General features: G+C 63.4%; 60 protein-coding genes, 1 tRNA gene and 1 pseudogene (2 of these 62 cut by a window edge). 46 read left to right on the forward strand and 16 right to left on the reverse strand.

The window, feature by feature from the left end; translation table 11 throughout:
• From BUR94_RS01400 to BUR94_RS01415, 4 genes are all read left to right on the forward strand, one after another.
• On the forward strand, positions 1 to 927 hold the 3' portion of the coding sequence (locus BUR94_RS01400) for a sugar ABC transporter substrate-binding protein (protein WP_074254485.1). 87 nt of this gene lie to the left of the window's left edge; only the last 927 of its 1014 coding nucleotides appear in the window; its start codon lies off the left edge, out of view; the stop codon is at positions 925 to 927.
• Between the two features lie 101 nt (positions 928 to 1028).
• Positions 1029 to 2090: an ABC transporter permease gene (locus tag BUR94_RS01405; protein WP_074254486.1), complete on the forward strand. Its 1062-nt coding sequence runs from the start codon at positions 1029 to 1031 to the stop codon at positions 2088 to 2090.
• Positions 2090 to 2860, forward strand: coding sequence for an ATP-binding cassette domain-containing protein (locus BUR94_RS01410; RefSeq protein WP_074254487.1), 771 nt, complete (start codon positions 2090 to 2092; stop codon positions 2858 to 2860). Before BUR94_RS01405 ends, BUR94_RS01410 begins: the two co-directional genes overlap by 1 nt.
• Positions 2857 to 3486 carry a nucleoside/nucleotide kinase family protein gene (locus tag BUR94_RS01415; protein WP_074254488.1) on the forward strand — a complete coding sequence of 210 codons (630 nt, stop codon included), beginning with the start codon at positions 2857 to 2859 and terminating at the stop codon, positions 3484 to 3486. The genes BUR94_RS01410 and BUR94_RS01415 overlap by 4 nt, the downstream gene beginning before the upstream one ends.
• 10 nt (positions 3487 to 3496) lie before the next feature.
• On the opposite strand, the pseudogene BUR94_RS01425 reads toward BUR94_RS01415, so the two are convergent.
• Positions 3497 to 4560 (reverse strand): annotated as a pseudogene (locus tag BUR94_RS01425) (tripartite tricarboxylate transporter permease).
• An 8-nt stretch (positions 4561 to 4568) separates the two neighbouring features.
• Here BUR94_RS01425 and BUR94_RS01430 point away from each other — a divergent pair.
• The 3 genes from BUR94_RS01430 to BUR94_RS01435 all read left to right on the forward strand — a co-directional run bounded on the left by BUR94_RS01430 (position 4569) and on the right by BUR94_RS01435 (position 6423).
• Positions 4569 to 5000 carry a LysR substrate-binding domain-containing protein gene (locus BUR94_RS01430; protein ID WP_074254491.1) on the forward strand — a complete coding sequence of 144 codons (432 nt, stop codon included), beginning with the start codon at positions 4569 to 4571 and terminating at the stop codon, positions 4998 to 5000.
• A gap of 142 nt (positions 5001 to 5142) precedes the next feature.
• Positions 5143 to 5310 (forward strand): hypothetical protein, encoded by a 168-nt coding sequence (locus BUR94_RS20575; protein ID WP_175570405.1) that lies wholly within the window; start codon positions 5143 to 5145, stop codon positions 5308 to 5310.
• Positions 5311 to 5409: 99 nt separating this feature from the next.
• Positions 5410 to 6423 (forward strand): formylglycine-generating enzyme family protein, encoded by a 1014-nt coding sequence (locus BUR94_RS01435; protein WP_084192871.1) that lies wholly within the window; start codon positions 5410 to 5412, stop codon positions 6421 to 6423.
• Between the two features lie 19 nt (positions 6424 to 6442).
• Here BUR94_RS01435 and BUR94_RS01440 read toward each other — a convergent pair whose 3' ends face one another.
• Positions 6443 to 6841, reverse strand: a complete 399-nt coding sequence (locus BUR94_RS01440; protein WP_074254493.1) for a hypothetical protein — start codon at positions 6839 to 6841, stop codon at positions 6443 to 6445.
• A 451-nt stretch (positions 6842 to 7292) separates the two neighbouring features.
• Between BUR94_RS01440 and BUR94_RS01445 the strand changes: the two genes are divergently transcribed.
• The gene (locus tag BUR94_RS01445; protein ID WP_175570406.1) at positions 7293 to 7928 is read left to right on the forward strand and encodes an exopolysaccharide biosynthesis protein; all 636 of its coding nucleotides are present in this window, start codon (positions 7293 to 7295) and stop codon (positions 7926 to 7928) included.
• A 16-nt stretch (positions 7929 to 7944) separates the two neighbouring features.
• Here BUR94_RS01445 and BUR94_RS01450 read toward each other — a convergent pair whose 3' ends face one another.
• Positions 7945 to 8580 carry a ChrR family anti-sigma-E factor gene (locus BUR94_RS01450; RefSeq protein ID WP_074254495.1) on the reverse strand — a complete coding sequence of 212 codons (636 nt, stop codon included), beginning with the start codon at positions 8578 to 8580 and terminating at the stop codon, positions 7945 to 7947.
• A 1-nt stretch (position 8581) separates the two neighbouring features.
• The gene (locus tag BUR94_RS01455; protein WP_245794326.1) at positions 8582 to 9136 is read right to left on the reverse strand and encodes a sigma-70 family RNA polymerase sigma factor; all 555 of its coding nucleotides are present in this window, start codon (positions 9134 to 9136) and stop codon (positions 8582 to 8584) included.
• 186 nt (positions 9137 to 9322) lie between these two features.
• Between BUR94_RS01455 and BUR94_RS01460 the strand changes: the two genes are divergently transcribed.
• From BUR94_RS01460 to BUR94_RS01500, 9 genes are all read left to right on the forward strand, one after another.
• Positions 9323 to 10600, forward strand: a complete 1278-nt coding sequence (locus BUR94_RS01460) for an NAD(P)/FAD-dependent oxidoreductase (protein WP_074254496.1) — start codon at positions 9323 to 9325, stop codon at positions 10598 to 10600.
• Positions 10597 to 11349 (forward strand): DUF1365 domain-containing protein, encoded by a 753-nt coding sequence (locus BUR94_RS01465; RefSeq protein WP_074254497.1) that lies wholly within the window; start codon positions 10597 to 10599, stop codon positions 11347 to 11349. Before BUR94_RS01460 ends, BUR94_RS01465 begins: the two co-directional genes overlap by 4 nt.
• Positions 11346 to 12500, forward strand: a complete 1155-nt coding sequence (locus tag BUR94_RS01470) for an SAM-dependent methyltransferase (protein WP_074254498.1) — start codon at positions 11346 to 11348, stop codon at positions 12498 to 12500. The genes BUR94_RS01465 and BUR94_RS01470 overlap by 4 nt, the downstream gene beginning before the upstream one ends.
• Positions 12493 to 13230, forward strand: a complete 738-nt coding sequence (locus BUR94_RS01475) for an SDR family NAD(P)-dependent oxidoreductase (RefSeq protein ID WP_074254499.1) — start codon at positions 12493 to 12495, stop codon at positions 13228 to 13230. Before BUR94_RS01470 ends, BUR94_RS01475 begins: the two co-directional genes overlap by 8 nt.
• Positions 13231 to 13261: 31 nt before the next feature.
• On the forward strand, positions 13262 to 13666 hold the full coding sequence (locus BUR94_RS01480; protein WP_074254500.1) for a DUF2177 family protein: 405 nt from the start codon (positions 13262 to 13264) through the stop codon (positions 13664 to 13666).
• A gap of 192 nt (positions 13667 to 13858) precedes the next feature.
• Positions 13859 to 14284 (forward strand): hypothetical protein, encoded by a 426-nt coding sequence (locus BUR94_RS01485; protein ID WP_074254501.1) that lies wholly within the window; start codon positions 13859 to 13861, stop codon positions 14282 to 14284.
• Positions 14281 to 15645, forward strand: a complete 1365-nt coding sequence (locus tag BUR94_RS01490; protein WP_074254502.1) for a relaxase/mobilization nuclease domain-containing protein — start codon at positions 14281 to 14283, stop codon at positions 15643 to 15645. The genes BUR94_RS01485 and BUR94_RS01490 overlap by 4 nt, the downstream gene beginning before the upstream one ends.
• A gap of 21 nt (positions 15646 to 15666) precedes the next feature.
• Positions 15667 to 15885 carry a hypothetical protein gene (locus BUR94_RS01495; RefSeq protein WP_139301190.1) on the forward strand — a complete coding sequence of 73 codons (219 nt, stop codon included), beginning with the start codon at positions 15667 to 15669 and terminating at the stop codon, positions 15883 to 15885.
• Positions 15860 to 16186 carry a hypothetical protein gene (locus BUR94_RS01500; protein ID WP_139301191.1) on the forward strand — a complete coding sequence of 109 codons (327 nt, stop codon included), beginning with the start codon at positions 15860 to 15862 and terminating at the stop codon, positions 16184 to 16186. The genes BUR94_RS01495 and BUR94_RS01500 overlap by 26 nt, the downstream gene beginning before the upstream one ends.
• A gap of 30 nt (positions 16187 to 16216) precedes the next feature.
• On the opposite strand, the gene BUR94_RS20360 is transcribed toward BUR94_RS01500, so the two are convergent.
• Together BUR94_RS20360 and BUR94_RS01505 are read right to left on the reverse strand one after the other, a co-directional pair.
• Positions 16217 to 16666 (reverse strand): hypothetical protein, encoded by a 450-nt coding sequence (locus BUR94_RS20360; protein ID WP_139301192.1) that lies wholly within the window; start codon positions 16664 to 16666, stop codon positions 16217 to 16219.
• Complete coding sequence (locus tag BUR94_RS01505) at positions 16663 to 16899, reverse strand: hypothetical protein (RefSeq protein ID WP_074254505.1); 237 nt, start codon at positions 16897 to 16899, stop codon at positions 16663 to 16665. The genes BUR94_RS20360 and BUR94_RS01505 overlap by 4 nt, the downstream gene beginning before the upstream one ends.
• 529 nt (positions 16900 to 17428) lie before the next feature.
• Between BUR94_RS01505 and BUR94_RS01510 the strand changes: the two genes are divergently transcribed.
• The 3 genes from BUR94_RS01510 to BUR94_RS01520 all read left to right on the forward strand — a co-directional run bounded on the left by BUR94_RS01510 (position 17429) and on the right by BUR94_RS01520 (position 19084).
• Complete coding sequence (locus tag BUR94_RS01510) at positions 17429 to 17608, forward strand: hypothetical protein (RefSeq protein WP_074254506.1); 180 nt, start codon at positions 17429 to 17431, stop codon at positions 17606 to 17608.
• A gap of 112 nt (positions 17609 to 17720) precedes the next feature.
• A complete protein-coding gene (locus BUR94_RS01515) occupies positions 17721 to 18428 on the forward strand; it encodes a GIY-YIG domain-containing protein (RefSeq protein WP_074254507.1) in 708 nt (235 codons plus the stop codon).
• Complete coding sequence (locus BUR94_RS01520; RefSeq protein ID WP_074254508.1) at positions 18425 to 19084, forward strand: hypothetical protein; 660 nt, start codon at positions 18425 to 18427, stop codon at positions 19082 to 19084. The genes BUR94_RS01515 and BUR94_RS01520 overlap by 4 nt, the downstream gene beginning before the upstream one ends.
• A 59-nt stretch (positions 19085 to 19143) precedes the next feature.
• Here BUR94_RS01520 and BUR94_RS01525 read toward each other — a convergent pair whose 3' ends face one another.
• A complete protein-coding gene (locus BUR94_RS01525; RefSeq protein WP_074254509.1) occupies positions 19144 to 20052 on the reverse strand; it encodes an ArdC family protein in 909 nt (302 codons plus the stop codon).
• 458 nt (positions 20053 to 20510) lie between these two features.
• Here BUR94_RS01525 and BUR94_RS01530 point away from each other — a divergent pair, with 458 nt between their 5' ends.
• Positions 20511 to 22988 carry a DEAD/DEAH box helicase gene (locus BUR94_RS01530; protein ID WP_074254510.1) on the forward strand — a complete coding sequence of 826 codons (2478 nt, stop codon included), beginning with the start codon at positions 20511 to 20513 and terminating at the stop codon, positions 22986 to 22988.
• A gap of 93 nt (positions 22989 to 23081) precedes the next feature.
• Here BUR94_RS01530 and BUR94_RS01535 read toward each other — a convergent pair whose 3' ends face one another.
• The 6 genes from BUR94_RS01535 to BUR94_RS20365 all read right to left on the reverse strand — a co-directional run bounded on the left by BUR94_RS01535 (position 23082) and on the right by BUR94_RS20365 (position 30640).
• Positions 23082 to 24830 carry a UvrD-helicase domain-containing protein gene (locus tag BUR94_RS01535; RefSeq protein ID WP_074254511.1) on the reverse strand — a complete coding sequence of 583 codons (1749 nt, stop codon included), beginning with the start codon at positions 24828 to 24830 and terminating at the stop codon, positions 23082 to 23084.
• Positions 24827 to 26701, reverse strand: coding sequence for an ATP-dependent nuclease (locus BUR94_RS01540; RefSeq protein ID WP_074254512.1), 1875 nt, complete (start codon positions 26699 to 26701; stop codon positions 24827 to 24829). The genes BUR94_RS01535 and BUR94_RS01540 overlap by 4 nt, the downstream gene beginning before the upstream one ends.
• A gap of 44 nt (positions 26702 to 26745) precedes the next feature.
• On the reverse strand, positions 26746 to 27537 hold the full coding sequence (locus BUR94_RS01545) for an endonuclease (protein ID WP_074254513.1): 792 nt from the start codon (positions 27535 to 27537) through the stop codon (positions 26746 to 26748).
• Complete coding sequence (locus BUR94_RS01550; protein ID WP_074257528.1) at positions 27530 to 28879, reverse strand: DNA cytosine methyltransferase; 1350 nt, start codon at positions 28877 to 28879, stop codon at positions 27530 to 27532. The genes BUR94_RS01545 and BUR94_RS01550 overlap by 8 nt, the downstream gene beginning before the upstream one ends.
• Before the next feature lie 60 nt (positions 28880 to 28939).
• Complete coding sequence (locus BUR94_RS21090) at positions 28940 to 29611, reverse strand: very short patch repair endonuclease (protein ID WP_342745191.1); 672 nt, start codon at positions 29609 to 29611, stop codon at positions 28940 to 28942.
• Between the two features lie 306 nt (positions 29612 to 29917).
• On the reverse strand, positions 29918 to 30640 hold the full coding sequence (locus tag BUR94_RS20365) for a hypothetical protein (protein WP_139301193.1): 723 nt from the start codon (positions 30638 to 30640) through the stop codon (positions 29918 to 29920).
• Positions 30641 to 30796: 156 nt separating this feature from the next.
• Here BUR94_RS20365 and BUR94_RS20370 point away from each other — a divergent pair, with 156 nt between their 5' ends.
• The 7 genes from BUR94_RS20370 (at position 30797) to BUR94_RS01585 (ending at position 36772) form a co-directional block, all read left to right on the forward strand.
• Entirely contained in the window at positions 30797 to 31762 is a 966-nt protein-coding gene (locus BUR94_RS20370; protein ID WP_175570407.1) for a hypothetical protein, read from the forward strand.
• A gap of 310 nt (positions 31763 to 32072) precedes the next feature.
• Positions 32073 to 32372 carry a hypothetical protein gene (locus tag BUR94_RS01565; RefSeq protein WP_175570408.1) on the forward strand — a complete coding sequence of 100 codons (300 nt, stop codon included), beginning with the start codon at positions 32073 to 32075 and terminating at the stop codon, positions 32370 to 32372.
• 32 nt (positions 32373 to 32404) lie between these two features.
• Positions 32405 to 32632 (forward strand): hypothetical protein, encoded by a 228-nt coding sequence (locus BUR94_RS01570; protein WP_074254517.1) that lies wholly within the window; start codon positions 32405 to 32407, stop codon positions 32630 to 32632.
• A gap of 83 nt (positions 32633 to 32715) precedes the next feature.
• Positions 32716 to 32955: a hypothetical protein gene (locus tag BUR94_RS20375; RefSeq protein WP_139301195.1), complete on the forward strand. Its 240-nt coding sequence runs from the start codon at positions 32716 to 32718 to the stop codon at positions 32953 to 32955.
• Positions 32952 to 34595, forward strand: a complete 1644-nt coding sequence (locus BUR94_RS01575) for a type IV secretory system conjugative DNA transfer family protein (RefSeq protein ID WP_074254518.1) — start codon at positions 32952 to 32954, stop codon at positions 34593 to 34595. Before BUR94_RS20375 ends, BUR94_RS01575 begins: the two co-directional genes overlap by 4 nt.
• Positions 34596 to 34628: 33 nt before the next feature.
• On the forward strand, positions 34629 to 35195 hold the full coding sequence (locus tag BUR94_RS20380) for a hypothetical protein (protein ID WP_139301196.1): 567 nt from the start codon (positions 34629 to 34631) through the stop codon (positions 35193 to 35195).
• Between the two features lie 23 nt (positions 35196 to 35218).
• Positions 35219 to 36772 (forward strand): recombinase family protein, encoded by a 1554-nt coding sequence (locus tag BUR94_RS01585; protein WP_074254520.1) that lies wholly within the window; start codon positions 35219 to 35221, stop codon positions 36770 to 36772.
• On the opposite strand, the gene BUR94_RS01590 is transcribed toward BUR94_RS01585, so the two are convergent.
• Positions 36762 to 36836, reverse strand: a tRNA-Thr gene (locus tag BUR94_RS01590). The genes BUR94_RS01585 and BUR94_RS01590 overlap by 11 nt on opposite strands.
• Before the next feature lie 87 nt (positions 36837 to 36923).
• Entirely contained in the window at positions 36924 to 37895 is a 972-nt protein-coding gene (locus tag BUR94_RS01595; RefSeq protein WP_074254521.1) for a hypothetical protein, read from the reverse strand.
• A gap of 70 nt (positions 37896 to 37965) precedes the next feature.
• Here BUR94_RS01595 and BUR94_RS01600 point away from each other — a divergent pair, with 70 nt between their 5' ends.
• From BUR94_RS01600 to BUR94_RS01680, 18 genes are all read left to right on the forward strand, one after another.
• Positions 37966 to 38163, forward strand: coding sequence for a hypothetical protein (locus tag BUR94_RS01600; protein ID WP_074254522.1), 198 nt, complete (start codon positions 37966 to 37968; stop codon positions 38161 to 38163).
• A 10-nt stretch (positions 38164 to 38173) separates the two neighbouring features.
• Complete coding sequence (locus tag BUR94_RS01605; protein ID WP_074254523.1) at positions 38174 to 39145, forward strand: aKG-HExxH-type peptide beta-hydroxylase; 972 nt, start codon at positions 38174 to 38176, stop codon at positions 39143 to 39145.
• Between the two features lie 48 nt (positions 39146 to 39193).
• On the forward strand, positions 39194 to 39358 hold the full coding sequence (locus tag BUR94_RS20580; protein WP_175570409.1) for a hypothetical protein: 165 nt from the start codon (positions 39194 to 39196) through the stop codon (positions 39356 to 39358).
• On the forward strand, positions 39351 to 40625 hold the full coding sequence (murA, locus tag BUR94_RS01610; protein WP_074254524.1) for a UDP-N-acetylglucosamine 1-carboxyvinyltransferase: 1275 nt from the start codon (positions 39351 to 39353) through the stop codon (positions 40623 to 40625). Before BUR94_RS20580 ends, murA begins: the two co-directional genes overlap by 8 nt.
• 268 nt (positions 40626 to 40893) lie before the next feature.
• Positions 40894 to 41376: a DUF2948 family protein gene (locus BUR94_RS01615; RefSeq protein WP_245794330.1), complete on the forward strand. Its 483-nt coding sequence runs from the start codon at positions 40894 to 40896 to the stop codon at positions 41374 to 41376.
• A complete protein-coding gene (locus BUR94_RS01620) occupies positions 41373 to 41897 on the forward strand; it encodes a GNAT family N-acetyltransferase (RefSeq protein WP_074254525.1) in 525 nt (174 codons plus the stop codon). The genes BUR94_RS01615 and BUR94_RS01620 overlap by 4 nt, the downstream gene beginning before the upstream one ends.
• A 21-nt stretch (positions 41898 to 41918) precedes the next feature.
• A complete protein-coding gene (hisD, locus tag BUR94_RS01625; RefSeq protein ID WP_074254526.1) occupies positions 41919 to 43220 on the forward strand; it encodes a histidinol dehydrogenase in 1302 nt (433 codons plus the stop codon).
• On the forward strand, positions 43217 to 43912 hold the full coding sequence (locus BUR94_RS01630; protein WP_074254527.1) for a DUF4272 domain-containing protein: 696 nt from the start codon (positions 43217 to 43219) through the stop codon (positions 43910 to 43912). The genes hisD and BUR94_RS01630 overlap by 4 nt, the downstream gene beginning before the upstream one ends.
• 65 nt (positions 43913 to 43977) lie before the next feature.
• On the forward strand, positions 43978 to 44457 hold the full coding sequence (locus BUR94_RS01635; RefSeq protein WP_074254528.1) for a UPF0262 family protein: 480 nt from the start codon (positions 43978 to 43980) through the stop codon (positions 44455 to 44457).
• A gap of 66 nt (positions 44458 to 44523) precedes the next feature.
• Positions 44524 to 44919 (forward strand): arsenate-mycothiol transferase ArsC, encoded by a 396-nt coding sequence (locus BUR94_RS01640; RefSeq protein ID WP_245794540.1) that lies wholly within the window; start codon positions 44524 to 44526, stop codon positions 44917 to 44919.
• 127 nt (positions 44920 to 45046) lie between these two features.
• Positions 45047 to 45265, forward strand: a complete 219-nt coding sequence (infA, locus tag BUR94_RS01645; protein WP_074254530.1) for a translation initiation factor IF-1 — start codon at positions 45047 to 45049, stop codon at positions 45263 to 45265.
• Between the two features lies 1 nt (position 45266).
• Complete coding sequence (locus tag BUR94_RS01650; RefSeq protein WP_074254531.1) at positions 45267 to 45845, forward strand: Maf family protein; 579 nt, start codon at positions 45267 to 45269, stop codon at positions 45843 to 45845.
• Positions 45842 to 46870 carry a ribonuclease E/G gene (locus BUR94_RS01655; protein ID WP_074254532.1) on the forward strand — a complete coding sequence of 343 codons (1029 nt, stop codon included), beginning with the start codon at positions 45842 to 45844 and terminating at the stop codon, positions 46868 to 46870. Before BUR94_RS01650 ends, BUR94_RS01655 begins: the two co-directional genes overlap by 4 nt.
• Positions 46867 to 47052, forward strand: a complete 186-nt coding sequence (locus BUR94_RS01660; RefSeq protein ID WP_074254533.1) for a DNA gyrase inhibitor YacG — start codon at positions 46867 to 46869, stop codon at positions 47050 to 47052. The genes BUR94_RS01655 and BUR94_RS01660 overlap by 4 nt, the downstream gene beginning before the upstream one ends.
• 124 nt (positions 47053 to 47176) lie before the next feature.
• A complete protein-coding gene (locus BUR94_RS01665; protein ID WP_074254534.1) occupies positions 47177 to 47686 on the forward strand; it encodes an RrF2 family transcriptional regulator in 510 nt (169 codons plus the stop codon).
• A gap of 120 nt (positions 47687 to 47806) precedes the next feature.
• Positions 47807 to 51013, forward strand: a complete 3207-nt coding sequence (locus BUR94_RS01670; RefSeq protein WP_074254535.1) for a chemotaxis protein CheB — start codon at positions 47807 to 47809, stop codon at positions 51011 to 51013.
• A 118-nt stretch (positions 51014 to 51131) separates the two neighbouring features.
• On the forward strand, positions 51132 to 51812 hold the full coding sequence (locus tag BUR94_RS01675) for a hypothetical protein (protein WP_074254536.1): 681 nt from the start codon (positions 51132 to 51134) through the stop codon (positions 51810 to 51812).
• An 84-nt stretch (positions 51813 to 51896) separates the two neighbouring features.
• On the forward strand, positions 51897 to 53264 hold the full coding sequence (locus BUR94_RS01680) for an aspartate aminotransferase family protein (RefSeq protein ID WP_074254537.1): 1368 nt from the start codon (positions 51897 to 51899) through the stop codon (positions 53262 to 53264).
• A gap of 121 nt (positions 53265 to 53385) precedes the next feature.
• Here the strand turns inward: BUR94_RS01680 and BUR94_RS01685 are convergent, their stop codons facing one another.
• Positions 53386 to 53823: the final stretch of a CaiB/BaiF CoA transferase family protein gene (locus BUR94_RS01685; protein ID WP_074254538.1), read on the reverse strand. Its footprint extends 669 nt past the window's final position; the window shows 438 of its 1107 coding nt (coding positions 670-1107); the start codon falls outside the window, past its right edge; it ends in the stop codon at positions 53386 to 53388.

Raw genomic sequence — 53823 nt, forward strand, 5'->3', positions numbered from 1 at the left:
ACCAAGACCGATACAAACCCCTTCTTCGTCAAGATGCGCGAAGGCGCCGAGGCCAAGGCCGCCGAGCTGGGCGTCACGCTCAACAGCTACGCCGGCAAGGTCGACGGCGACCACGAGACCCAGGTCGCCGCCATCGAGACCTGCATCGCCAACGGCGCCAAGGGCATCCTGCTCACCGCCTCCGACACCAGCTCGATCGTGCCCGCCGTGCAGCAGGCCCGCGACGCCGGCCTGGTGGTGATCGCGCTCGACACCCCGCTCGAGCCGATCGACTCCGCCGACATGACCTTCGCCACCGACAACTTCCTGGCCGGCGAGCTGATCGGCAAGTGGGCCGCCGCCACCCTGGGTGACGAGGCCGCCAACGCCAAGATCGCCATGCTCGACCTCGCCGTCAGCCAGCCCAGCGTGGGCGTGCTGCGCGACCAGGGCTTCCTGCAGGGCTTCGGCATCGACCTCGGCGACCCGAACAAGTGGGGCGACGAGACCGATCCGCGCATCGTCGGCAACGACGTGACCGCCGGCAACGAGGAGGGCGGCCGCAAGGCGATGGAGAACCTGCTCGCCAAGGACCCCGAGATCAACGTGGTCTACACCATCAACGAGCCCGCCGCCGCCGGCGCCTACGAGGCGCTCAAGTCCATCGGCCGCGAGAACGACGTGCTGATCGTCTCGGTCGATGGCGGCTGCCCCGGTGTGGCCAACGTGAAGGATGGCGTGATCGGCGCGACCTCGCAGCAGTACCCGCTGCTGATGGCCTCCAAGGGCATCGAGGCGATCGTGGCCTGGGCGAAGGACGGCACCAAGCCCGCCAACACCCCCGGCAAGGATTTCTTCGACACCGGCGTGGCGCTGATCACCGACAAGCCCGCCGAGGGCGTCGAGAGCATCGACACCACCGAAGGCACCGAGCTCTGCTGGGGCTGACCCGACGGGGCGCTACATGACTCAAGGCCGGGGCGGCGCGGGCTGCCCTGGCCAGACCATCAGGCAGTGAGCGGCACGGGGGGCGTGCCCTGGGGGGAACCATGTCACAATCCGACAATTTCGAAGCATCCGCGTCGAGTGCGCCCGGCGAGGTCGCCTCCTTCGGCGCCCGGGACAAGAGCCTTGTCGACCGCTTCCAGCACCTGCTCCACACCACGCCCGCGATGGTGCCGCTGATCGTGCTGGTGGCCTCTGTCCTGATCTTTGGATTCGCGCTGGGCAGCAAGTTCTTCTCGCCCTTCGCGCTCACGCTGATCCTCCAGCAGGTGCAGATCGTGGGCATCGTCGCCGCCGCCCAGAGCCTGGTGATCCTGACCGCGGGCATCGACCTCAGCGTGGGCGCCATCGCTGTGATCTCTTCCGTCATCATGGGCCAGTTCACCTTTCGCTACGGGCTGCCGGTAGGCATTTCCATCCTCTGCGGCCTGACGCTGGGCACCGCCATCGGCGCGCTGAACGGCTGGCTGGTGGCGCGGGTCAAGCTGCCGCCATTCATCGTCACCCTCGGCATGTGGCAGATCGTGCTGGCGGCCAACTTTCTCTACTCGGCCAACGAGACCATCCGCAGCCAGGACATTGCCGAGGCGGCCCCTCTGCTTCAGCTCATGGGCGCCAAGTTCAGCGTCGGCGGCGCGGTCTTCACCGTGGGCGTGGTCTTCATGCTCATCCTCGTGATGATCCTCTCCTACGTGCTGCGCCACACCGCCTGGGGCCGCCATGTCTATGCCGTGGGCGACGACCCGGAGGCGGCGGAGCTTTCGGGCGTCAACGTGAAGGGCGTGCTGATCTCGGTCTACGCGCTCGCGGGCCTGATCTGCGCCTTCGCCGGATGGGCGCTGATCGGGCGCATCGGCTCGGTCTCGCCCACCTCGGGGCAGCTGCTGAACATCGAGAGCATCACCGCCGTGGTGATCGGGGGCATCTCGCTCTTCGGCGGGCGCGGCTCGATCCTGGGCACCCTCTTCGGCGCGCTGATCGTGGGGGTCTTCACCCTCGGGCTGCGCCTTGCCGGGGCCGATGCCCAGTGGACCTACCTCCTCATCGGCACTCTCATCATCGCGGCGGTGGCCGTGGACCAGTGGATCAGAAAGGTGGCAGCCTGATGGAACCCATTCTCAAGGGCCGCGGCCTGACCAAGCGCTACGGCCGCGTGACCGCGCTCGACAACTGCGACTTCGACCTGATGCCGGGCGAGATCCTCGCCGTGATCGGAGACAACGGCGCCGGCAAGAGCTCTCTCATCAAGGCGGTGTCGGGGGCGGTGATCCCCGATGCCGGGACCGTGACGCTGGAGGGCAAGCAGGTGCACTTCTCCTCGCCCATCGACGCCCGCGAGGCCGGAATCGAGACCGTCTACCAAACGCTCGCCATGTCGCCCGCCCTCTCTATCGCCGACAACATGTTCATGGGCCGCGAGATCCGCCGCCCCGGCTGGCGCGGCAAGCTCCTGCGCCAGCTCGATCGCCCGGCGATGGAAAAAATCGCCCGCGACAAGCTCACCGAACTGGGCCTGATGACGATCCAGAACATCAACCAGGCCGTCGAGACCCTCTCGGGCGGCCAGCGCCAGGGGGTTGCCGTGGCCCGCGCCGCCGCCTTCGGCTCCAAGGTCATCATCCTCGACGAGCCCACCGCCGCGCTGGGCGTGAAGGAAAGCCGCCGGGTGCTCGAGCTGATCCAGGACGTCAAGTCGCGCGGCATCCCGATCATCCTCATCAGCCACAACATGCCCCATGTCTTCGAGGTGGCCGACCGCATCCACGTGCATCGGCTGGGCCGCAGGCTCTGCGTGATCGACCCGCGCGACTATACCATGTCCGATGCGGTGGCCTTCATGACCGGCGCCAAGGAGGCGCCCGCCGAGGCGGCATGAGCGGGCCGGTGGCCTCTCTCGCCGGGCTGGCCGAGGCGGTCGCCGCGGCACCGCGGCGCGGCCGGCGCCGGCTGGTGGCCCTCGCCGGGCCGCCCGCCAGCGGCAAGTCGACCCTCGCCGAGGCGCTCTGTGCCCGGCTGACGGAGGCCGGGACGCCCGCGCAGGTGGTGCCGATGGACGGCTTTCATCTGCACAACCCGATCCTCGTCGAGCGCGGGCTGCTGGCCCGCAAGGGCGCGCCCGAGACCTTCGACGCCGCGGGATTCCTGCATCTCGTTCGGCGGCTGAGCGAGGAGGCCGAGGTGGCCTACCCGCTCTTCGACCGCAGCCGCGACATCGCCCTCGCCGGGGCCGGCATCCTCGCGCCCGCCTGCGATACGGTGATCGTCGAGGGCAATTACCTGCTCTACGACGCCCCCGTCTGGCGCGACCTGCGGCCGCTGTGGGATGTGGCCGTCAGCCTCGACGTGCCGCTCGCCACGCTGCGCGAACGCCTGGTCGCACGCTGGCTCGCCCATGGCCTGTCGGAGCCCGAGGCCTCTGCGCGGGCCGAGGGCAACGACCTTGCCAATGCCGCGCTGGTGGCGGGCGCCATGCTGCCCGCCGACCTCGTCTTTCCCGCCTGACCGGCCCGCCTCAGGCCTCGGCCTGCGCCGCCTTCCAGGCCTGCCGCCGCCGCCAGGCGATCCAGCCCGCGCCCGCCAGCAGCAGCAGGTTGATCGCAAGGATGCTCGCCGCCACAGGCCGGTCGAGGAAGATCCAGTATCCCTCCCGCGAGATCAGCAGCGCGCGGCGCAGGTTGTTCTCCAGCAGCGGCCCGAGGATGATCCCGATCACCACCGGCGCGAGCGGATAGTTCGTCGCCCGGAACAGGATGCCCACCAGCAGCAGCGCGATGGTGGCGGCGAGGTAGACCAGGAAGATGCCGCCGACGATTTCTGTCTGTTGCTCGAACAGCGTCGGACCGGGGAAGAACCCGAGGATCAGCAGCGAACCGATCAGCACCGCCGAGGAGGCGTCGCCCGGAATGCCCAGCGCCAGCGAGGGCACCAGCGTGCCGCCCACGGTGGCGTTGTTGGCGCTTTCGGTCGCCACCACGCCGCCTGCGCCCCCTCGCCGTAGCGCTCGTCCGGCCTGGCGGCGGCCTTGGCGGCGGCATAGTCGGCAAAGGAAAAGATCACGCCGCCCGCACCCGGCAGCGCGCCGAAGAAGGCGCCGATGCCCCAAGAGCGCAGCAGGTTCACCCAGTGCCGCAGGGTCAGCAGCACCGAGCCGAAGCCGGGCCGCACCACGTCGATCTTCTGCCGGTCGAGCAACTGCCCGCCGGTGAACTGCTCCACCATCTCGGAGATGGCGTAGAGCCCCACCACCACGGCGACGATGTGGAAGCCGTCGAGCATGTGGTAGGAGTCGAAGGTGAAGCGATACCCGGTCGAGATCTCGTCGGTCCCGATGGTGGCGATGAGCAGCCCGAAGCCGCCGGCGATCGGCCCCTTGACGAGCGATCCGTCGGAGATGACGGCAATGGTGATGAGCCCGGTCACGGCAAGCGCAGCAAACTCGCGCGGGGCAAAGCCACCGGCGAAGCGCGCCAGCAGCGGCGCGAAGAGTACCAGAGCCACGCCACCGACGAGCCCGCCGAGCGCCGAGGCGGAAATGGCGATGCCCACCGCATCGGCGGCCCGGCCCTGCTGGGCCATCGATTCTCATGCGCAAGTGTGCCACCGTCGAGCACGGGGTGGTGCTGGCGGCCAGCGATCCGCTGGCCGGCGGCAGCAAGGTCCGCGCCGACCAGATCCTTGACAGGCAAGGGGTGATCTACTCCGACGACCCGGAGACCGAGCGCTGGCTCACCGGATACTTCATCCGCCACGGCCTGCCCGAGCCCACGATCTGCGTGCGCACCAGCTCTTTCGCCAATGGCATGGACCTCGTCCGCCACCCCGGCTTCACCATGATCGCGCCGATCCAGCTGAGCGCCAGGATCACCGATTTCGGCCTCGTCGCCCTGCCCGCCGAACCGCTCATCACCCGGTTGCCCGCCGGGGCCTACATGCGATCGAGCTCCGCCAGCTACGGCGCCATCACGCGCTTCGTCGACCTCGTCGAGACTCACGTGCTGGCGCAGCTGCCCGGCTGAGCCGAGCCATTCCTGCCGGTTATGGCTGGGTGCCAATAATGCGATTTTACCCCGGCGCGAATCCGGGTTAGCCCTCGGGCCGCGCCGCTGCCGATGCGGCCAGGCGCAGACACCAAAACCAAAGCCGCAGGACCGCCGCACCATGCCCAAGACCGAGGCACGCTTCACCGCTTTCGCAACCCTCTGGACAAGACTGCTGCGGTGGGTCGGACGTGGCGACGCCGCCGCGCGGGCCTATCGCCCCGAGCGCAACTACATGCGTGGCCCGGGCGAGGCCTGCACCCGTGCCGGCAGGGGCGCCGGGCACTGAGCAGGGCCTGCGCCCGTCACCAGGGCTTTGCAATGCGCGGCCGAATCCGCTCTGCTGGGCGGACCGATGCGCCGAGGGCTGCGCAGGGAGGACAACCGGATGCCGGATCAAGCTGACGCAGGAAACGCGGGCAAGGAGAAGAGCGGCTGCTGCCCCTCCACCGGCCCGCGCATGGACGGTCGCGCGGACTACCTCGCGCTGGCCGAAGACGTGGCGCCCGCCGATCCATCCACCCGCGACCGGCTCCGCGCCGCGCTGATCGACCTGCCCGGCGGCATCTTCGAGATGGGCACCCGCAAGTCCACCTTCGCCGCCGACCTCGACAGCCCGCGCCGCAAGGTCAAGCTCTCGCCCTTCGCCATCTCGCCCCACAGCGTGACCGTCGCGCGGTTTCGCGCCTTCGTGGAGGCAACCGGCTACGTCAGCGTGGCCGAGCACGAGGGCTGGAGCTACGTCTTTCACCTGCTGCTGCCAGATCCCGCCGCATGGCCGAACAGCCCGCCCGGCCTGCGCTGGTGGCGCCAGGTCAACGGCGCGACCTGGTTTGCGCCCGAGGGGCCGGGCTCCACCACCCGAGGCCGCGAAGAGCACCCGGTGACCCATATCTCCTGGTACGATGCCCGCGCCTATGCCCGGTGGAGCGGGCTGCGCCTGCCCCGCGAGGCCGAGTGGGAGTTCGCCGCGCGCGGCGGGCTGGCGCGGCAGAAGTTTCCCTGGGGCAATGCCTTCGAGCCCTCGGGCAAGCCGGCGATGAACACCTTTCGCGGCCAGTTCCCCGACCGGCACGACCTCGGCCCGGACTGGCAGGGCACGGTGCCTGTCACCGCCCACGCGCCCAACGGCTACGGGCTCTACAACATGACAGGCAACGTCTGGGAGTGGGTCGAGGACCGCTTCGGCCCGCTGCCCCCGGCGCAGGCGATCCCGCCGCGCGACCCGGGCGGCGCGGCAGAGGGCTACGCCCGCGTCCAGCGCGGCGGCTCCTACCTCTGCCACGTCAGCTACTGCGACCGCTACCACGTGCACTCCCGCACCCGGACCGACCCCGACACCTCGATCGGGAACTGCGGCTTCCGGGTGGCGGCGGGCGGCGCCGCGCCGGTGGTCTGCTGACAGGCGCGGCCCGGCCGGGTCAGGCGGCGCGGGTCATGCCCCGCGCGCTCGGGCGCGGCGCTGCCGGGCGCGGCGTGAGCGGGGTCACGTTGTCGGGGGTGGCGGTGGCGCGATAGGTCGCCCTCACCAGCGCCCGAAACACCAGCCCCGCCGCGACGATCAGCGCCACGGCCAGCAGGTCGGTGCCCGCCGTCAGAAACGCGCCGGCCGTCACGCCGCCGGTGAGCGACTGCCAGAGCGCCGCCCCCGCCGCGCCGAGGGCGAGCGGCAGCAGGCTGGTCAGCAGCGCCATGAGCACCATGCCCAGCAGGTCGCTGCGCAGCCAACTGCCGGGGCGGGTGCGGAGGTTGCAGAGGTAGATCGCGCTGACGAGGCCGAGCACGGCCAGGGCAGAGGCGAGCGAGAAGCTGTGATACATCACGAGATCTTTCCGAGGGCCGCCGGAATGGCGTCCGGCGGAGGGGTGAACGGGAGCAGGGGCAGGGGGCCGTGCCGCCGGGCCGGAACGGCGCGCGCAGGGCTGCACCCCGCGGGACTCGCGCAGTCACGGACCGGAGGCCGCAAGTCGGGTATGCTCAAGATCAACCCCCAGGCGCCCCGCAGGGTCCGGGGCGCATAGACCGTCCGTCGAAGGGCGCAAGACGCGGGCGCAACGGGTGCGCCCGTGGATGGTCTGCGGCGGGCAGGCAGAGTATCGGAGCGTCAACGTGCCGTTGCAATGGCTCCGCAAAAATATTCCGCCCCGCCGCCCTTGCAGCCGCGCCGCCGATGCCCACTTCTCGGAGGCCGGACCTTCCCGGCGTGGCCAGCTCCGGGGGTGCCGCCAACATGCCTTTCGCCGCCAGCCAATGCCCTGCGCACCGCGCCGCATGACCCATATCGACGAGCCTCTCCCGCTGCTCAACCGCCAGCCCGGCCGGCGGCTCTCCGAAGTGCTGCGCGACCTCCAGGCGGGCGATGCGGCCCGCATATCGGTGGGCGACATCATCGCCGCCCTGCGCGACCGCAGCTTCGCGCCGCTGATGGTGATCTTCGCCGCGCCCAACGTGTTCCTGTTCATCCCCGGCAGCTCGGTCTTCACAGGCCTGCCGCTGATGGTGCTGGCGGTGCAACTGGCGCTGGGGCGGCCCGATGTCTGGCTGCCGCGCTGGGTGGCGGCGCGCTCGATCGAGCGCAGCGCCTTTGCCCGGATCGTCACCGTGACGGTGCCCTATGTCGAGCGCATCGAGCGGCTGGCACGGCCGCGCTGGTGGCCCAACTCCTACCTTCTGGCCGAACGGGTGATCGGCCTTGCCACGCTGATCCTCGCCGTCTTTCTGTTCTTGCCGATCCCCTTCGCCAACGGGTTGCCGGCGCTCTCGATCATCATGCTGGCGCTGGGTCTCAGCGAGCGCGACGGCTACTGGTTCGCCGCCGGGCTCGTGCTCTCCCTAGCCTCCACGGCGTTGGTCGCCGGCATGGTGTTTCTCGGCGGTTTCGCGGTACTCGAACTGCTCTTCCGCTGAAGGAGCCGCCCGGCGCTCAGATCCGGAACACCCGCTGGAGCAACCGCGGCAGCAGCGCCGAAAAGCGCAGCGGCGCATCGGTTGCGGCCAGGCAGATGCAGGTCTCGCCCGGATCGGCGATCGGGGTGTGCTCCAGGTCCGCATCCGCGATCTCGAGGTCGCCGACGCCGTAGCGCCCGGTCTCGTCGCTGAAGCTGCCCTGCAACACCAGCGTCAGCTCCATGCCGTTGTGGCCGTGGTCCGGCACCGCCTGCCCCGGCGGGATCGAGAGCAGACGCACCGAGCCATGCCGGTCGGCGCCGATGATGCACTGGCGAATGCCCATGCCGAGCGGGCTCCACCGGGGCTCCGCGCCGTTCAGCGCCTCCATCACCGGGCCGGGCAGGGGGCCCTTGCGCACCTGCCGCGGCTTCTCGTGCACTGGCGCATCGAGCAGGGCCAGCACGTTCTGCTTAAGCCCGTCCGAAACCGCCTCGCCCCGGCCATTGGCCATCAGGCTGCCGCCCACGGCCTGGTGCGCCTCGTAGGTCGCCCGCGCGTCATCGCTCAGCGAGACCTGCGTGGCCATCACCAGCGCATAGTGCTGCGGAAGACTACCGGTGGCATAGGCCGCCAGCAGGGCATCGGGGGTGGGGTGTGCAATCGCCGTCATCTCAACGCATGTCCTTCAATTCATGGCGCAACCGCTCGAGCCCCAGCCGGATGCGGGACTTGATGGTGCCCAGGGGAAGGCCGGTCTGGTCGCTGATCTCCTGGTGGGTCAGCTCGCCCATGTAGGCCTTCTCGATCACCTCGCGCTGCGCCGGTTTCAACCGGGCCAGCGCCTCCTTCAGGGCCCCCGCCTCCTGCTCGACGGCCAGCACCTGGCCTCCGTCGGGCTCGGGGTCGGGAAACCCGCCGATATCTTCGGGCACCGGACGCCGCTCCTTGCGGATCACGTCGATCTGCCGGTTCCGCGCGATCTGGTAGATCCAGGCCGCAACCTGCGCCCGTGCCGGGTCGTACATCGACGCCTTCCGCCAAACCGTCAGCATGACCTCCTGCACGATCTCCTCGGCCTGGGCGGCGCCCATGCCGCCCCGCATCATGAAGCCTTTCAGCCTGGGGGCGAAGTCGTCGAACAGGGCCTCGAAGGCCGCCCGGTCGCGCCGGTCGCGCACCGCAAGCATCCACACCGTCTGGGCAGAGAATTCGGGGTCAGCGGGCATTTGTGTCGGCACGTCCTTTCGCCGCCCCCGGATCGGGGCGGGGACCGGTCGCCGCTGGGGTGCGGCCACTTCTGAAGTCTGCATCAACATAGCCCTCCTACGCAGAGGGGTAAAACCCGGATCATTTTTTTGATCCACGGCGTTGATCTTCGCGTAATCCCTTGGAAACTGGACAAACGAGGCCCCATGTCGCTCGACGCCCCCCCATCACGCCCGCAAAGGGTCGCCATCATCGGCGGCGGCATCTCGGGGCTCGCGGCCGCGCACCTGCTGGCTCCGCAGCATTCGGTCACGGTCTTCGAGGCTGCGCCGCGGCTCGGCGGCCATGCCCGCACCGTCACCGCGGGCCTGCGCGGCGATCAGCCGGTCGATACCGGCTTCATCGTCTTCAACTACGCCAATTACCCGCATCTCACCCGGCTCTTCCAGGAGCTCGATGTGCCGGTGACGAAGAGCGACATGAGCTTCGGCGCCTCCATCGACGGCGGCCGGATCGAATACGCCCTGCGCAACCTCTCCGCGCTCACCGCCCAGAAGCGCAACCTCGCGCGCCCGGGCTTCTACCGCATGGTGCGCGACATCCTCCGCTTCAACGCCCGCGCCGAGGCGCTCGCGCAGGACGAGGCGGCCACCATCGGCCAGTTGATGGACGAGATGCGCCTCGGGAGCTGGTTCAAGCAGTATTACCTGGTGCCCCTCTGCGGCGCGATCTGGTCCACGCCGCCCGACCGGATCCGGGAGTTTCCGGCGCGCGCCGTGCTGCAATTCTTCCGCAACCACGCCCTGCTCAGCCGCGGCGGGCAGCACCAGTGGTGGACGGTCGAGGGCGGCAGCATCGAATATGTCCGCCGGCTCGAGCACAGCCTGCGCGGCCGCGGCGTGGCGCTGCGCACCGGCACGCCTGTCGCTTCCGTGACCCGTGACGCCTCGGGCATCACCCTCCACGGCACCGGCGACGAGGCGCCCTTCGATCAGGTCATCCTCGCCTGCCACGCCGACCAGGCGCTCAGGCTGCTCGCCCGGCCCACGCCCGCCGAGCAGGCCGCGCTCTCCGCCGTGCGCTTCCAGGACAACCGCATGGTGCTTCACCGCGACGAGGCCCAGATGCCCCGCCGCCGGGCCACATGGTCGAGCTGGGTCTATACCGCCGACACCACCCGCCCCGCGCCCGCCATCGGCGTCACCTACTGGATGAACCGGCTCCAGAACATCCCAAAGACCGACCCGCTCTTCGTCACCCTCAATCCCGCCCGCGAGGTGCCCGAGGCCCTCACCTATGACGAAACCACCTTCCGCCACCCGGTCTTCGACGCCGCCGCGCTGAAAGCGCAAGAGCAGCTCCGCAAGATGCAGGGCGCGAACAACACATGGTTCGCCGGCGCCTGGACCCGCCACGGCTTTCATGAAGACGGCTTCGCCAGCGCCGTCCGCATCGCCCGCCAGATGGAGCTTCAGCCAGCATGAGCTTCGCGCCCCAACATCTCGCCGGCACCACCACGCACACCCGCCGCGGCGCCATCCGCCACGGCTTCCGTTACGGCGTGGATTACGTGCTGATCGACCCCGAGCAGGGCGGGCCCGGCCCCCGGCTCTTCTCCCGCAACCGCTTCAACCTCGCCTCGGTCCACGACACCGACCACGGCGGTCCGCTGAAGCAGGGGCGCGGCCCGGCCTGGGCCCGCGAGGTGCTGGCCGCACACGGCCTGCACCCGGCCCGCCTGCTGCTGCTCACCCAGCCGCGCTTCCTGGGCTATGTCTTCAACCCGGTCAGCTTCTGGCTCGCGCTCGATGGCGACAGCCTGCACGCCGTCATCGCGGAGGTCTCCACCCCCTTTGGCGACCGCCACTCCTACCTCTGCCACCTGCCGGAGTTCGCACCGATCACGCCCGAACACACGCTGACCGCCAGCAAGGCGCTCCATGTCTCGCCGTTCCAGGACGTGGCGGGCCGCTACGACTTTCGCTTCGACCTGCGGCCCGACCGGCTGTCCTTCACCATCCTGCACCGCAACGGCGAGGAGGGTGTGGCCGCCGCGCTCTTCGGCCCCCGTGCCCCGCTCACCAACAGCGGCCTGATCCGCGCCAGCCTCCGCCGCCCGCTGGGCGCGCTGCGCACCATCGCCCTGATTCATTGGCAGGCCCTGCGGCTGCGCCTCAAGGGCGCCCGCTACCGGTCCCGCCCGACACCCCCGTCTTCCGAGGTAACCTCATGACCTTCCTGACCAACCGCGCCCGCCGCGAGTTTCTCGACAGTTGCGCCCGGATCACCCGCGGCAGCCTCCGCCTGCGCACCCCCGAGGGCGAGATCCACGACTTCGGCAGCGGTACGCCCGCCGCCGAGATGGACATCCACGACTGGTCGGTGGTCACATCCATGGCCGCGCGGGGCGATATCAGCCTGGGCGAAACCTATGTCGAAGGCCTCTGGGATACCCCCTCGATCGAGAGCCTCGCCGAGCTTGCGCTGCTGAACTTCGACCAGTTCGAGGGCCACGCCGACGCGGGCTTCTGGAGCCGCCTCAAGTTTCGCCTCACCGACCGGCTGCTGCGCGCCAACTCCCGCCGCGGTGCCTCGCGCAACATCCGCGCCCATTACGATGTGGGCAACGAGTTCTACCAGCTCTGGCTCGACGAGGGCATGACCTATTCCTCCGCCCTCTACGCGCCGGGCGACGACCTGCCCACCGCCCAGAACCGCAAGTACGACCGCATCCTCGACCGTGTCCGCGACGCCGACAGCCTGCTCGAGATCGGCTGCGGCTGGGGCGGTTTCGCCGAGCGTGCCGCCGACCGGGGCCAGCATGTCACCGGCGTCACCATCTCGCCCAGCCAGAAGGGCTATGCCGACGCCCGGCTCGACGGCCGCGCCGAGATCCGGCTCCAGGATTACCGCGCGATCGGGGGCAAATACGGCAGCATCGTCTCCATCGAGATGATCGAGGCCGTCGGCCAGCGCTACTGGCCCACCTACTTCGCCACCCTCAAGGACCGGCTGGCCGAGGGCGGCCGCGCCGTGCTTCAGGCCATCACCGTGCCCGACGCCAACTTCGACCGCTACAGCACCCGCTCCGACTACATCCGCCACTATACCTTCCCCGGCGGGATGCTGCTGAGCGACGCGGTGATCGCCGACCAGGCCGGGCGCGCCGGGCTGAAGGTGACCGACAACTTCGCCTTCGGGGCGGACTACGGCCGCACCTGCCGCGAATGGGACGACCGGCTCGAGGCCGTCTCCGACAAGGTCCGCCGGCTCGGCCACGGCGAGCGCTTCCTGCGCAACTGGCGCTACTACCTCGGCACCTGTACCGCCGCCTTCGCCACCGGGCGCTGCGACGTGGTGCAGGTGGAACTCTCCCATGCCTGAGCCGGAGCGCATCTGGATCATCGGCGCGAGCGACGGCATCGGCGCGTCGCTCGCCCGGCATTACGCGGGGCAGGGCGCCCGGCTGATCCTCTCGGCCCGGTCGGAGAACAAGCTCATGGCGCTGGCCTCCGAGCTCGGAGAGGGCCACGAGGTCGTCACGCTCGACGTGGCCGACCGCGCCTCCGTCGAGGCCGCCACCGCCCGTATCGGCGCCTCCGGCCCGCTCGACCGGATCATCCACCTCGCCGCGCTCTACGACCCGGGCCGTGTGGCCGACCTCGACCCGGACAGGGCCGCGCAGATCGTCACCGTCAACCTCACCGGCAGCTTCTACGTCGCCCAGCTCGCCCCGCCGCTGCTGCGCGAGGGCGGGCAACTCGCTCTCTGCGGCTCGGTCGCCGGCTACATCGGCCTGCCCAGGGGGCAGATCTACTCGGCCAGCAAGGCGGGCGTGATGAACCTCGCCCAGACGCTCCGCGCCGAGCTCGCGCCGCGGGTGGATGTCCGCCTCATCAGCCCCGGCTTCGTCGACACGCGGCTGACCCGGCAGAACGACTTCACCATGCCCGCCATCACCACCCCCGAGAAGGCCGCCCGCGCCATCGCCTCCGGCCTCGACCGGCGCGGCTTCGAGGTCCACTTCCCGCGCCGCTTCACCTACCCGATGAAACTCCTCGCGAGCCTGCCCAACTGGGCCGCGCTCCGCCTGACCGGGCGGCTTGCCCGATGAGCCGCCGCCCCGCCATGAAAGACCCCAGTCGATGAAGATCGCGATTCTCTACGCCGTCACCGCCACGCTCTTCCTGGTGGGCGATGCCATCGGGCTGAAGCTGCTCGTCAAGCCGGTGTTCGAGCGCCACGTCGGCCACCTGCTGGCAACGCCCCTGCGCCTCGGCCCCGCGGCCGCCTTCTACCTCGCCTATGTCGCCGGGCTGCTCTGGTTCGTCTCGGTCCCCGCGCTCAACGCCAAGGACCCGACCGCGGCCCTGATCGGCGGCGCCCTGCTGGGCCTGCTGGCCTATGGCACCTACGAGTTCACCAACTACGCCACCCTGCGCGACTGGACCCTGCACCAGGTCGCCGTCGATACCCTCTGGGGCGGAGTGCTCACCGGCTTCGCCGCCTGGGGCGGCGTCTGGATCACCCGCGCGCTGATGCCGTCGTAAGCCACGCGGGGCCGCATAGCCGGCCCCGGCGGCACGCCTGCGACCCGTTCCATGTGAGATGCGGGGAGATGGTGCAGCTAGAGGGAGAAACTTGGAACTCTCTCTTTGAGATTTTGCACGATTGGGAACTCCAACTCAAGGCTGTCGAAGACCTTAACACCGTAACTCAGGACAACGATCCGAGGTGCGGTGATGAGCATTTCGGAACGTGATTTCAATGCGGTAGCAGCCGCCAAGCCTAAAAAGAAGAAGCGCGAGGCTCCGTTCTCGCTGCGCTTCTCCTTTGAACAGATGGCTCTCTTGCAGTCCGCCGCGAATGGCGTACCGCTCGGCGCGTACATCAAGGCCAAGCTGTTCGATGAGCCGCTGGAGAAGGTCCGCCGCCGCAACACCAACCCCGTCAAAGACCATGAAGCCTTGGGCCGCGTCCTAGGCGAGCTTGGCAAGTCTCGCCTGTCGCAGAACCTCAACCAGCTTGCCCGCGCGACGAACACGGGCGCGCTGCCTGTTTCGCCTGAGCTGGAAGCCGAACTTCGCCAAGCCTGCGAGGACGTGAAGGCCTTGCGTGAAGAGTTGCTGCGCGCGCTCGGCTCCCTATCCGATGGAGGCGAGCCATGATCCTGAAAGGCTCACAGCGCGGGAATGCCGCCAAGCTGGCGACGCACCTGATGAACATGCAGGACAACGAGCATGTCAGCCTCCACGAGCTTCGAGGCTTCATGAGCGAAGACGATCTGCATGGCGCGCTGAAAGAATCCGAGGCCATCGCCAAGGGCACGCGTTGCCAGCAGCATCTCTTCTCGCTCAGCCTCAATCCCCCGCAAGATAAGCAGGTCGACACCGCCACCTTTGAAGCTGCCATCGAAATGGCGGAGCAGCGGCTCGGCCTGAACGGCCAGCCGCGCGCCGTTGTCTTCCATGAGAAGGAAGGCAGGCGGCACGCCCACGCTGTTTGGTCCCGCATCGATACGGACACCATGACGGCCAAGCAGCTATCCTTCACCAAGCGGCGGCTGATGGGTTTGAGCCAAGAGCTTTACCTCCAGCACGGCTGGGACATGCCAAAAGGCATGATCGACCGCGCCGCCAAAAACCCGCTCACCTTCACGCGTGCCGAATGGCAGCAAGCGCAAAGGACCAAGCAAGACCCGCAAATCATCAAGGCCATCTTCAAGGACGCCTGGCAGCGCTCGGATTCAGCCGACGCGCTGAAGGCCGCGCTGGAAGCAAGGGGCTACTACCTCGCCAAAGGCGACCGCAGGGGCATTGTCGCGGTCGATTATCGAGGCGAGGCCTATGCCCTGTCGCGCTGGTCGGGGGTCAAGGCGAAGGATGTCACCGCTCGCTTCAAGGAAGTGGAGGCGTTGCCCTCCATCGAAGAGCAGAAGCAACGGCTCGGCGGCCTGGTGGCCGACAAGCTCCGCAGCCATGCGCAGGAACTTGCGGCAGGCCACAAAAAGCTGCGCCCCGCATTGGAATTGCGGCGCGCGCAAATGGTCGAGCGCCACCGCACTGAGCGCACCGAACTCGCCCATCTTCACAAACAGCGCGAAGCCAGAGAAGCGGCGGCGCGGGCCGCGCGCCTGCCGCAAAAGGGCTGGGGAAAGCTCTGGAGCCGCCTGACAGGTAAGTATTCCGAGCTTAAGGCGCAGAGCGAGCATGATGCCTGGCAGGCGCTCCGCCGCGATCAGGCCGAGCGCGACAAGATGATCGCCAAGCAGCTCGATGAGCGCCAGCGGCTGCAAGAGGTTATCAAGAAGCAGCGCGAAGAGCAGCTTCAAGAGCTGATGTCCATCCGCCAGCAACTCGCCAATGTCATGCTCATGAAGCAGGGCAAGAACCCGACGATCATGCCAAAGGACGCAGCCCAGAAGCTGAGGCCGCAAGCCAGAAACACAGAGAGAACCCGTGAGACCAGACCGGGCCAAGGCCGTGAGCGTGAGCGCTCACGCGGGCCGACCCGAGGATTTGAACGCTAATGCATAGAAAGGAGACTACAAATGCGACACACACTTATGCTCAATCTTGACGAGGCGCATGCCTGCTTGCTGGACGAGCTGCGCCAGCATTTTCATCTGGCGGCGGAGGACACGGTACGCCTTGCCATCCGCCTGACCCACGCGCGCCACAAGCAAAAGCCGGACGTGCTGGTGCCGGAGTTCAAGCCTCGCGCAAAACGCGATGACTGGTTTGATGATGAAGAACATCTGCCGGAATAGCCCGATGGTTGAAGTTGATGAAGAAATTGAACGCCGTCTCAAGGCGCGCGTCATGGACGAGTTCTGGCGCAAGGTATCTGCCGCAAAGAAGCAGTACGGAACACATTTTATTCAGCGGCTTATTCTCCTGAGCGTGCGGGTCATGCATGAAGGCAACGAGGTCGTGCGCGCTTCCTACGCGGACCGAATTTATTCCGTGGTGCTGCTGGCGAAAAATGGCGAGGCTTTTTTGCAAAGCCCATATGCAGACGCTCTTTTTGCGCTGCTCCGGCACTATCGCCAGCGGCGAACGGTGCATTGAGCGCCGCCCAAGACGGGCGAAGCGGGCGAACTACAGTAAGTCGAATATATCTGATTGCTCGGGCGCGGCCTTTTCTTCGGATGGAAGGAAGAGGCTGGCGGGGCCTACAAGCACGCAATCAAGCTTACCCCATTTCACGCTCATGCCGTGATAAAAGCCTTCTGGCCGTCCACGGGCAGCGGCGCTGAGGCGAGCGTTTTCGTTGTAGGTGATTGGCGTGCCATCGAAGAACTTGCGCTCTATGATGCGGTAGGCCTGCACGGCGCGGTAGTCGCCTCTGGACGTGCCGCCGACCGAAACCCAAAGGGCATTTTGCCATTTGAAGGGTGAGCGTACGCGGCCCTCGGCGATCTTGTCGGCGCTGTATGAAGCGCTGATATCACCTTCTCCGATCTGGCGGTCTCGCGTGTGGCACCATCTGCCGGATGCAAGACGGGCAGGATCAACGAAAAATTCCTGCAACTTGACGGGGGCGCTCATGAGCGCCCCGCGTCGTTTGCTGCGTCGGGGGCATCTTCCAGCGGCAGGCGCAAGACGATGCGGCCATCGATCGGACAGGTCTCAAGCTGGAGCGTGTAGCCCCGCTCATCCTTATGCTTCCATGCGGCTCCGACCTTGTTCCAATAGGCCTTGTCGCCTTTCTGGGTGACGTGCCACGCCAAATAGTCGGGCGCATTCAGGGGCAGATTTTGGTTGGTTTTTTCGCGTAACATGATGTTTCTCCTTTGCTTGTCGTTGGCTTGCTAACGCCCTCCCGACAGGCCGAAGCAAAGGATCGGCCTTCATGTTCAACACGGATTTTTGGAGCGGGCAGGACATTGAAGGGCGAGCCGCTTCGGCCAGGGATTAAGGGCTCTCTGAGGCAAGCCATCGATGAGCAAAGGAACTCAAAGCAGCACGGCTAACGAGAAAAGCGGCCAGCCTGACGCCTATGCGCTGCCGGGCACGAGGCACACCTGTTCCCAGATCGATGATTGTGCCTTTGGAACGCATCGCCGCTCTTGGATACGCGGAGGCGGGCAAGCGCCGTTGTCAGACCTCTTCCGACAGTCCGATCATTCCCGCCAGCACTGCAAAGATCACTGCATCAAACCGATAGTGAAGCGCCATCTGCGCATCCGCCTGTTTGCAGGATCAAGTTCACCTCCCGAACCATCAGGCCTTCCATGGGCCGATGATGGTTGTGCGGGGCCGAAAGGCCCTGAGTGGTTCGGGGCTTCCTTGAAGCAAAAGGAGGATGAGATGACACTCGTCTCACGTTTTGAAGCGGCATCCCGCAGCACGGCAGAATTGCACGGCCTGTTGGCCGAGGCGTTCAACGCCTTCGCCGCCGCCCCGCGCGGATCGCAAGAGCGCTGCGACGCACTCCAATCGATGCACAACATCGAGAATGAACTGGCGACACGCGCGCCAGGTCTCTAACCGATCAGCGGTCAGCCGTCAGGCTGGCCGCACTTCTTGAGTTGTGGGTAGATCGGCAAAGCGCTGATTTCATACTAGCCTCTGCTGAAACTGCTGCTCTACGATAGCAGGCATGGACAACAGGCTTGCAGACTTACAACGATTTTATGAGCTTATGGCTGAACTGGATAGCTACATCGAGGGGAAGCATCTGCTTCGAGACTGCCATGGCCGCATGAACTGGCCTATGCGCGGCGTGTACTTTTTCTTCGAAGACGGTGAAGTGCGCGGCCAATCAGGTAACGGGCCGCGCGTGGTGCGGGTCGGCACGCACGCGCTTAAATCCGGTTCCCGCACAAGCCTTTGGAAACGGCTTTCGCAGCACAAGGGCGTTGCGCTATCTGGCGGTGGCAATCATCGTGGTTCGATTTTCCGTTTGATTGTCGGCACGGCTCTTCTCGAACGTGATGGCCTTACGTCCGAGAGTTGGGACAATCGGAAATCAACCGCTCCCCGCGAAGTGCGCCTTGCAGAGCAACACATAGAACAATTGGTTAGCGGCGTGATCGGGGCGATGCCGTTCTTGTGGCTCGATGTCGGCGATGACCCTGGCGCAGAAAGCGAGCGCGGTATCATCGAGCGGGGTTCCATCGCCCTTTTAAGCAATTGGCGGAAAGAGCCCATCGATCCTCCGTCATCTTCCTGGCTTGGGAAATATTGCAACCGTGAGCGTATTCGTTCGTCGGGTCTATGGAATTCGAACCATGTGGATGAGGCCTACGATCCAAACTTTCTTGACGTTCTTGAAAGCCGCGTCGAGCAAATAAGGAGACGTCGATGATTGTGGTCATTCAATGCGCTGGCTCCAAGCTTGCTAATGCCGGAAGCCTTAGCACGCCGGACGGCAGAAGTGTTCGCTTCGTCGCCCATCCAGAACTTGCGCCGGATGATGGCGAATTTTACGCAAGGCCGGATGATGAAGCGGACAAGGGTAGATCATGGCGCGATCTGCTGCGTGACATCAATCGCGGTTTGGCGGCGGCATCGCCAAATCTGCTGGCGGCAGGAGACCTCTATCGGCCTGCCGCCTATCGAGGCCTGTTAGAGTATGCAGGACGCGAAAAGCTCTACATCCTTTCCGCTGGCTGGGGGCTGATACGTTCAGATTTCCTGCTGCCCGAATATGACATTACCTTCTCGGGACAAGTCGATACCTACAAACGGCGACGGAAACCGGATCGCTATCGGGATTTTTCCATGCTGCCGCCAAACTGGCTTGAGCCGCTCTTGTTCTTTGGCAGCAAGGACTATCTGCCGCTCTTCCGCGAACTGAGCGCAGATCATCGCGGTCAACGGGTCGTCCTGTTTAGATCGGCGGAGCCCCCAGAAGTCCCCGACTGCGTAGCAGTGCGGTTTGAAACCAACCGTAGGACGAATTGGCATTACGAGGCAGTCGAACGCTACATAGCTGGCAATCTTCAACTTCCCGTCCGATAGGACGCTGAGCGGCTGGCCATCAGGCCAGCCGCGAAATTTTCTGGATGTGGAGCCGCCGCTTAAGCGGCGACTCCTTCGGCTTGTTCTTCCTCGATCAGCGGTTGTAGTCCGTGTAGGAAGTCTGCGGCGCGCTGCGCATGGGCGGCGGCGGCGAAAATCGCGCGCTTGTCGTCCTTCAAGACCTTGAGCCAACTTTTAATATAGGCGGCATGATCCATGCGAGGTTCGGGCGTTAGCTCCAGATCAGCGCAAAGGAAAGCCGCGCCAAGTTCGGCGACCAGCTCTTCGCGGGCGTAGCCTTCATCACCCCAACGCTTCCGGCCAAAGTCGCGGTCAAGGCGGGTTTTGTGCTTCGTCCAGTGGGTCAGCTCATGGGCAAGCGTGGCGTAGAAGCTCTCAGGGCTGCGGAAGGTTTCGAAAACTGGCATCTGCACATGATCGCTGCCGCCGCTATAGTGTGCGCTGTTCCCGCCGTGGCGGATGTCTGCGCCAGTGTTCCCGAAAAACTCTTCCGCGTGGCTGATCCGCAAGGCGGGGTCAATCACGGGCTCGGGCTTCGCATAGTAATGCTCGGGCAAGCCTTCGATCTGCTCGACATTGAAAACGCTGTAGCCCTTCATGAAAGGGATTTTGCGCTCTTCCTCGCTGCCATCGTCCTGCTCTTCGGTCTTGGTGATGGTGTTCGCATAGACCACCAGATTGCCGCGTTCGCCCTTCTTGACGTGCGCGCCAAGCTCCTTGGCTTGTTTGAAAGTCATCCAGTATGGGGAGAGATACCCCGCCTCAACGCTCGCTCCCCACAGCATCAGCACGTTGATTCCGTTGTAGGGCATGCCGTTGTGCCGTAGGGGCTTGGTGATCTTGCCTTCAAGGTTTCCAGCGTTCCACGGCTTGAGCCAAGACAGCTCGCCCTTCTCCAGATCGGCAATAATCTTGTCTGTTACTTTCTGATAAACATCTGCTTTCATTTTTTTTTCTCCTTTGTTCGGTTGCGCATGCAACCGAACTGCCCCTCTGGCGAAGAGAGGGGGGAGACCGTCCAGACCGAAGGCCATGGTGGGTGGTGCGGGCGCAGCCGAAGGCGAGCCACGGCCCATGGCCTTCGCCCAAAGCCGTAGCGAAGGGCTTGGTCTTGACGGGGGATGGGCCGTCAGGCCCCAATGAAAGAGAAGGGTGTCAGCCGTTCATGGCTGGCGAAAAGTGTGCAAGGGATGGAAGCCGCATGGCCGAGACTTCAGGCTCGGTTCACGACAGCCCGACCCGCAAGGGATGCGCGCAAATGCATCCGTATGGCCTACTTTTTATCGCAAGTTTTCATGGACTTAAGTTGCGAGCTCTATATATTGAACAACCAGAAAAAGTATGTTCTGGACGCCTCGGCTAGACCTGAACGATAGTGATAACGAGAAAGAATGAGAGCAGTCGAATGCCGATAGATTTTGACGACCTTCTGGATGACGATGATTCAATCGTCACGGACCCCAGAGATATTTTTCTGACGCTGGATCGAGACAAAGCGTTTGCATTTCCTCGCGACATCCAAACGGAAGTCATGAAAGAGTGGTACGGGAATAGAGATCAACCGGACACTGTAATCAAACTAAATGTTGGTAGCGGCAAAACTCTGGTTGGGCTCTTACTTCTGCAAAGTTCGCTGAATGAACAAGTCGCACCCGCCGTCTATATCGCACCCGACAAGCAACTCGTCGATCAAATTATTGCCGAAGCGAACGCGCTTGGGATCGAAACGACTGACGATCCTCATGACGCGGATTTTCAGTCGGGTGAAAGTATCTTAGTTACGACAATCCATCGGCTGTTTAACGGGAAATCTATATTTGGAGTTGGCGCAGAAGGTGTGAAGATAAAGTTGGGTTCCGTCGTGATCGATGATGCCCATGCCTGTATTGCGACTGTTACAGAGCAATTCAGGATAGAGCTTCCCAACACGCATGCGGCCTATCAGGAAATCCTCAAGATCGTTGAACCCGACTTGAGAAGGCAAAGCCATGCTCGCTTCCTCGATGTTCAGTCGAGTGATCCGCGTGCGATAATGGAAGTGCCATACTGGGCCTGGGCAAAGGCGCAGGAAGAAATAATGCAGGCCTTGCATAGCCGCAAGAACGACGACGAGCTGAAGTTTTCCTACCCGCTTCTTCGCGACATCCTACACCTCTGTCGGTGCGTGATAGGCGGTCAAAAACTAGAAATCGAGCCAGATTGCCCACCAACCGATCTTATTCGCGCATTTTCTCGTGCGAAGCGTAGAATATACATGACCGCAACGCTTTCCGATGACAGCGTTCTGGTGACACATTTCGGGGCTGACCCCAACAAACTTTCTGATCCGATCGTTCCTACGTCCTCCCAATCCATGGGCGAGCGCATGATCCTTATGCCCCAAGAACTGAACCCCGAAATCACCATGAAGGAAATCAAGGGGCTTCTGGTCGATCTAGCGGAAGAAGAAAATGTCGTTGTTATTGTCCCGTCCAAAAGTGCCTCGGAGGATTGGAAGGATGTTGCCGACCAGATTCTAACTGCGGGTAACGTCGTGGATGGCGTGGAGAAGCTTCGCGAAGGCCATGTAGGTCTGACGGTTCTCGTAAACAGATATGACGGGATCGATCTGCCCCACGACGCCTGCCGCGTCCTGGTAATATATAACCTGCCAGAAGTAGCATCGTTTTCGGACCTGACAGATATGGCTGTCTTGAGCGACTCGCAAACCGGACTGCGGCGTCAGATGCAGCGGATCGAACAAGGCATGGGGCGCGGTGTGCGTTCCAACGACGATTACTGTGTCGTCTTGCTCGCCGGATCGAAGCTTACGCGGCGCGTGAAGTCACCGGACGGACTCAAGTTGTTGACTCCCGCCACGCAGGCACAGCTCGATCTTTCAAAGAAGATCGCCAAGCAACTTGATGGCGTTGACATCAAAGGAATTTCAGACGTTATTGACCAGTGCCTTAAGCGTGATCCCTCTTGGGTGAAGGTCAGTAAGAAAACGCTGCTGAAGGCGCAGGCCCAGACGGGTCTGGTTCTTGATAAAGCCAGTGTTGCGGTGCGACTTGCTTTTGACACAGCCCGCTCAGGCGATTACAAGGCCGCCGCCGAGCTACTCAGCGCCGCGGCAAACAAAGCACAGGATGACGATGAGAAAGCATGGCTTATGTCGAAATTGGCAGGCATGCAAAATCACCTAAATCCTGCGACGTCGCAGAAAACCTTACTGGCGGCACACAAACTTAATCCGAACGTCCTTCGGCCAATCGAGGGTATCGCCTATCAAAAGCTGGCCACCCAGAAAGGCGCGCAAGCTGCTGAAGTCCAGTCTTATCATCAGGAACGATTCCTTGAAGCGGCAGACCGAATACTGGAAGTCAACCAGCTTACAGACGAGTTGCGCTTTCAAAGCGTGACGCCGGATAAATTCGAGGCAGCGATCAATGATCTCGCGCGTTTCATCGGTCTTCACTCCCAACGACCTGAAAAACAGTTCAATGATGGACCGGATAATCTTTGGGCTCTACCGGGCGGTTCATTTCTTGTAATCGAATGCAAGAACAATGCGACCTCGGAGAGTGGAATATCCAAAAGCGACTTGGGACAGCTCGATCAGGCTATGTCTTGGTTCTTCGGCAAGTACACGAAAGCTGCAATCGGAACACCCATAATGATACATCCGCTTCGGAAGCTCGGCGAGGGGGCGTCCGAAGTGGAAGGCATGCGGATCATCACAGAAAAGGAACTGAAAAAGTTGCGGAAGGCGCTCTCGGAGTTTGCGAAGTCGCTTGGTGATCCTGATATTCTGAATAGCCAGAAGCAAATAAATGAGTTGCTCGCATCCCACGGCTTCAACGGCGATGAGTTCTTGAAACGGTATACGACAACCCTAAAATGACGCTGTTACGGCAAAGGACTTGGGTGATCTGCCGTTGAAATGACAGTGAGTGATCGTGCAGCCTGCGCAAGTGAGCAACAGAGTAAATATGCGCTAGATTTCGCGGACATTCACCAAAGCACCTTGCTCCTCAAGATGAGCTTTCAAACGCGTCGCCTGGCTTCTGGGTGCGGCTATAACCAGCAGCTTTTCTGCGCGCGATGCCGCCACGTACAGCTTTCTGGCGTTCTCGGCTTGCTCAGCAGGCTCGCCCGTCAGCAAGAAATCGAGAATTCCTCCTAAGGTTCTTGATGTCGTCACCACACACACGGCAGGAAATTGCATACCCTTGACCGAATGGATCGTACGCGCAAAGACAGTGTCCGCTGGAGCGTCTGCAAGCAGGCCTTCGAGACCTGCATTCCAACTCAGTTTTTGTGAGATCGATTGACCATCATCGATGCAAAGTTCGCGCCCCAGCACTTCTTTGGCAGCGCGGTGCCAACCACGGGCATCTCCATGAACATCTGGGGAGAATCGAAGCATCCGCATTACTGCAATCACTTGCGAGCGCCAACTGACCGGATCTATGCCGTTATCTGCGACGTATTGATGATAGGACGCGCCGCCAAGTTTGCCTTCAAGGCTCAAGAATAATTCATGGGCGCTGTCCATGGCCTTCCTCATTTCGATGTAACCAGCGGCAAAGTGAAATTCCGAGACCGCCTCTGCAAGACGAAGAGTGCGGTGAGCGGAACCTGTCACTTTGGGCTGACCTGACGCAGCGGCTCCACTCGCCTTTGTGGAAGCGACAATCGGGGCGGAAGAAGGATGGATATGAGCGTCGCGTAAAATGGCGGAGAATGTCTCTCCTATTAAGGGCGGAACGCTAGTGCCTCCGTAGGCCAGAATCTCGACAGGTGCGGCATGTTCCTTATGTGCTCCAAGCGCTTGATCAGAATCGCCCCGCACAGCGATAGGGCGAAATCCGGAGACGGCCTTGCAGATATCGGGGGAAGAACGAAAGTTCCCGCTGACCTTCTTGCGCTGCTCGGCAGGAAAGGTCTCGGCAAATGAATAGAGGTGGTCTGTAACCCCGCCGCGAAATTCGTAAATCGCCTGATTGGGATCGCACACTACTTTGGTCGGAAGGCCGGAGTCGCGGAGCCATGTAATGATTCTTAGATCATCAGGGTTACAGTCCTGCGCTTCATCAACGATCACTTCACAAAAGCGCCCTTTCAGCGCGAGCGCGATCCTTTGCGCGGCCTCTGCGTTTGATATTCTCTGCAAGGCGAGCGACCGTGCTTCATCAAAGCCGAGATGGCCACGCGCGAGGAGGTTCTCTCGTATGCGTCTCGCCGTCGTTTGATAGGCCTGCACCTGATGATCGGACTTTTGAGTGACATCAAAGCCCTTGGATTTTGCCTCCGCCGGATAGATCGCGCCTGTCTCGGGGCAAAAACAAGATAGCGGCAGGGATTGCGCACCATCAAATGGCTCGACAGAAAGCCCTGCCATATCGGCAATCAGGCGAGGCCGAACAGTTGCGCCAGGCAGTCCGAATGGCGCGACGAGGAACTGCCAGACAAAACTGTCGAACGTTCCAATAAAATTTGGGAAGACAGGCGCCGGCAGCAATCGCTCCTGCGAAAGTCGGGTCTCCAACTCGAAGACTGCGGCATGGGTGAAAGACAAAAAGGCGATGCCTCTTCCGTGTCCCAATGCGCCGAAGAGCTTGCGGGCGCGTTCGATCAGAATTCTAGTTTTTCCGGCTCCTGGACACGCATCAACAAAAGCCGAACCGTCAAGCCCTATGACAGCGCGCTGCTCTTCTGTTGGCGTGAAAGGCTTTGGCGTCATTTGACGATGGCCTCAATCGCATCGATCAGGTATTGCGGCACCTGGAAGTCGGCGGAGTTTGCGACTTTTCCAGATAAAATCTGAGCGAAGTCTCCCTTGCGCGTGCCCTTGAATATCTCGTGGATTTCCTTTGCTTTTTCGCTCCCCTCCAAGGCTGCGGCCCTATCCCATTTCGCTTCTGATCTGGAATGGAGTTCAAGGTAAACTTCCTTCATGATGGCGGCGTTTCCGGCGTTCAAAAGTTCGGTCTCAAGCGAATAGGTATTGATGCAAACGTCCAGATTGCCTGACGCCGCCTTGATTCTTGCCAGTTCTTCCAGTTTGTTCTTGCGGTTTTGACCAGGCAGTTCATCACCTTCATCGTCGGACGCTTTTGCATCACCATCTGTGACAATCACCAGTCTTTCGGCGATCCTGACGCCGTTATAGGGTGACAGAAGCGCTTTGGCGTAGGGTTCAAAGTCGACCCCATCGATCGGCACAAAGACGGCTGAACGAAAAATACGAAAGTCGGCGGGCCTGTCTTTAAGCACGTGATGCTTGGCAATGGCGGGCAGGAGCAGTGCCTCGGCAATGCCTTCGACCAAAAACACCCGCCCTCCGAACAAAAGCGCGGATTTGGTGACATCGAGGTAGCGATCAATCTTGCGCCGCTCTTCATCGCTCAGTTCTAGTTTTGAGAGCGGGATGCACCGCGACTCCGGTCGCAGTGGTTGCGCCGGTGACGGTTCCGCCTGAGCCTCGGAAATGCCTCGTGGCTCGGCGCTGTCCCCAAGGTCTGCGAGAGATTGCTCTTCGTCCTCGGCTGGCGTCTCCGCAGTTTCTGCGGTCATGGTTTCGGGGATGATTGACTTAACGAAGACAAGGTTGCGGTTTGGCACCCAGGCCGAGAGGTTAGGAGAATGTGTGGCGACGACAACCTGTAAATTGCCTGCGGGTGCGTTCGGATCGCTCTTGGGCTTGAATGATTGTTCGGCGCGCTCTTCGAGAAAATTCAGAACGGCGGCCTGAAGTTGCGGGTGCAAGTGCGCTTCCGGCTCCTCGACAAGAAAAAGTGTTAACTCTGCATTGTCGGTCTTCTCTAGTTCCACGGCGATAATCGCCATGTATAGGAGATTGGCATAACCGTGACCGGAGTATTTCAGGTCTTCCGGTGATATACCGTGATCTGCAAGCTTGAAGCGAAGGTCGCGGGCAATGTCGATCAGGCTTTCATTTGTATTAAAACCCAATTTGGCACTTTGCCGCCGCACGCCTGCTGTCAAGTCATTGAGACCGCTCGCTACGGCGCTGTCCACGTTTCCCAGGATCGGGTTGTCCGCGCTACGGGCAAGGCTCTGCGCTACTTCGGCGGCTTCCTGGTCTCCGAGAAAGTGATTCAGGAGAGCGTGTATGCGCGTCGGATTGCCGGATGCCAATGCTAGCTTGGCATCACGGAGGGGCGGTAGATAAACATGGCGGATCATCTCATGCGAGCCTGGCTCGGGAGCGGCTTTGAAGCGCCCGCCCCACAGGGTCGGCCTAGCATATTGCGTCCGAACCGCCGCATTGTAAGTAATGCCGAAGCAGGCGCTTTGCAGGCTATCGTCCATTGTTGCCGAAAGCATTCGCCCCTGCTGCGGCGGGGTAAGGTCTTGAAAGTTGGCCTTCAACTCAAAGCTTGCAGGACTTGATCCAAATCTGATGTCGGTATGCTCGCAATAAAGCTCCCTGCGCCCACCAAGCGGTGTTGTCAGAAGCCGGATTGCATCGATGATATTGCTCTTGCCGCCATTATTTTCACCGACCAGCACTGTGAGCTTCTTTTCGAAATGGACCGTCTCCTCAGAGAAAGACCGGAAATTATTCAACTCCAATTCACTTAAATGCATATCAAATTACCTACGCGCTAAATAAAGAACCTCGAGCCATCTGGTCAGTCCCGATAATTTCGGATCGCGCCTTGATCAATTTGTTTCGCAGGAACTAGTCGATAATGACGCTCTTCGACGACGCGAATTTCATCTTCCTGCAATGTAAGCTCAAAAAGTGCAACCACGTCATCGCCCATGAATTGCGCTGCGATTGCGCGGCATCGCATACCAGAGAACTTTTCTTCTACAAAACGAATATCTTGAGAAATCTGGACGATACCAATTTGATCTTTTCCACCCTTGGCCTGTACTGGAATGACGTAGTGACAGCCTCTCTTGTCAATCCCGACATAAAGCTCATCTATTTCAATCTGCCCAACACCCTTTACGGTTGTGCGCAGATGGTTCTGGAGACTGTAAGTGGTAAGTCCCAAGAAGGTGTCGATTAGGCGGTTGTAGCGCACGATCGCAAGTAGTGCCTGCTCATCGTCCAGAGCATATGCACGAATAATTTCTGGGGTAGCGTCGGGAATGTCGATCCGCGCAAGGTCTTCGCGTGGCAATACCCGATTGATCTTGACGAGAGAGAACCTATATTTGGCTCTTCCTGCAAGCTCTATAACCCACTCCTTACCTTCAGGTTGTGTGGCAATAATTTTTTCCGGCAGGTCGGTTCTAAAGCGAAAGGAATAAATCACGTCACCCAGGTTGTCCGGCAATACAATGCCTAGGTGGGCGGCCGCGTCTTTTATCTCAGGTCGCGTGAAGTCAAGTGACGTTTTTCCATCACTATAATGATCGAAGAAAATCTTCTCGATAAGAGCCTGATATCGGTTTCGAACTTTGCTAGCCATAAATCTTCTGCCCCGACAGTCTTTCTCTCTCAATATCAGCTTGCTTGCGTTTCTTTGCTCCGCTCTTTTGATCTCGACGACTTGGCAGTGGCTTTACGCCAAAATGAGCAGCGGCCTTCGACAAGTCCATTGATAATAGTTCTTCAGACCCAAGAGGGATAATTTGGGCGGGACGTGCTGGACGGAAATCGAGAGATTCAATCACCTGCGTTGCAATCGCTCGTGCAAGAGGTGGAGGAACGGCATTTCCGATCTGGCGTGCTCCGTGCCATTTTGTAACATTGAAGCGAAACCAGTCAGGGAAGCCATGTAGTCGTGCCATTTCCCGTACTGTCACGCATCGGTCATAGCGGTAGTGGATGGGTCTGGGGCTCGTGAATGCGCCCCGTGCACCGTCTGTACCGGCGCGAAGAGTATTTGAAACCCCCCGCGAAGGCAGCTTGAAGAAACGACTGATTGGCTCAACAGAGCCTGGCTCGGTTTCGGAGAAGCGCCGCTGCGAAATCTCCGTATGAGCTGTACGTGCACTGGAAGTCAGCAGAGCAGGATTCCACTCCCGCACGTAGCCGAAATGCCAAGCGTCGTTTGTCATACAGCGCAACTCGGCTGAATACGGCGAAGGCGCTCCGAACGCACTGGTTTTCACAGCATCACTAGTGAGCAAACTCTGAAATTTGTCGGCGTCGGGAAGATCGGCCAATGCATCTGTGCAAGTGGGTCCTGATGGCAAGCCATCCCTTGTTCCTTTACGCCCCGCAATATTGGTAGCCGGATCGGGGTACTCTGGCAGTGCTTCGCCCTTGCGGCATCCAAACAGTATCAGTCGCTCTCGGGATTGCGGCGTTCCGTAGTTTCCCGCATTCAACACCTTCCAAGGGGTTCTCACTTCATACCCTGCGGCATCAAACGCTTGAACCAATTCCTTTAGGAATGCTTTGTGCTTGCCGACAGTGAGACCTTTTACGTTTTCAAACACAAAGGTTCGAGCTTTCAACTCGGCGACAATGCGGACAAAGTCTAGAACAAGGCTGTTTCGAGGGTCATCCAATACGCGGTGACCAATAAGCGAAAAGCCCTGGCAAGGAGCTCCCCCGAAGACGCAATCCACTGGAGCGTTGCCGATGCTGGCAACCTTTCGAATAAGCTCGCCGCTCAATCCTTCCACCGAGCGAGGAATAATGGCGGTCTTCGGGAAATTGAACTTATGGACAGCGCAATGCACAGGGTCGATTTCAACAGCGGCAGCTATATCGAAACCTGCTTGCTCGAAACCGAGGCTCATGCCGCCTGCGCCTGCAAACAGGTCGATGCCTATCGGTCGGTGGGGTTCGTCGTCGATCATGGGCCTGTGCTGATTCATGTGGATAGCTTACCGTGAATATCACAGCATGTCGATCGGCTTCTAGCTTTCATCCACAAATTGTTGTAGCCGCTCAGCGAGAGCCGCTCGATCTCTCGTTTGACACTGCCACACAACAAGGACTGTCCACCCCATCGCTTCCAGTTGGCCAGTCTTCGCGGTGTCACGGCGAACGTTGGCAGCCAGCTTTGGTAGCCAGTAGTCTTGTCGAGACTTGGGCGGTTGCCCCTTAGCGCAACCGTGCGCATGCCAGAAACAACCATGTACCAAGATGATCTTTCGGTATTTTGGCAGAACGATGTCGGGCTTGCCTGGCAGGTCGTTGCGGTGGAGCCGGAAGCGGTAGCCTTGTGCATGCAGCAGGCTCCTGACCAGAACCTCTGGTCGGGTGTTCCTGCTCTTGACAGCTTGCATGATGCGCCGTCTCTGCTCTGGGCTGCGTGTGTCCATGTGTCTACCTATCAGGCACGCCCGCTGACCGACAGCACTCGCTACCAGTGAGAAGCGGAAGGTCTCATGATCGGGTTCAGCGCCGACGCGCTGGCGGCATCCAATCCGCGGAGGGTTGGTCAGGGGTCCACGGGGGCAGGAACGCCCCGTGGTCGATGGGATGGTTCCAAGGCAAGGGCAGCTATGAAATGCTCGCTTCCTGGTCTCGATGAAGTCGTCTCCATGACATGGCGCGCATCCAAACTGCGGAAGGTTGGTCTCCATGAAATGGTGGTGATCGGACGGCCAGACGTTCGTGCATGGTTCGGTGTTGGTGGAGAGGCACGTCTCCAAGCCCAACGACTGATTGAACGGGGATACGTTCTACTGGCTCTGGATGGGTTCAATGCCCAGGAAGAGCCACTGGCCGGGGGGATGCAACGGGGGCGCGCAGCGGGACCCCTTGCCAAGCGCGTGGTACTACCACGCACAGCTTGCGTTCGCTCCTAGTCCTGCCGTCATCCTTAGGGGACAAGTGGTAGTACCAAGTTTGAGATGCTGCTAGCGCTAAGGCTTTGTGCAGAGGAAGCGTTATGCCGCTGTCTTATTTACTAGCGTAGTGTCGACCAACCATGCCACCCACCGCCGTAGAAACTCTTTGTAGTTGTCCTCGCTGATACGCAAAATATTAATCCGTTCAAGTTCGCCCATACCGAAGCGGCAATCACCTTCAGCGTGTTGGCATTGGGGCTTCCCATACTTTCCGCTGACGAATGCGTACATTCTTACCGCTGCGCCATCTGTACTGTGGCCGTTCTCATCAAGGTAAGCGATGCCGCCATGTGCCATGGCATTTCGGAGGACACTTACCCACTGAGACGCGTTCATCTCGTGCGCTCTCTTTTCCGCATCTGCGCCTCTTAGTTCGTTGGCGAGTTCCGTGGAAAGCCCCTTGGCAATGTTAGGCAGAGTCTTCGGCTCCACCTGTACGAAATGCCACACACCCGTTTGATAGAACGGTGCGTCGGAGAGCCTACCCTTACGTATGACGTCGTCAAAAGCCTTCTCTGCCTCAGCATTCAGATGCCGATCATCAGCGTATGTTGCTCCCTCCGGCTTATTAATATGCCGCTCGATCCGCTCTAGCGGGATGTTGATAACTGGGATGGACATAGACAGCAGAAAGGTTGATGTCAGTGGCCCTAGGTCCGGTCTTTCTCCACCGTGCACTTCGCAGGCAGCAGGCCAGAGCTTCTCTATAAGCTCAAGGCAGCGTACAGGCAGTTCGATTCCGTAATGCTTCGGATTTCCCATGCTTTCCTCCATGATTCCGATAAGCTCTTGCTCCTTTCCATACTGAACCTGATCGCTTGGACATAGGTTCGGTTTTACTTGCTCGGCGGAGGGCCAGCGCGTCATATATAGATTGTGATGGATGGGGCGGCTTTTCCGGTGCTAAGGCGCTCAAAGATGGGGGAGACCTTCCGGTCATCGGTCCTCCGGCTCGCTCACGAGGATCGTGCGGAGTTTTTTGAGCCTCGGCGTTCCAGAACCTTTCCATGGTACTTGGTACTCTTTCGTATTGCCCTTGAGGACTGTTCAGGATCGCTAAGGCTTTTCTCGAAGGGCGTGGACGATGACCGGACCCAGCGGCGCGCCCGAGAAGTTGTCGGGATTTTGCGCGAGCTGCATTCTGATCGTTGTCTAATCCCGCAGCCGGGGCTTGCCGCTCGGCTGCTGCGTGAGGCGCTGGACAACCAACCGCTCTTTGATGATCTGGCTCGCCAGATCATGATCGATGTGGGGCCACATCTAAACAATGCAGAAGAAGTCGCGCGCTATGGTAGGAAGAAGCATGCGTACAAGCTGCCCCGTCGTCCGGCTCGCAAGCGCCAGCAACTTACAGATGCAGAGCAGCCTGGATGGGCGGGAGTGAACAGAATGCCGTCGCAGAAGGTCCAGATGCCGTGCCGCGTCGTACCCGACATCAAGAAGCTCATAGAGGATGAAGCTTTTCACGTAGGCATCAGTCAGAGCCGATGGCTTGAAGAGGCGATAGCGGAAAAGCTCCAGCGTCAGGGACACCCAGTCTACCTCCCCGCGCCATCGAAAGCGCCCAAGACGTCCGAAGGCAGTGCCAGACGCCCTCGGCGCGCTTCACTTCCCCATCCAGACAAGTCGCGCAGCTCTGCCGCGAACCGCGCCGACAAGATGACCACCGTTCGGTTTAGCCGAACGCTTGCGGCGCAGATCGACAGAGCCCGTGGCCGCACGGAACGCTCGGCATGGGTGAACGAGGCGGTGAGCTCCTTCATGAACGAGGAGGCAAGGCTGCCCGAAGCACTCGCCCCAAAGCAGGCGTTGCCTGTGGCTGTGTCAGTTGGGTTCGATCACCAAATTTTTTGCTGCCATCGAACGCGCTGCGAAGAAATCTAAGCTTACCAAGTCCGAGTGCATTCGCCGTATGGCTACATGGTATCTTACTGATAAATCATAGTTTTATTCGGCTTAGAGTGTATTGCGTTAGCGGTTGCATGTGATCGCATTGGACGGGTCGAAATTTGAGCCCGCATTTTCTTTTTGTCGCCCCCATATCGGCTGAGCAACGGGAAACGACCCGGAGCAGCAAGCCTGAGGGGATGCTCCCCGAAACACACGAAGAAGACCAAACCCGCCGGAGACATGCGCTTTCCGGTGACCTGAAACCTGCGTCCTGACGGACGCCGAAAATAACAAAGGAAAGACAATGTACGCACCCAATAACTACCCTCCACGCGGGCCGCAGAGCCCGATGGATGATATCAAAGGCGGATTTGCGACCACGGCTGCGGCCATGGTGGCGATCCTTCTCGGCTCTCCGTTCAACGCGCTGACAGCACCGTATGTCACCGCAATGGCAGAGCGCTCCTATTCCTATGAGGTCGTCGATCTCATCGGAATTGCCTGGATGATCTTGGCGTACCCGTTCGTGTTCTTCGCGGCGCGGGCAAGCATTCTCGCAGCCCTCACGGCGGCGGGCGTGTACCTCGCCTACAGATTCATCTGAACCCAGAAACCCACATCAGAAAAGGAAATACCATGATTAACCGTGCACCCAAAACGATCACCAACCCGCTCGCCGAGTTGGCTCAGAACGCACTCTTTATTCTTGGCGCGATCATCGCGTTGGCGGCTTTCGGCGCGTTCTCAAACGGTGAATATCTGGGAATGCTGATCTGCGGCGGTCTCTCTCTCGGAGCATTCCAATGGGGCGCGTCGATCAAGACGCGTTGGAACGCCAAAAGCCAAATTACCACTTACGAGTGATTGCAATGCTTGGCGATCCCGTTTCGGCGGGGTCGCCATCCCATCCACATCCTCAAACCTCAATACAAATAAAGGAGTAAACCATGGACGCTTTCTCTCAGATCTCGGCGCAGAACAGTGTGCTGCACTTAATTGCCCGTCCCTTCAAATGGCTTTGGGAGCTAAATGAGACGCATTGGATGAATCCTCTCATCCTGATGATCTGCTGGCCCGTGATGTTCAATGTCACAGCCGCGCTCTTCCCGCCAATTGAAAATAGCTGCTGGCTAAATTCCAGTTCAATCGTTCCCGTAGCCTTCAGCGATGAGGGGGATCAGCCATGAACCCCATCGATTATCCGTACGGCTCGGCGCGTTTTGCGGATGAGATGGAAGTCCTGCGGGCGTTCCGTGATCAGGGTGGTGTGCCCTTCGGCTTCTATAATGGGCGTAAGCTCTTCCACGCCAAACAAGCTGGCATGCTGCTGATCGGCGGGGCGGGCTCCGGCAAGTTCACGAGCGTTCTTGCGCACCTGATGGACGCGCCAGGCCGCAAGGGCGAGCCGCCGCGCTATGCGATCTTCGATCCCAAGCGCGAGCTGCGGGCAGTCTTGGAGCCGTATTTCGCGCACATCAAGGCAGCCGTCTATGAGATCAATCCCTATCTCACCCACGGCGTGCAGGGCCACCGTCTCTCGGTGCTCTCGCACCTGACGCCGCAATCGCCGCGACTGGTCGCGGACAGCCGAAGGGCAGCACGCACCTTGATCGCGGAAAGCGGCGGCGGCGATGCCCGCTTCTTCGAGCAGAAGGCACAAAACTGGCTCGATCCGCTGATCCGGGGGCTCGTGCACCTCGATGGCGGGGTCTCCCCGAGTTCGCTCTATGAGCTGGTCGGCATGATCCGCTCCGCTCCCGAAGCCTGGGCTGAAGTCTCGGAGCTGATGGAAGCGCTCGGCGAGCCGGACTTGCACGTTACCTTCGCCGAGATGCGGAATATGGCCGAAGATGCCAGCCGCACTTTCGAATCCGTGATGGCGGAAATCACGAACGCCCTGGCCTTCATGAACGATCCGAGGCTGCAAGAGACCTTCGTGGCATCGGCGCAAGCGGATTTCTCGCTTGATGTGCTTTGCGAAAATTCAAGGCAGTCCGTCTTTGTGTTCTTCGTCATGCCGCCGGAGATGACGCAGCAGAATGCGGCGCTCATCCGCCAGTTCTTCTCGACTTTGCGCACGCTTAAGCAGGTAAGGCCGGAGGCTCCGACGCTGAACCTCGTCATCGATGAGGCCGCCCAGCTCGGAGCCTTCCCTGAAATTGCAGAGTTCTATTCCATCGGTCGAGGCTTTGGTCTGTGCCCGGTTTGCGTCTATCAGGATATCGGCCAGATCAGAAAGAACCTGGGGCCAACGGGAGCGATGACGCTCTCGGCCAGCGCGGACCTCGAAGTCTATCTCGGCGGCGGAATCTCCGACCTTGAGACCGCAAGGATGCTGAGCGCCAAGCTTGGCAACCAGACCCTCGCTCTGGAAGATCACCTCGTCCAGCATCGTGCGCAGCGCTCCCGCCGCGAAGCGCTATTGGATGCGTTCAGTGGGCGGAGCGATCCCTTGAAAACAGGATCGGCGCTGCGCGCGCTGGACTATGAGCAGCAGCATAAGCGCAAGCTCTCACGTCCGCTCTGCACGCCCGAGGAAATCCTTGCCATGGCGCAAAGCCAAGCGCTCGTCATGCCGTCCGGCTACGGCATCCCGCCATTCTTCGCGGCCAAAACACCGTACTACGCGAACAAAGCCTACACAGGCCTCTACGGCCCGAACCCGTACTTTGACCGAGAGTTAAGCGCGGTCAGCGTCCCTGGCCGATGGGGCGGCACGTCCAGTCTGCGCGTCATTCGCGAGACTGTACCCGCCAGTCATGCCCACCTTCCGCAATACAAACACGGCGAATGGCAATTCATCGAAGGCCACCCTCCGCAATCCTGACCCCTCAACCCTTGCCAAAAGAGAAAGCACACAATGGAAACGACTATCAGAAATACCCGCGAAACCCGTAGAATTTGCGATAATCGCAATGATTATGGTAAACTTAAGGTAGAAGGAGCAATTGCGCATACAATCGAATGTGCTGGCCAAAAAGCTCCGGTTTCAGAGAGTTCACCAAACGATGCATATCCGCATAACGCGGATGATGGTACGCGCGCGCCTGCAAACCAGCCAAGCAAGGAGGTTGCAGCGATGGAAGAAGAAAACGGTAGCGGCCTCGGCCATGCTGCGCTGATAGGCGAAGCCCTAGGAGTGGCACTCGATGCGCCGCCAAAGAAGACCATCAAGGTCGATGTGCAGAAGTATCAGGCCTGGCTCGATGATCCCGCGCTGAGCGATCAGCAAAAGGAGCAAATTATTGAGTCGCTGTGGCAGATGATCCTTTGCTTCGTGGACCTCGGGTTTGACGTCTCTCCGCTGGAGGATGCCTGTGGACAAGTGGCAGAAAGTGAAGGTTTCTGCGGTGATCCGGCGCAAGATGTAGTAGTCTGCCAAGGTCACACATTGAGCAAGAAATTCAACCAGATGGCGGCTGAGTAAAGCCGCGTAAGATAGGAGGATTCATGGGCTATGTTCAAAAAATCGAAGGCGATGCGCCCGCCGCGCTTATCTATTGCCGCGTATCGTCTACCAAGCAGAAGGTAGACGGGAGCGGCCTGGAGAGCCAAGAGCAGCGCTGCCGCTCGTACGCCGACATGCACGGCTATGCGGTGGAGGCTGTGTTCCCCGATGATGTCTCTGGCGGCGGCGATTTCATGAAGCGCCCCGGTATGGTTGCGCTGCTGAGCTTCCTCGATGCCCAGCCGGGCAAGCCTTACGTCATTATTTTTGACGATCTTAAGCGCTTTGCCCGTGACCGTGACTTTCACTGGAAGCTGAGAAAGGCATTGTCCGCGCGCGGCGCGGTGCCGAAGTGTCTGAACTTCAATTTTGAGGATACGCCCGAAGGCGAATTCATCGAAACGATTATGGCGGCACAAGGTCACCTTGAGCGCGAACAGAACCGCCGCCAAGTGATCCAGAAAATGAAAGCGCGCGTTGAAGCAGGCTATTGGGTGTTCCGCGCCCCGGTCGGATACAAACACGTTTCCGCCAAGGGAGGTGGCGGCAAGGTGCTTGTACCTGATGAGCCTCTAGCCTCTGTCGTGCGCGAAGCTTTGGACGGCTATGCCTCTGGCCGCTTTGTCAGCCAAGCCGAAGTGCAGCGCTTTTTAGAGCGCGATCCGCATTTCCCGAAAGACCGCAAGGACGGCTCACTTCGCCCCATGACAGTCACGCGCCTTCTCAAGAAAGTCGTCTATGCGGGCTATGTCGAGGCCCCGAAGTGGGGCGTGACCGTACGCGAAGGTCAGCATGACGGTCTTATCAGCTTCGAGACATACCAGCGTATTCAGGACAATCTGGAGGGCAAGAAACGCGCTCCGGCTGCGCGGAAGGACTACCACATCGATTTCCCGCTGCGCGGGTTCGTCGCCTGTAACTGCTGCGGCAATGCCATGACGGCGGCTTGGTCCACAGGCTGCCGCAAGCGCTACGCCTATTACAGATGCGAGACGCGCGGCTGCGAAGAAAAGAGCAAAGGCATTCCGCGTGCCAAGATGGAAGAAGCCTTCGAAGGCATCCTCCAGAGCCTCACACCATCTCGCAAGCTCTTCGGGCTGGTAAAGGCAATGTTCGCTGATGCCTGGGAGATGAGGAGCGCTCAAGCCCATGCGGCGCGGGATGAGTGGAAGCGCCAGCTCAAGGACGCTGAGAAGCAGGTTGAAGGCCTCATCGACCGCCTGGTCGATACCGAGAACCGCACGGTCGCGAAGAAGCTGGAAGAGCGCATTGACGCTCTGGAGCGGCAGAAGCTCGTGCTGGCCGAAAAGGCCACGAAAGAGCTGCCAACCAAGGCAAGGCTGGAGGATTGTATGGAACTAACTCTCCGATTCCTCTCAAGCCCTTGGAATATCTATAAGAATGGCACTCATGCGGTGCAGCAAACAGTGCTCAGACTGGCCTTCGCAGAGCCTCTGAGATACTGCCGAAATAATGGGTATGGAACTATAAAAACTGCCTTTCCCTTCAAGGTGTTAGGGGATTTGACAGGCCTAAATGGAGAAATGGTGCTGTGAGAGAGGATTGAACTCTCGACCTCACCCTTACCAAGGGTGTGCTCTACCACTGAGCTACCACAGCATTCTCGACCTGCGCAGACCCCCTCGAAGGCGTCCGGCGCAGCGTGAAGGGGCTTTTACATCAGTCGCGCCCACATGCAAGCCCCCCTCACGGCATTTTCGGCGACATTTTCAACCTTCCCCGCCATCCGAAGGCGCCGGTGAGGCGAGGGGCCCGTGCGCCGGTGCCCTCGGCGGCCAGTTGGCGCAGCCGCTCCATCAGCCGCAGCTCGACTCCCGCCTGTGTCTTCACCCGCTCCGGGTCGGGGTGGCCGGTGCCGAAGCGGATGTAGGGGTTGGTGTTGAGCTCGAACACGGCAATCCCGCTGTCGGCCAGGCCAAAGTCCACCCGGCCAAAGTCCTGCCCGGCGAGAGCCATCACCCGCCGCACCACCTCGGCATGCGGGTAGGCGTGCATCTCGGCTTCGTCGGCGGCGTATTGCGCGGCGCTCGCCGCACCCACCTCGCCCGACTTGGCCACCCAGTGCCGCTGGCTCACCGTCAAGGCCGGCACCACGTCGCCTTGCACCGCATAGGCCGCGCGCTTGCGAAACACCCCGCCTTCCCGTGCGAGCCCGGCATATTCGATGAACATGAGATCCGCGAGCGCATGGCCCGCCGCCAGCGCCGCCGTCAGGGCTGCATCGGCCTGATCCGGTGTCTCGAGCAGGTCGCCGATGACCCCGCGGTGCGCCCAGCCGGTCCGCAGGAAGCACGGAAACCGCTCCGGCCGTTCCCCCAGCACCGGCAGCCAGCAGCCGAACCGGTTGATCCCCTCGCGCTGCAAGGCCTTCAGCAGGGCCGCGCGCGGCATGAAGCGGGCCGGGTCGTTGAGCACCGGGGCGCCGGTCTCGGCGGTCCTTGCCCGGAGCGTTGCCGCCACCTCGAGCCAGGGCGGTGACATCCGCTCGAAATCGGTGAAGACCGCGCTGCCCGCCGGCAACCGCCACGCCCGCGCCGCGGCCTCGTAGCCCATCAGCTTCACCCGGAAACCCGCTTTCGGGGCCTTTGCCCGGATTTCCCTGAAGGTATTCAGCCGCCGTCCGGTGGCATAGATCACAAGGCGGGGCAGGCGGGGCATTTCGGGCTTCTTGACATGCAGGCTGAGCTAAAGGTTAATCGAGCCACGCTGTAGACGAAAGGATGTTTCAATGACGATCAAGATTGACGAGAAGAAACTGCTCGGCTTCCGGCTCGAGTCCGAGGCTTCCGGCGGCCTGAAGATGGGCGACAAGGGCGGCGGTGCCCTCGGCCTGAAGGCAGGGGCCAAGGTGACCGGTCCGATGAGCCTGAAGATGGGCACCAAGACTGGCGGGGGCCAGCCGGCCGGTTCGCAGGGCACGCTCTGACCACAGCCTGATGTCTTTAGAAAATCTGCTGGCCTTCCCGCCCGATGCTGCTCGGGCGGGTTTCGTCGATGCGCGGATGCACCGTGAGCTGGCCGCCAGTCTCGCACATATCGCCGCGGCCTGCGCCGAGGCGGGCCACCCGGCCGCACCGCTCCTGTCCCAGGCCTCCGACCTTGTCGCCCGAACCCGCGTCGGCCCCGAGGCCTTTGCCCGCTACTACCTGATCGGCAGCGCCCTTCTGGCCGGCGAAGACGCCGGCCTCGAGGCCGAGGCAAAGGCGCTCCTGTCCGATGTCCGCGCCGGGCGGGCACCCTTCCGGGTCTCGCCACGCGGCGGGGCAGGGGAGGTCGACGCGCTCATGGACCGCCAGATGGGCGACGAAGCCGTCAATTTCGCACCGGTGTCGCACGAGACCGCCGACGCCTTCGGCACGCGCCTCGCCGCCGGGCTCGACCTTCTGCGCCAAGGCCTGCCGGAGCTTCACGCAGAGATCACGAGCATCGTTCACCACGTCGTCTGCGCCGTCGCACCGGAAGGGTCGGCCATGCAGTTCGACGGCGCCTCGCACTACCAGTTCTGGGGCCTGCTGCTGCTCAATCCCACCTTCCACACCACGCGCCTCGCCGTGGCCGAAGTGCTGGCCCACGAAAGTGCCCACTCGCTGCTCTTCGGCCTCACCATCGACGAACCCCTCACCCTCAATCCGGGCGAGGAAACCTATGCCTCCCCCCTCCGCGCCGACCCGCGCCCGATGGATGGCATCTACCACGCCACCTTCGTCTCCGCCCGGATGGCCTGGGCGATGGAGGGCCTCGCCGCCTCCGGTCTGCTCTCCCCCGAAGAGGTCGATGCCGCCCGGGAGGCCGCCGCCGCCGACCGGCGCAATTTTGCCGCCGGTCTGTCGGTGATCGAGGCGCATGGCAAGCTCTCCCCCACCGGACGCACCGTCATGGGCAATGCCCGCGCCTGGATCGGCGGCTGAGCCCTTCGAGGGATGGACGCAGCGCCGCCCTTCCCCTAAAGCACTCCCATGACGAAAGGCGACAAACCGGCAGCACCGCGCGAGGAGCGGCTGAAGCAGGCGCTCAAGGCCAACATGGCCCGCCGCAAGGCGCAGGCCAGGTCACGGGCGAAGGCGCGCGCCGGCGAGACAAACCAGGCGGAATCGGGCGGCAAAGAGGGCGAAAATGGATAGAATCGTGGTCCGGGGCAACGGCGCCCTGAATGGAGACATTCCGATCTCGGGCGCCAAGAACGCCTGCCTCACCCTGATGCCGGCCACGCTGCTGAGCGAGGAGCCGCTCACGCTCACCAATGCGCCGCGCCTCAGCGACATCCGCACCATGACCCAGCTGCTCCAATCGCTCGGCTGCGAGGTCTCCGCGCTGCAGGAGGGCAAGGTGCTGACCATGTCGTCGCATGACATCCACAACCACAAGGCCGATTACGACATCGTCCGCAAGATGCGCGCCTCGATCCTCGTGCTCGGGCCGATGCTGGCCCGCGACGGCCACGCCGTGGTGTCCCTGCCCGGCGGCTGCGCCATCGGCGCGCGGCCGGTCGACCTGCACCTCAAGGCGCTGGAGGCCATGGGCGCCGAGCTCGACCTGCGCGATGGCTACGTGCACGCCAAGGCCCCCGGCGGCCGCCTCAAGGGCGCGACCTTCGAGTTTCCGCTCGTCTCGGTCGGCGCGACCGAGAACGCCGTGCTTGCCGCCGTGCTCGCCAAGGGCACCACCGTCCTGAAGAACGCGGCCCGCGAGCCCGAGATCGTGGACCTGGCCAATTGCCTCATCAAGATGGGCGCCCAGATCGAGGGCGCCGAGACTGGCACCATCACCATCCAGGGGGTCGACCGGCTCTCCGGGGCCACCCATCCGGTGGTGACCGACCGGATCGAGCTGGGCACCTACATGCTGGCCCCCGCCATCGCCGGTGGCGAGGTGGAGCTGCTGGGCGGCGCGCGCGAGCTGGTGGGCGCCTTTGCCGACAAGCTAGAGGAGGCCGATATCGAGGTCACCCAGACAAACCGGGGCCTGAAGGTGAAGCGCAACAACGGCCGTGTCCGTGCCGTCGACGTGGTCACCGAGCCTTTCCCCGGCTTCCCGACCGATCTGCAGGCCCAGATGATGGCGCTGATGTGCACCGCCGAGGGCACCTCTGTGCTGGAAGAGAAGATCTTCGAGAACCGCTTCATGCACGCCCCCGAGCTGATGCGGATGGGCGCGAAGATCGACGTGCACGGCGGCCACGCCACGGTGACCGGGGTGGACAGGCTGAAGGGTGCGCCGGTCATGGCCACCGATCTGCGGGCCTCCGTCTCGCTCATCCTAGCTGGGCTGGCGGCGGAGGGCGAAACCGTGGTCAGCCGGGTTTATCACCTCGACCGCGGCTACGAGCATGTCGTGCGCAAGCTCTCCGGCGTCGGCGCCCACATCGAGCGCCTGCACGAGGGTGACTGAGCGTCCGGACATCGCCCTGGAACGGCCCGTGCGGCGTGCGCTTTCGCGCGAACGGTGGGGTAGGGCGCGGCTACGGTGCACAAACCCCGTATGCATGGGTTGTGCATGGGTTGTGCATCGGTTGTGACATTTAACCAAGGTTAACCGCGCCGCGGCCGTTAACCGCCCGGGACGCCGCGTCAACCTCCGCTTGTTCGGCCGGGCCGAAACCCCTATGTCTCTCGGGTGATGGGAAAATTGCCAAAAAGTCCTGCCCCGGAGGCGCATCGTGGCTGAAGACGCCAAGTTCGAAGACGGGCTCGAGCGCCCGATCTACATCGCCGCGATGGACGAGGGCTCTCTGCCCATCGTCTCCGCGCTGGTGCAGGATGCCGTCTTTCCGATCACCGAGATGAAATACGACAAGGCACAACGCGAATTTGCCTTGCTGCTCAACCGCTTCCGCTGGGAAGACAAGGCCCGCGCCGAGGCGCGCGGGCGGCCCTACGAGCGGGTGCAGTCGGTTCTGCGGGTGGGCGACGTGATGAAGGTCGCGAGCATGGGGATCGACCGCTCCGATCCCGACACGATTCTGTCCCTGCTTTCCGTGACTTGGGAGGAGGGGGAGGATGGCACCGGCGCACTCATCCTGACGCTGGCGGGCGATGGCGCGATCCGGCTTTCGGTCGAGTGCCTCGACCTGGTCCTGAAGGACGTGACCCGCCCCTACATCGCTCCGTCGCGCCACGCGCCGGAACACCCGGAGGGGTGAGCCTCACCGTCCGCAGGCTGGTGCCCGCCGAGGCCGGAGCCTACCGCGCGCTGCGGCTCGAGGCGCTGCGGTCCTGCCCCGAGGCCTTTGGAACGAGCCTCGAGGAAGCCCGCGCCGTTCCCATGCTGGAGCAGGCCAACCGCTTGCAATACAACACGAATTTCGGCGCCTTCGTCGATGGCGCGCTGGTCGGCATCCTCACCTACGTCGCCGAGGAGGGCGAGAAGGTCGGCCACCGTGCCTGGCTCATGGGCGTCTATGTGCAGCCCGCCCACCAGGGTGGCGGTGCCGCCAGGGCGCTGCTGGCCGCCGCCCTCGCCGAGGCCGGGGCGGATGGCATCGCCCAGCTCGAGCTCCACGTCTCCGAGGCCGCGCCCCGGGCGCGTGCCTTCTATCTCCGCGAGGGCTTCGTCGAGGTCGGCCGCAGCCCCCGCGCGCTCCGCGTTGACAACCGTTATCTCGACGAACTGCACATGCTCCGCCGTCTCGATGCGCTTGAGGGCCGTGCGGCGGGCGGGTAAGAGGCCCGCAAAGGAGAGCCCATGCCCGTCTTTCTCAACACCCGCGACGCCGATTTCGAGGCCGGTTTCCAGGCCCTCCTGAACGCCAAGCGCGAGGATGCCCCCGATGTCGACGACACCGTCGCCGGGATCATCTCCGAGGTCCGCAGGCGGGGCGACGAGGCCGTCATCGAGCTGACCGAAAAGTTCGACCGCCTGAGCCTGACCCCTGAAACCATTGCCTTTTCCGAGGCCGAGATCGACGAGCTCTGCGCCCGCGTGCCCGCCGCCGAGGCCGCCGCCCTCGAGCTGGCGGCAGAGCGCATCCGCGCCTACCACGTCCGCCAGATGCCCGATGATGCCATGTGGACCGACCCCGACGGCGCCACGCTCGGCTGGCGCTGGACTCCGGTTTCCGCCGCTGGTCTCTATGTGCCGGGCGGCCTCGCCAGCTACCCCTCCTCGGTGCTGATGAACGCCGTCCCTGCCCAGGTCGCGGGCGTCGAACGCCTCGTCATCGCCTGCCCCACGCCGGGCGGCGAGGCCAACCCGCTGGTGCTCTACGCCGCCCGCCTGGCGGGCGTCGAAACCGTCTACCGGATCGGCGGGGCGCAGGCCGTGGCGGCCCTGGCCTACGGCACTCAAACCATCGCGCCCGTCGACAAGATCACTGGCCCGGGCAATGCCTTCGTGGCCGCAGCCAAGCGCCGCGTCTTCGGCAAGGTCGGGATCGACATGATCGCCGGCCCCTCCGAGATCCTGGTCATCGCCGACGCCGACAACGACCCCGATTTTCTCGCCCTCGACCTGCTCTCCCAGGCCGAGCACGACGCCTCCGCCCAGTCGATCCTGATCACCACCGACGCCGCTTTCGGCGCGGCCGTGGCCCGCGCCGTCGACACCCGCCTGCAAACCCTCGAGCGCGCAGGGATCGCCGGTGACAGCTGGCGCGACAACGGCGCCGTCATCACCGTGCAAAGCCTGGACGAGGCGGCAGAGCTCTCCGACCGCATCGCGCCCGAGCACCTCGAGCTCTGCGTCGAGAACCCCGAGGCGCTCTCCGAACGGATCCGCCACGCCGGGGCGATCTTCCTCGGCCAGTGGACCCCCGAGGCCATCGGCGATTACATCGGCGGCCCCAACCACGTGCTGCCCACCGCCCGCTCCGCCCGGTTTTCCTCCGGCCTCTCGGTGCTCGACTTCCTCAAGCGCACCACTCTGGCCAGGATGACCCCCGACGCCCTGCGCACCATCGGCCCGGCGGCGGAGACCCTCGCGAAATCAGAGAGTTTGCAGGCCCACGGCCTCTCTGTCCGCGCCCGACTCGACAAGCTGAACCGATGATCCGCGCCACCCTCATGGCCCTGCTGCTCGCCACGCCGCTGAACGCCGGCGAGGCCGAGGACCGCAAGGCCGCCTCCATCGCGTTGCTCGAAGGGCAGGGCGTGCCGGTGCTGCCTTCGCTCCCCGCGATCGAAACCGAGGCCGAGAGCCTGCGCCGCAGCGAGGAAGAGGTGATCCGCCGCACCGTCGCCCTCGCCATTGTCGCCGTGAAGGGCGAGACCGGCGACAGCGACCTCGCCCGAAATCTGATCACCCAGTTCGGGGCCGACGACAGCTGGTTCAGCCCCGCCGAACAGGCTTTTCTCGATACCCCCGATCCCGATCCGCAGATGCGCGCCCAGTTCGCATGGCGCTACGAGACGGTCGAGGTGATGCTCTGGGCGCTCGGCATCTACGACGAGCTGAAATACCCGAGTGAAATCATGGATGTGCCCCGCATGGCCGAGACCCTCCGCACCCTCGGGACGGAGGGCCTTCGGGCCGAGGCCCGCCTCCGCCCGCAGGCCGAGCTGCTCGACGCCGCCGATGTGATCTACCGCTACCACTGGGCCACCCGGCAGGCCGGGCTCGATGGCGCCCCGCCACCCGCCGGGCTCTACCCCGATGTCATCTGGGAGCGCCACCACGCCCTGAACTGGCTCATCGGGGCCCACGGCGGCCAGCCGTGGGACGAGGTCACCACCGACACCTGAGGTTTTCGCTGCATTGCAGTATCCGCGAGCGCAGGCTAGCTTTCGGCAGCCACGGAGACGAGCGCATGAGCCGCATCTGCCATATCGAGATCGACGACGCCAACCTGCCCCCGCCCACGCCGGAGATCGAGCAGGAGCGCAAGGTGGCGATCTTCGACCTTCTGGAAGACAACAGCTTCCTGCCCACCGGCCGTGACGGCGTCGAGCTGCCCCCCGGCCCCTACCGGCTGCACCTGTGCATCCGCGAGCGTCGGCTGGTGTTCGACATTTCCGACGAGAAATCGCGCGAGATCGGGGCCTTCCACTTGTCGCTGTCGCCCTTCAAGCAGGTGGTGAAGGACTACTGGCAGATCTGCGAAAGCTACTATGACGCGGTGAAAAAGCTGCCGCCGCACCAGATCGAGGCGATCGACATGGCCCGGCGCGGCATTCACAACGAGGGCGCCCGGGTGCTGCAGGAGCGGCTCGAAGGCAAGGCCGAGGTGGATACCGACACCGCCCGCCGCCTTTTTACCCTCATCTGCGTGCTGCACTTCGGGAGCTGAGGCTTGGGCAAGTCGTTTCCCTCCTCGGTGCTGTTCTGCTGCGACCACAACGCCGTGCGCTCGCCGATGGCCGAGGGCCTGATGAAAAAGCTCTATGGCCACGACGCCTATGTGCAGTCGGCCGGGGTCCACAACGATCTCGACGTGGACGGCTTCGCCATATCGGTCTGCGCGGAGATCGGGGTCGAGCTGCACCGCCACCGCTCGCGCAGCTTCGAGGAGATGCAGCAGTGGGGAGATGACCTGTCGGGCTTCGACCTGATCATCGCGCTCTCTCCCGCTTCCCAGCGCCAGGCGCTGGAGCTGACGCGCGTGCATCACCTCGAGGTCGAATACTGGCCGATCATGGACCCCACCGGCATCGGCGAGACCCGCGAGGCCAAGTTGGGCGTCTACCGGCAGGTCCGCGACCAGCTGCTCACGCGGATGAAGCAGCGCTTTGGCCCGCCCACGCAGGTCTGAACCGCGCTCGGCCAAAAAGGTCACAACGCGGCGACGGGCCTGCATTTTCGCTTGATTTATGGGTCGCTTGAGCGCATCTAGTGCCGCGTCAGCCACAGTGCGGCAACAGTGCAACAATGGAGTGAACATGGCCAAGGAAGAACTGCTCGAATTTCCCGGTGTCGTGAAGGAGCTCCTGCCCAATGCGACGTTCAGGGTCGAGCTGGAGAACGGCCATGAGATCATCGCGCACACGGCAGGAAAACTTCGCAAGAACCGCATCCGCGTCCTCACCGGCGACAAGGTGCAGGTCGAGATGACCCCCTATGACCTGACCAAGGGCCGCATCAACTACCGCTTCCGGTAAGATGCGCCTCATCCTCGGATCCGGCAGCCCGCGTCGGCGCGAGCTGCTGGGCCAGCTCGGGCTGATCCCCGACGACATCCGCGCCGCAGATATCGACGAGACACCCGCCAAGGGGGAGCTTCCGCGCCCCTATTGCATGCGCATGGCGGTGGAGAAGGCCCAGGCCCTCCCGCCCGCGCCGGGCGAGCTGGTGCTCACCGCCGATACCACCGTGGCCCTTGGCCGCCGCATTCTGGGCAAGCCCGAGGGCCGAGCCGAGGCGGGCGCGTTCCTGCGCGCGCTTTCGGGCCGCAGGCACCGCGTGATCACCGCGCTCGCCGTCCGTAGCGAGGCGGGGATCTGGCAGCGCGACGTGGTGACGGCGGTGAAGATGAAGCGGCTCTCCGAGAGCGAGCTGTTTGCCTACCTCGAAACCGGAGACTGGGAGGGCAAGGCCGGCGCCTATGCCATCCAGGGGCCGGCGGGCGCCTTCATTCCGTGGATCTCCGGCAGCTATTCCGCCGTCATGGGCCTGCCCCTGGCCGAAACCGCGCAGCTTCTGGTCGCCGCAGGCTACCCGCTTTATCGGAGTCCCGCATGAAGGGCACGCAGATCATTCTCGACCACGTCGCAGGCCGCGAGGCCGCTGCCCTGATGGTCGATGGCCGCCTCGACGACCTGCTGATCGACGCCCCCGGCACCGTTCGCCCGGGCGCGATCTGGCGCGCCCAAGCCGAGCGGCAGGCCAAGGGGCAGGGGGGCATCTTTCTGGCCGCCGAGGGCCAGCGCTTCTGGTTTCGGCAGGCCAAGGGCATCGCACCAGGCCAGCCGCTCGTGGTGCAGGTCACCGGCTATGCCGAGGTCGAAAAGGCGCCGCCCGTCACCCGGAGCCTGACCTTCAAGTCGCGCTACGTGATCGTCACCCCCGATGCGCCTGGCGTGAACCTCGCCCGTTCGATCCGCGACGAGGAAGAGCGCGACCGGCTCAAGCTCGCCGCGCTCGAGGCGCTCGATGGTCGCGACTGGGGGCTGATCCTGCGGTCGTCCTGCCTGGGGGCCGACGAGGCGGATATCGCCGAGGACATCGCTGCCATGATCGCCGGCGCCGAGGCCGCGCTTTCGGCCACCGAGCCGGGCGAGGTGCACCCCGGCGACGGCCCGCACCTCACCGCCTGGCGCGAGTGGACCGGCCCCGCCGAGGTGATCACCGAGGCCGGCAGCTTCGAGAGCCACGGCGTGCTCGATGCGCTGGCCGCACTGCAGGGGCCGCGCGAGCGGGCCGGGGAGGCCACGCTCTACGTGGAGCCCACCCGCGCGCTCGTCGCCGTCGATGTGAACACCGGCGGAGACATGTCGCCCGCCGCCGCGCTCAAGGCCAACATCGCCGCCGCCAAGGCGCTGCCGCGGGCGTTGCGGTTGCGGGGGCTGGGCGGCCGCATCGTGGTGGATTTCGCGCCCATGCCCAAGGGCCAGCGCAAACAGCTCGAACAGTCACTGAAGGCCGCCTTCCGCGCCGATCCGATCGAGACCGTCCTCGCCGGCTGGACGCCACTGGGCCAGTATGAAATGCAACGAAAGCGCGAGCGCCTGCCGCTCGCCCTGACGCTGCCCGAGGAGATCCGATGAGCTGCCCGATCTGCGGCAAGAAGACCGAGCAGGACTATCGCCCGTTCTGCTCCCGTCGCTGCGCCGACCTCGATCTCGGCAAGTGGCTCACCGGAGCCTATGCGGTGCCCTCCGACGACCCCGAGGACCTGGAGGAGGCCGCGCGCCTCGCCGAGGAGGCACCTGCCCCCAAGCCTCACTGAGGGCACCTCTCGGCGCCGGTGCGGCCCGGGTCCCGCATTTTCGCACATCCGCTTGATCCATGTCATGGGAGCCTGGCGCTGCGGCGTTAGAAGCTTTGCCGCAGATGCAGCAAAAGAGGCCCCGATGCGCCTGACGACCCGAACCGATCTCGCCATGCGCGTTCTGATGTTCTGCGCCACGCGGCGCGGGCGCCTGCACCGGTCGATCGACATCGCCCTGGCTTGCAACGTCTCCGTGAACCACCTGATGCAGGTGGTGCCGGTGCTGCACCGGCTGGGCTACGTCGTCGCCACCCGCGGCCGGTCCGGCGGGGTGGAGCTGGCCGCGCGCCCCGAAGCCCTGCGCGTGGGCGAGGTGTTTCGCCACTTCGAGGCGCAATTGCCCTTCAACGAATGTTTCTCCGAGGGGGGCAACACCTGCCCGCTCACCCCCTGTTGTCGCATGCGTCCGGCCCTGGCGGCCGCGGTCGAGGCCTTCTATGCCGCGCTCGACGAGGTTTCCCTCGCCGACCTGGTGGCGGACAACAGCGGGCTCGAGTCGCTCTTTGCGCAAAACGCGGCGGACCCCGTCCCCAAGGTCTGTGCCCGGGCGCAGGCGACGCCCGGCAGATCGGCGGGCCCGCGCGTCAGGTGACCGTCCTTGGCCCTCAGGACATGGCCACCTTTCACAACCATTGCTAGAAAACAGGCTGGCGCAGGATCGCGGGGCCTGTAAAAAGTCACCAGGGCAAGCTCAGGGTAACTCAGGGTAACGATGGCCAGAACAGCCGAGAAACCGCCGGTCGTCGTTGGAATCGCCGCCTCCGCGGGCGGGCTCGAGGCGATGTCTCTCTTTCTTCAGAACCTGCCCAAGGGCCTGAACTGTGCCTATGTGCTGGCCCAGCACATGTCGCCAAGCCACGAGAGCATGCTGGTCAAGCTGCTCTCGCGGGAGACGGCGCTCGAGGTGCGCGAGATCCGGGAGCCGGTCGAGCCCAGGGCCGACACCATTTACATCCCGCCTCCGGGCAGCGACGTGGGCCTGCACGAGGGCCGGCTCGAGGTGCTCACCCCGGCGGGCCACCCAGCCACGCCCAAGCCTTCCGCCGACCGCCTGTTCAAGGCGTTGGCCGAGGGGCTCGGGCCGCGCTGCATGGGGGTGGTGCTCTCGGGCACGGGCAGCGACGGCAGCTATGGCGTGCAGGCGATTCGCGAGGCGGGCGGGATCACGCTGGCGCAGGAGCCCGCCTCGGCCAAGTACGATTCGATGCCCGTGCAGGCGGTGCGCACCGGCTGCGTCGATCTCGTGCTGACGCCCCAGCAGCTCGGCAAGCACCTGGCCCAGATCCTGAACCAGCCGGGCGACCTGGAGGAGCTGAGGAGGATGGGCGAGGAGGCAACCAAGAACGCCGACCTGTTCCAGATCCTCCTGGCCCACACCATGGTCGATTTCCGGCAGTACAAGGAAAGCACGATCAACCGCCGCGTTCACCGCCGCATGGTGGCCAAGGGCATCGGCACCCAGGCCGAGTACATCGACTTTCTGCGCCGCAGCCAGGAGGAGGTCGAGGCGCTCTACAAGGACCTGCTGATCTCGGTCACAAGGTTCTTCCGCGACCGCGAGCAGTTTACCGTGCTGTCCGACGTGATCCGCGACCGGATCCTGGCCAAGCCCGGCGCCACGATGCGCATCTGGGTCGTCGGCTGCGCCACCGGCGAGGAGGCCTATTCCATCGCCGCGCTCTATGCCGAGGCCGCCGGCGGCCTGGAGGCGCTGGGCAAGGAGACCCTGCAGGTCTTTGCCACCGACATCGACGAGCATGCTCTCGCCGTCGGGCGCAAGGGCTCCTACCCGCGCAGCGCGGCCGATGACATTCCGCCCGACCTGCTGGAGAAATACTTCGACATCTCGGGCGACCGGCTGCTGGTTCGCCAGAGCCTGCGCAACTGCGTCATGTTCACCCGGCACAACATCTTCCAGGATGCGCCCTTCATGTCGATCGACCTGGTCAGCATCCGCAACGTGCTGATCTACTTCGACACCAACCTGCAGGACCGGGTGCTGTCACGGGTGCAATATGCCCTGGCGCCCGACGGGCTGCTGTTTCTCGGCACCTCCGAGACCACCGGCGCGATGGAGAGCCACTTCGTGTCCTGCGATCCGGTGGCCAAGATCTACGGCAAGCGCGCCACGCCGACGCTCGACATGGCCAACTTCGGCTCCAACCATGCGATCCGCGCCAGCCGCCGGCTGCTGACCCGGCAGAAGCCGCCCACCCCCGACAACGTCAACGACTGGGGCCATTTTCACGCGCTGGTCGGCGCCTTGGCCGAGAACGCGGTACTGGTGAACCACGAGAGCGCGGTGCTCAAGGTCTACGGCGATCTCGCGCCCTTCAGCCAGATCACCGACGCGATGTTCAAGGGCTTCAACCTGCGCCTGCTCAAGACCCCGCTGGCCAACGAGAGCACGACCCTGGTGCTGGTGGCGCTGAAGAACATGAAGATGCGGGTCGGCCAGTGGCACCGGATCGACGGGCGCGACTTCAACCACGCCCGGCTGGTGGCCTATCCGATCCAGCCGCAGGGCCAGGGCGACCGCTATGTGCTGCTCGCCATCGAGACAGAACTGCGCGCCACCCCGGAGGCCCGGGACGAGGAGCGCACCGATTACCTGACCTACATCGAAACCGAGCTGAGCCGCACCCGCGAGGCGCTGAACGTGACGATGGAGCAGCTGCAAACCTCCAACGAGGAGCTGCAATCGCTGAACGAAGAGCTGCAAAGCTCGAACGAGGAGCTGCAAAGCACCAACGAGGAGCTGGAGACCTCCAACGAGGAGCTGCAATCGACCAACGAGGAGCTGATCACGGTCAACGAGGAGCTGATCGTCAATTCCACCGAGTTGCAGCGCACCACCGCCGAGCTGAACGGCATCGTCGACGGGCTGCCGACGACCATGCTGATGCTCGACCAGGGCCTGCTGATCCGCCATGCCTCCCGCCGTGCTATCACGGAGTTTCATCTGCGCATCCGCGGCCAGTCGATGGGCCATATCTCCCAGTGCCATCTGCCCGAGGGTTACCCGCCGATCGTCGATCTGTGCTCCGAGGCGCTGCTCAGCCGAAAGTTCGTGTCGCGCCAGTTCGGCGTCGGTATGCGGCGGTTTCTGCTCACCATCGCGCCGCTGGTCAACGGCAGCGACGAGCTGATCGGCCTGGTGGTGATGGTCACCCAGCTTGAAAGCTCTCTCGAGACCTCGCTCAACGACGCCCTCCGGCGCTTCGGCAAGATCGGCACCTGGCAGGTCCAGCTTCCGGAGTACGAGCTGAAATGGTCGGAGGAAACCTACGCGATACACGGCCTGCCCGCCGATCATGGCCCGGTCACGATGGACCGTGCGCTCGAATTCTATCACCCCGACGACCGGGAGGCCGTGCGTGCCCGGCTCGACAAGGCCCTGGAGGAGTGCGACAGCTTCCACTTCACGGCGCGGCTCAACCGTGCCGACGGGCAGCTGATCGTGGTCGAAAGCTCCGGCACCGTCATCGCCGACCGGCTCAACACGCCGGCCGCCGTGGTGGGGGTGATCCGCAACTACTCGCTCATGCAGACCGAGAGCATGCTGCTGCGCCTCTACAACGAGGTCAGCACCGACGAGGGCATCGGCCTGTACTCCTACGATGTGATCCACGGGGTGAACTACTGGAACCCCAAGCTCTACAGCCTGTTCGGCATCGACCCCTCGGTGCCGCCCAGCATCGAGGCGGCGCTCGAACGTCTGTCGCCCGAGAGCGCCGCGAAGGTGCGTGTGCTTCTCGATGCCGCCATGACCCACGGCGACCCCTATGATTTCGAGGGCGAGATCCGCATGCCGGACGGCAGCTTTGCCCCCTACCGCAGCACCGGCCGCCCGTACCGCAACGACGAAGGCCGGATCAGCCACGTCTTCGGCACCCTTCGGCTCCTCGAGAATGGCTGACCGGACCTTACCCGCCGCCGCCGCGCGTTAACCTTCCGGTAACCGTTTTGCGCCGATACTCGGCGCGTTCGAAGGTTCGAGCGGCGGGGGATGTGCAATGTGGATCGGTGGCAGAGCCATGGACGGCGAAAATTCGAGTCAAATTGCGATCTCTCTGTTCCGTGACACCACCACGAACCAGTGGTTCGTCGAACGGGTGGAGTTCAACCTCGGCGCCACCCGCACCAGGACCAGCTTCACCGTGCCCCAGCCGCTCGGGCAGGCCTTCACGGCGGAGTTTCTGGAACAGCTTCAGCCGCTCTTGCCCACATCGCACGACCGTGGCCTGCTGGCCGACAGCCAGGCCCATGTCGCCATCGCCCACCTGTCGCTCGCGGGCATCCGGGTGGCGGCGCAGGCGGCCTTCGACGGCATCCAGAAGGTCTGGGTCCGGTTCCAGCGCGCCTTCGGGTCGGTGCAGGCCATGCTGCTGCCCCGGCACCGCACCGAGCAGGCCGCCGAGAATGCGTTGCACTACGTCGCGGCCACCGCGCTGCTCGACCTGCTGCTGCCCTGCCTCGACATGCTCCGCCTCGACCTGCCCGCCAGCGCCGCGCCCGACCTCGCGGCCGAGCGGGTCTCGGCGCGACTCGGCACCCTCCAGGCCAAGAAGCACGATCTCGAGTTCTACGTCGGCCTCCTGACCCGCTACATCGCGCGCTCTCCCGCGCCTGAGACCGGCGCAACCCTGCCGGAGCCCGATCGCGGCGCCTCGGCGCTGCAGGGTTTTCGGCTGCCGGGCCCGATCGCGGTGCGCTAGCGCAGGGCAGGGCGTCGTTTCCGGGGGTGACATCCGCCAGCGCCTGTGGATGCTGGGCCGAAAGACTGCATGAAAGGCCCCGCCATGAACAAGCACGCCCCCAATTCGCCCGAAGCCCGCGACATCGCCTACCACCTGCACAGCTACACCAACGCCGAGCTGCACCAGGAGGTCGGCCCCACGGTGATCGAGCGGGGCGCCGGCATCCATGTCTGGGACAACACCGGCAAGCGCTACGTCGAGGCGCTCTCCGGCCTCTGGTCGGTCGGCGTGGGCTTCGGCGAGGAGCGCCTGGTGAAGGCCGCCACCGAGCAGATGCAGAAGCTGCCCTATTACCAGACCTTCGCGCACCGCTCCCACGGCCCCGCCATCGACCTTGCGGAGAAGCTGGTCAGCATCGCCCCGGTGCCGATGAGCAAGGCCTATTTCACCAACTCCGGCTCCGAGGCCAATGACACGGTGGTCAAGTTCCTCTGGTACCGCTCCAACGCCCTGGGCAAGCCGGAGAAGAAAAAGATCATCTCCCGCTTCCGTGGCTATCATGGCGTTACCGTGGCTTCGGCCTCGCTGACGGGGCTGCCCTACAACCACCGCAGCTTCGACCTGCCGATCAACGGCATCCTGCACACCACCTGCCCGCACTACTGGAAGGAGGGCCGGGACGGCGAGAGCGAGGAAGAGTTCGCCAGCCGCTGCGCCGCCGATCTCGACGCGATGATCCAGGCCGAGGGCCCCGATACCGTCGCCGCCTTCATCGGCGAGCCGGTCATGGGGGCAGGGGGCGTGGTGGTGCCGCCCAAGGGCTACTGGCAGAAGATCCAGGCGGTTCTGGCCAAGTACGACATCCTGCTGGTCGCCGACGAGGTGATCTGCGGCTTCGGGCGCACCGGCAACCTCTGGGGCAGCCAGACCTTCGACATCAAGCCCGATATCCTGGTGACCTCCAAGCAGATCACGTCGTCCTACTTCCCGCTCTCCGCCGTGCTCCTGAATGAGCGCGCCTACGCCCCGATCCAGGACGAATCGGGCCGCATCGGCACCCTGGGCCATGGCGTGACCGGCGCCGGCCACCCGGTGGGCGCCGCCGTGGCGCTGGAGAACATCGCCATCATCGAGGAGCGCGGTCTGGTCGCCAACGCCGCCAGGCAGGGCGAGCCCCTGCGCGCGGGCCTCAAGGCGCTCGCCGATGAGTTCGAGCTGGTGGGCGAGATGCGCGGCATCGGCCTCATCGCCGCCCTCGAGATGGACCCGGGCAGGGCGAAGGACGAGATGGCCGTCGGCGCGCTGGGCACCGCGATGAACGTCGCGCTGATGCGCCATGGCGTCATCGCCCGCAACCTGGGCGACACCATCGCCTTCTGCCCGCCGCTCATCATTGACGACGAGGGCGTGGCCGAGATAATCGCGGGCGTCGAGAAGGCCCTGAAGGACGTGAGTGCCGCGCACGGTTGAGCGGCCCAACCGACGCGGACCAGTTGCCGCCCTAATCCCCCGTCATCCTCGGGCTTGACCCGAGGATCTCTCGCCACACAGGAGATCCTCGGGTCAAGCCCGAGGATGACGGCTCACCCACTCACCCCTTGGGCAGCACCGGCGCCGTCCGCTCCAGGGCCAGTTCCGCGTCCGAAAACTTCCACGGCCCGCGCAGCCCCGGCACGCCCTCGGGCGCGATCTGCATGCCCCGCGCCACCACCTGCGGGTCGGCCAGGGCCTCGCCCACGTCGTTGATCGGCCCGGCGGGCACGGTGGCCGCCTCGAAGGCGGCCAGCAGCGCCAACTTGTCCCAGCTCGCCGTCGCCGCCTCGATCAGCGGCGTCAGCGCCTCGCGGTGCGTCACCCGGCCCGGATTGGTGGCAAAGCGCGGATCGTCCGCCAGCCCCTCGAGCCCCAGCACCCCGCAGAACCGCCGGAACTGCCCGTCATTGCCCACCGCGATGATGATATGCCCGTCCTTCACCGGCACCACCTGATAGGGCCCGAGGTTGCGATGCCAGGAGCCGGTGCGCTCCGG

It is taken from the genome of Vannielia litorea, assembly GCF_900142295.1.
Lineage (GTDB): Bacteria > Pseudomonadota > Alphaproteobacteria > Rhodobacterales > Rhodobacteraceae > Vannielia > Vannielia litorea.

Bases quoted from the DNA above. Each gene is read 5' to 3' on its own strand.
- BUR94_RS01405 (WP_074254486.1), top strand. From the start codon at position 1,029: ATGTCACAATCCGACAATTTCGAAGCATCCGCGTCGAGTGCGCCCGGC.
- BUR94_RS01410 (WP_074254487.1), top strand. From the start codon at position 2,090: ATGGAACCCATTCTCAAGGGCCGCGGCCTGACCAAGCGCTACGGCCGC.
- BUR94_RS01415 (WP_074254488.1), top strand. From the start codon at position 2,857: ATGAGCGGGCCGGTGGCCTCTCTCGCCGGGCTGGCCGAGGCGGTCGCC.
- BUR94_RS01430 (WP_074254491.1), top strand. From the start codon at position 4,569: ATGCGCAAGTGTGCCACCGTCGAGCACGGGGTGGTGCTGGCGGCCAGC.
- BUR94_RS20575 (WP_175570405.1), top strand. From the start codon at position 5,143: ATGCCCAAGACCGAGGCACGCTTCACCGCTTTCGCAACCCTCTGGACA.
- BUR94_RS01435 (WP_084192871.1), top strand. From the start codon at position 5,410: ATGCCGGATCAAGCTGACGCAGGAAACGCGGGCAAGGAGAAGAGCGGC.
- BUR94_RS01440 (WP_074254493.1), bottom strand. From the start codon at position 6,841: ATGTATCACAGCTTCTCGCTCGCCTCTGCCCTGGCCGTGCTCGGCCTC.
- BUR94_RS01445 (WP_175570406.1), top strand. From the start codon at position 7,293: ATGACCCATATCGACGAGCCTCTCCCGCTGCTCAACCGCCAGCCCGGC.
- BUR94_RS01450 (WP_074254495.1), bottom strand. From the start codon at position 8,580: ATGACGGCGATTGCACACCCCACCCCCGATGCCCTGCTGGCGGCCTAT.
- BUR94_RS01455 (WP_245794326.1), bottom strand. From the start codon at position 9,136: ATGCCCGCTGACCCCGAATTCTCTGCCCAGACGGTGTGGATGCTTGCG.
- BUR94_RS01460 (WP_074254496.1), top strand. From the start codon at position 9,323: ATGTCGCTCGACGCCCCCCCATCACGCCCGCAAAGGGTCGCCATCATC.
- BUR94_RS01465 (WP_074254497.1), top strand. From the start codon at position 10,597: ATGAGCTTCGCGCCCCAACATCTCGCCGGCACCACCACGCACACCCGC.
- BUR94_RS01470 (WP_074254498.1), top strand. From the start codon at position 11,346: ATGACCTTCCTGACCAACCGCGCCCGCCGCGAGTTTCTCGACAGTTGC.
- BUR94_RS01475 (WP_074254499.1), top strand. From the start codon at position 12,493: ATGCCTGAGCCGGAGCGCATCTGGATCATCGGCGCGAGCGACGGCATC.
- BUR94_RS01480 (WP_074254500.1), top strand. From the start codon at position 13,262: ATGAAGATCGCGATTCTCTACGCCGTCACCGCCACGCTCTTCCTGGTG.
- BUR94_RS01485 (WP_074254501.1), top strand. From the start codon at position 13,859: ATGAGCATTTCGGAACGTGATTTCAATGCGGTAGCAGCCGCCAAGCCT.
- BUR94_RS01490 (WP_074254502.1), top strand. From the start codon at position 14,281: ATGATCCTGAAAGGCTCACAGCGCGGGAATGCCGCCAAGCTGGCGACG.
- BUR94_RS01495 (WP_139301190.1), top strand. From the start codon at position 15,667: ATGCGACACACACTTATGCTCAATCTTGACGAGGCGCATGCCTGCTTG.
- BUR94_RS01500 (WP_139301191.1), top strand. From the start codon at position 15,860: ATGATGAAGAACATCTGCCGGAATAGCCCGATGGTTGAAGTTGATGAA.
- BUR94_RS20360 (WP_139301192.1), bottom strand. From the start codon at position 16,666: ATGAGCGCCCCCGTCAAGTTGCAGGAATTTTTCGTTGATCCTGCCCGT.
- BUR94_RS01505 (WP_074254505.1), bottom strand. From the start codon at position 16,899: ATGTTACGCGAAAAAACCAACCAAAATCTGCCCCTGAATGCGCCCGAC.
- BUR94_RS01510 (WP_074254506.1), top strand. From the start codon at position 17,429: ATGACACTCGTCTCACGTTTTGAAGCGGCATCCCGCAGCACGGCAGAA.
- BUR94_RS01515 (WP_074254507.1), top strand. From the start codon at position 17,721: ATGGACAACAGGCTTGCAGACTTACAACGATTTTATGAGCTTATGGCT.
- BUR94_RS01520 (WP_074254508.1), top strand. From the start codon at position 18,425: ATGATTGTGGTCATTCAATGCGCTGGCTCCAAGCTTGCTAATGCCGGA.
- BUR94_RS01525 (WP_074254509.1), bottom strand. From the start codon at position 20,052: ATGAAAGCAGATGTTTATCAGAAAGTAACAGACAAGATTATTGCCGAT.
- BUR94_RS01530 (WP_074254510.1), top strand. From the start codon at position 20,511: ATGCCGATAGATTTTGACGACCTTCTGGATGACGATGATTCAATCGTC.
- BUR94_RS01535 (WP_074254511.1), bottom strand. From the start codon at position 24,830: ATGACGCCAAAGCCTTTCACGCCAACAGAAGAGCAGCGCGCTGTCATA.
- BUR94_RS01540 (WP_074254512.1), bottom strand. From the start codon at position 26,701: ATGCATTTAAGTGAATTGGAGTTGAATAATTTCCGGTCTTTCTCTGAG.
- BUR94_RS01545 (WP_074254513.1), bottom strand. From the start codon at position 27,537: ATGGCTAGCAAAGTTCGAAACCGATATCAGGCTCTTATCGAGAAGATT.
- BUR94_RS01550 (WP_074257528.1), bottom strand. From the start codon at position 28,879: ATGATCGACGACGAACCCCACCGACCGATAGGCATCGACCTGTTTGCA.
- BUR94_RS21090 (WP_342745191.1), bottom strand. From the start codon at position 29,611: ATGGAGACCAACCTTCCGCAGTTTGGATGCGCGCCATGTCATGGAGAC.
- BUR94_RS20365 (WP_139301193.1), bottom strand. From the start codon at position 30,640: ATGGGAAATCCGAAGCATTACGGAATCGAACTGCCTGTACGCTGCCTT.
- BUR94_RS20370 (WP_175570407.1), top strand. From the start codon at position 30,797: ATGGGGGAGACCTTCCGGTCATCGGTCCTCCGGCTCGCTCACGAGGAT.
- BUR94_RS01565 (WP_175570408.1), top strand. From the start codon at position 32,073: ATGTACGCACCCAATAACTACCCTCCACGCGGGCCGCAGAGCCCGATG.
- BUR94_RS01570 (WP_074254517.1), top strand. From the start codon at position 32,405: ATGATTAACCGTGCACCCAAAACGATCACCAACCCGCTCGCCGAGTTG.
- BUR94_RS20375 (WP_139301195.1), top strand. From the start codon at position 32,716: ATGGACGCTTTCTCTCAGATCTCGGCGCAGAACAGTGTGCTGCACTTA.
- BUR94_RS01575 (WP_074254518.1), top strand. From the start codon at position 32,952: ATGAACCCCATCGATTATCCGTACGGCTCGGCGCGTTTTGCGGATGAG.
- BUR94_RS20380 (WP_139301196.1), top strand. From the start codon at position 34,629: ATGGAAACGACTATCAGAAATACCCGCGAAACCCGTAGAATTTGCGAT.
- BUR94_RS01585 (WP_074254520.1), top strand. From the start codon at position 35,219: ATGGGCTATGTTCAAAAAATCGAAGGCGATGCGCCCGCCGCGCTTATC.
- BUR94_RS01595 (WP_074254521.1), bottom strand. From the start codon at position 37,895: ATGCCCCGCCTGCCCCGCCTTGTGATCTATGCCACCGGACGGCGGCTG.
- BUR94_RS01600 (WP_074254522.1), top strand. From the start codon at position 37,966: ATGACGATCAAGATTGACGAGAAGAAACTGCTCGGCTTCCGGCTCGAG.
- BUR94_RS01605 (WP_074254523.1), top strand. From the start codon at position 38,174: ATGTCTTTAGAAAATCTGCTGGCCTTCCCGCCCGATGCTGCTCGGGCG.
- BUR94_RS20580 (WP_175570409.1), top strand. From the start codon at position 39,194: ATGACGAAAGGCGACAAACCGGCAGCACCGCGCGAGGAGCGGCTGAAG.
- murA (WP_074254524.1), top strand. From the start codon at position 39,351: ATGGATAGAATCGTGGTCCGGGGCAACGGCGCCCTGAATGGAGACATT.
- hisD (WP_074254526.1), top strand. From the start codon at position 41,919: ATGCCCGTCTTTCTCAACACCCGCGACGCCGATTTCGAGGCCGGTTTC.
- BUR94_RS01630 (WP_074254527.1), top strand. From the start codon at position 43,217: ATGATCCGCGCCACCCTCATGGCCCTGCTGCTCGCCACGCCGCTGAAC.
- BUR94_RS01635 (WP_074254528.1), top strand. From the start codon at position 43,978: ATGAGCCGCATCTGCCATATCGAGATCGACGACGCCAACCTGCCCCCG.
- BUR94_RS01640 (WP_245794540.1), top strand. From the start codon at position 44,524: ATGGCCGAGGGCCTGATGAAAAAGCTCTATGGCCACGACGCCTATGTG.
- infA (WP_074254530.1), top strand. From the start codon at position 45,047: ATGGCCAAGGAAGAACTGCTCGAATTTCCCGGTGTCGTGAAGGAGCTC.
- BUR94_RS01650 (WP_074254531.1), top strand. From the start codon at position 45,267: ATGCGCCTCATCCTCGGATCCGGCAGCCCGCGTCGGCGCGAGCTGCTG.
- BUR94_RS01655 (WP_074254532.1), top strand. From the start codon at position 45,842: ATGAAGGGCACGCAGATCATTCTCGACCACGTCGCAGGCCGCGAGGCC.
- BUR94_RS01660 (WP_074254533.1), top strand. From the start codon at position 46,867: ATGAGCTGCCCGATCTGCGGCAAGAAGACCGAGCAGGACTATCGCCCG.
- BUR94_RS01665 (WP_074254534.1), top strand. From the start codon at position 47,177: ATGCGCCTGACGACCCGAACCGATCTCGCCATGCGCGTTCTGATGTTC.
- BUR94_RS01670 (WP_074254535.1), top strand. From the start codon at position 47,807: ATGGCCAGAACAGCCGAGAAACCGCCGGTCGTCGTTGGAATCGCCGCC.
- BUR94_RS01675 (WP_074254536.1), top strand. From the start codon at position 51,132: ATGGACGGCGAAAATTCGAGTCAAATTGCGATCTCTCTGTTCCGTGAC.
- BUR94_RS01680 (WP_074254537.1), top strand. From the start codon at position 51,897: ATGAACAAGCACGCCCCCAATTCGCCCGAAGCCCGCGACATCGCCTAC.